General features: G+C 24.8%; 45 protein-coding genes and 1 pseudogene. 23 read left to right on the forward strand and 23 right to left on the reverse strand.

The window, feature by feature from the left end; all coding sequences use genetic code 11:
• The first annotated feature begins 111 nt into the window (after positions 1-111).
• The gene (gene ribA / locus D9V75_RS01315) at positions 112-702 is read left to right on the forward strand and encodes a GTP cyclohydrolase II (protein WP_158343503.1); all 591 of its coding nucleotides are present in this window, start codon (positions 112-114) and stop codon (positions 700-702) included.
• Between the two features lie 265 nt (positions 703-967).
• Here the strand turns inward: ribA and cls are convergent, their stop codons facing one another.
• From cls to trpD, 8 genes are all read right to left on the reverse strand, one after another.
• Positions 968-2,431 (reverse strand): cardiolipin synthase, encoded by a 1,464-nt coding sequence (cls, locus tag D9V75_RS01320; protein ID WP_158343505.1) that lies wholly within the window; start codon positions 2,429-2,431, stop codon positions 968-970.
• A gap of 146 nt (positions 2,432-2,577) precedes the next feature.
• The gene (yciA, locus tag D9V75_RS01325; RefSeq protein ID WP_158343507.1) at positions 2,578-2,985 is read right to left on the reverse strand and encodes an acyl-CoA thioester hydrolase YciA; all 408 of its coding nucleotides are present in this window, start codon (positions 2,983-2,985) and stop codon (positions 2,578-2,580) included.
• A 42-nt stretch (positions 2,986-3,027) separates the two neighbouring features.
• Complete coding sequence (locus tag D9V75_RS01330; protein ID WP_158343509.1) at positions 3,028-3,558, reverse strand: septation protein A; 531 nt, start codon at positions 3,556-3,558, stop codon at positions 3,028-3,030.
• A gap of 18 nt (positions 3,559-3,576) precedes the next feature.
• Entirely contained in the window at positions 3,577-4,326 is a 750-nt protein-coding gene (locus D9V75_RS01335) for a YciC family protein (RefSeq protein ID WP_158343511.1), read from the reverse strand.
• A 146-nt stretch (positions 4,327-4,472) separates the two neighbouring features.
• Positions 4,473-5,264: a tryptophan synthase subunit alpha gene (gene trpA / locus D9V75_RS01340; RefSeq protein ID WP_410051789.1), complete on the reverse strand. Its 792-nt coding sequence runs from the start codon at positions 5,262-5,264 to the stop codon at positions 4,473-4,475.
• Positions 5,265-5,268: 4 nt separating this feature from the next.
• Positions 5,269-6,471, reverse strand: coding sequence for a tryptophan synthase subunit beta (trpB, locus tag D9V75_RS01345; RefSeq protein WP_158343514.1), 1,203 nt, complete (start codon positions 6,469-6,471; stop codon positions 5,269-5,271).
• A gap of 29 nt (positions 6,472-6,500) precedes the next feature.
• On the reverse strand, positions 6,501-7,862 hold the full coding sequence (trpCF, locus tag D9V75_RS01350; RefSeq protein WP_158343516.1) for a bifunctional indole-3-glycerol-phosphate synthase TrpC/phosphoribosylanthranilate isomerase TrpF: 1,362 nt from the start codon (positions 7,860-7,862) through the stop codon (positions 6,501-6,503).
• Entirely contained in the window at positions 7,843-8,871 is a 1,029-nt protein-coding gene (gene trpD, locus D9V75_RS01355; protein ID WP_158343518.1) for an anthranilate phosphoribosyltransferase, read from the reverse strand. The genes trpCF and trpD overlap by 20 nt, the downstream gene beginning before the upstream one ends.
• A gap of 229 nt (positions 8,872-9,100) precedes the next feature.
• On the opposite strand from trpD, the gene D9V75_RS01360 reads away from it, so the two are divergent.
• Positions 9,101-10,006 carry a DMT family transporter gene (locus D9V75_RS01360; protein ID WP_158343519.1) on the forward strand — a complete coding sequence of 302 codons (906 nt, stop codon included), beginning with the start codon at positions 9,101-9,103 and terminating at the stop codon, positions 10,004-10,006.
• Positions 10,007-11,659: 1,653 nt separating this feature from the next.
• Here D9V75_RS01360 and D9V75_RS01370 read toward each other — a convergent pair.
• Complete coding sequence (locus tag D9V75_RS01370) at positions 11,660-12,454, reverse strand: inositol monophosphatase family protein (RefSeq protein ID WP_158343521.1); 795 nt, start codon at positions 12,452-12,454, stop codon at positions 11,660-11,662.
• A gap of 252 nt (positions 12,455-12,706) precedes the next feature.
• Between D9V75_RS01370 and rlmN the strand changes: the two genes are divergently transcribed.
• From rlmN to glyA, 4 genes and pseudogenes are all read left to right on the forward strand, one after another.
• A complete protein-coding gene (gene rlmN / locus D9V75_RS01375) occupies positions 12,707-13,798 on the forward strand; it encodes a 23S rRNA (adenine(2503)-C(2))-methyltransferase RlmN (RefSeq protein ID WP_158343523.1) in 1,092 nt (363 codons plus the stop codon).
• A 122-nt stretch (positions 13,799-13,920) separates the two neighbouring features.
• Entirely contained in the window at positions 13,921-15,030 is a 1,110-nt protein-coding gene (gene ispG / locus D9V75_RS01380) for a flavodoxin-dependent (E)-4-hydroxy-3-methylbut-2-enyl-diphosphate synthase (RefSeq protein ID WP_158343525.1), read from the forward strand.
• 54 nt (positions 15,031-15,084) lie between these two features.
• A pseudogene (gene hisS / locus D9V75_RS01385) lies at positions 15,085-16,382 on the forward strand (histidine--tRNA ligase).
• A 3-nt stretch (positions 16,383-16,385) separates the two neighbouring features.
• Positions 16,386-17,642, forward strand: coding sequence for a serine hydroxymethyltransferase (gene glyA / locus D9V75_RS01390; protein WP_315984339.1), 1,257 nt, complete (start codon positions 16,386-16,388; stop codon positions 17,640-17,642).
• Between the two features lie 22 nt (positions 17,643-17,664).
• Here the strand turns inward: glyA and bioD are convergent, their stop codons facing one another.
• Entirely contained in the window at positions 17,665-18,357 is a 693-nt protein-coding gene (gene bioD, locus D9V75_RS01395) for a dethiobiotin synthase (RefSeq protein WP_158343528.1), read from the reverse strand.
• Positions 18,358-18,606: 249 nt separating this feature from the next.
• Positions 18,607-19,635: a biotin synthase BioB gene (gene bioB, locus D9V75_RS01400; protein ID WP_158343530.1), complete on the reverse strand. Its 1,029-nt coding sequence runs from the start codon at positions 19,633-19,635 to the stop codon at positions 18,607-18,609.
• Positions 19,636-19,714: 79 nt separating this feature from the next.
• On the opposite strand from bioB, the gene bioA reads away from it, so the two are divergent.
• Entirely contained in the window at positions 19,715-21,001 is a 1,287-nt protein-coding gene (gene bioA, locus D9V75_RS01405) for an adenosylmethionine--8-amino-7-oxononanoate transaminase (protein ID WP_158343532.1), read from the forward strand.
• A gap of 5 nt (positions 21,002-21,006) precedes the next feature.
• On the opposite strand, the gene pgl is transcribed toward bioA, so the two are convergent.
• Positions 21,007-22,017, reverse strand: a complete 1,011-nt coding sequence (gene pgl / locus D9V75_RS01410; protein ID WP_158343533.1) for a 6-phosphogluconolactonase — start codon at positions 22,015-22,017, stop codon at positions 21,007-21,009.
• Positions 22,018-22,129: 112 nt separating this feature from the next.
• Complete coding sequence (gene mfd / locus D9V75_RS01415; RefSeq protein WP_158343535.1) at positions 22,130-24,247, reverse strand: transcription-repair coupling factor; 2,118 nt, start codon at positions 24,245-24,247, stop codon at positions 22,130-22,132.
• Positions 24,248-25,094: 847 nt separating this feature from the next.
• On the opposite strand from mfd, the gene D9V75_RS01420 reads away from it, so the two are divergent.
• The 4 genes from D9V75_RS01420 to gap all read left to right on the forward strand — a co-directional run bounded on the left by D9V75_RS01420 (position 25,095) and on the right by gap (position 29,341).
• A complete protein-coding gene (locus D9V75_RS01420; RefSeq protein WP_187306299.1) occupies positions 25,095-26,297 on the forward strand; it encodes an ABC transporter permease in 1,203 nt (400 codons plus the stop codon).
• On the forward strand, positions 26,287-26,970 hold the full coding sequence (lolD, locus tag D9V75_RS01425) for a lipoprotein-releasing ABC transporter ATP-binding protein LolD (RefSeq protein WP_158343539.1): 684 nt from the start codon (positions 26,287-26,289) through the stop codon (positions 26,968-26,970). The genes D9V75_RS01420 and lolD overlap by 11 nt, the downstream gene beginning before the upstream one ends.
• Positions 26,971-26,997: 27 nt before the next feature.
• Positions 26,998-28,236, forward strand: coding sequence for an FtsX-like permease family protein (locus tag D9V75_RS01430; RefSeq protein ID WP_158343541.1), 1,239 nt, complete (start codon positions 26,998-27,000; stop codon positions 28,234-28,236).
• A gap of 91 nt (positions 28,237-28,327) precedes the next feature.
• Positions 28,328-29,341 (forward strand): type I glyceraldehyde-3-phosphate dehydrogenase, encoded by a 1,014-nt coding sequence (gene gap, locus D9V75_RS01435; RefSeq protein WP_158343543.1) that lies wholly within the window; start codon positions 28,328-28,330, stop codon positions 29,339-29,341.
• Positions 29,342-30,002: 661 nt separating this feature from the next.
• On the opposite strand, the gene fldA is transcribed toward gap, so the two are convergent.
• The gene (gene fldA, locus D9V75_RS01440) at positions 30,003-30,512 is read right to left on the reverse strand and encodes a flavodoxin FldA (RefSeq protein WP_158343545.1); all 510 of its coding nucleotides are present in this window, start codon (positions 30,510-30,512) and stop codon (positions 30,003-30,005) included.
• A gap of 383 nt (positions 30,513-30,895) precedes the next feature.
• Between fldA and phrB the strand changes: the two genes are divergently transcribed.
• From phrB to D9V75_RS01475, 7 genes are all read left to right on the forward strand, one after another.
• On the forward strand, positions 30,896-32,335 hold the full coding sequence (gene phrB, locus D9V75_RS01445) for a deoxyribodipyrimidine photo-lyase (protein ID WP_158343547.1): 1,440 nt from the start codon (positions 30,896-30,898) through the stop codon (positions 32,333-32,335).
• A gap of 7 nt (positions 32,336-32,342) precedes the next feature.
• On the forward strand, positions 32,343-33,086 hold the full coding sequence (locus D9V75_RS01450; protein ID WP_158343549.1) for a Nif3-like dinuclear metal center hexameric protein: 744 nt from the start codon (positions 32,343-32,345) through the stop codon (positions 33,084-33,086).
• Positions 33,087-33,232: 146 nt separating this feature from the next.
• Positions 33,233-35,989 carry a 2-oxoglutarate dehydrogenase E1 component gene (locus tag D9V75_RS01455; RefSeq protein WP_158343551.1) on the forward strand — a complete coding sequence of 919 codons (2,757 nt, stop codon included), beginning with the start codon at positions 33,233-33,235 and terminating at the stop codon, positions 35,987-35,989.
• Positions 35,990-36,003: 14 nt separating this feature from the next.
• Entirely contained in the window at positions 36,004-37,254 is a 1,251-nt protein-coding gene (gene sucB, locus D9V75_RS01460; protein WP_158343553.1) for a dihydrolipoyllysine-residue succinyltransferase, read from the forward strand.
• Between the two features lie 332 nt (positions 37,255-37,586).
• Positions 37,587-38,282, forward strand: coding sequence for a 2,3-diphosphoglycerate-dependent phosphoglycerate mutase (gene gpmA, locus D9V75_RS01465; RefSeq protein ID WP_158343555.1), 696 nt, complete (start codon positions 37,587-37,589; stop codon positions 38,280-38,282).
• Between the two features lie 183 nt (positions 38,283-38,465).
• Positions 38,466-39,428, forward strand: coding sequence for a 6-phosphofructokinase (gene pfkA / locus D9V75_RS01470; RefSeq protein WP_158343557.1), 963 nt, complete (start codon positions 38,466-38,468; stop codon positions 39,426-39,428).
• Between the two features lie 135 nt (positions 39,429-39,563).
• Complete coding sequence (locus D9V75_RS01475; RefSeq protein ID WP_158343559.1) at positions 39,564-40,367, forward strand: MIP/aquaporin family protein; 804 nt, start codon at positions 39,564-39,566, stop codon at positions 40,365-40,367.
• Positions 40,368-40,369: 2 nt separating this feature from the next.
• Here the strand turns inward: D9V75_RS01475 and tpiA are convergent, their stop codons facing one another.
• From tpiA to serS, 6 genes are all read right to left on the reverse strand, one after another.
• On the reverse strand, positions 40,370-41,143 hold the full coding sequence (gene tpiA, locus D9V75_RS01480; protein WP_158343561.1) for a triose-phosphate isomerase: 774 nt from the start codon (positions 41,141-41,143) through the stop codon (positions 40,370-40,372).
• Between the two features lie 114 nt (positions 41,144-41,257).
• The gene (ihfB, locus tag D9V75_RS01485) at positions 41,258-41,542 is read right to left on the reverse strand and encodes an integration host factor subunit beta (protein WP_158343563.1); all 285 of its coding nucleotides are present in this window, start codon (positions 41,540-41,542) and stop codon (positions 41,258-41,260) included.
• A gap of 45 nt (positions 41,543-41,587) precedes the next feature.
• On the reverse strand, positions 41,588-43,264 hold the full coding sequence (gene rpsA, locus D9V75_RS01490; protein ID WP_158343565.1) for a 30S ribosomal protein S1: 1,677 nt from the start codon (positions 43,262-43,264) through the stop codon (positions 41,588-41,590).
• A gap of 715 nt (positions 43,265-43,979) precedes the next feature.
• Positions 43,980-45,266 carry a 3-phosphoshikimate 1-carboxyvinyltransferase gene (gene aroA / locus D9V75_RS01495; protein WP_158343567.1) on the reverse strand — a complete coding sequence of 429 codons (1,287 nt, stop codon included), beginning with the start codon at positions 45,264-45,266 and terminating at the stop codon, positions 43,980-43,982.
• Positions 45,267-45,320: 54 nt separating this feature from the next.
• On the reverse strand, positions 45,321-46,406 hold the full coding sequence (serC, locus tag D9V75_RS01500; RefSeq protein WP_158343569.1) for a 3-phosphoserine/phosphohydroxythreonine transaminase: 1,086 nt from the start codon (positions 46,404-46,406) through the stop codon (positions 45,321-45,323).
• A gap of 51 nt (positions 46,407-46,457) precedes the next feature.
• Entirely contained in the window at positions 46,458-47,741 is a 1,284-nt protein-coding gene (gene serS, locus D9V75_RS01505) for a serine--tRNA ligase (RefSeq protein ID WP_158343571.1), read from the reverse strand.
• A 295-nt stretch (positions 47,742-48,036) separates the two neighbouring features.
• Here serS and trxB point away from each other — a divergent pair, with 295 nt between their 5' ends.
• From trxB to aspS, 3 genes are all read left to right on the forward strand, one after another.
• Entirely contained in the window at positions 48,037-48,999 is a 963-nt protein-coding gene (gene trxB, locus D9V75_RS01510; RefSeq protein ID WP_158343573.1) for a thioredoxin-disulfide reductase, read from the forward strand.
• A gap of 110 nt (positions 49,000-49,109) precedes the next feature.
• Entirely contained in the window at positions 49,110-49,328 is a 219-nt protein-coding gene (gene infA, locus D9V75_RS01515) for a translation initiation factor IF-1 (protein WP_158343574.1), read from the forward strand.
• Between the two features lie 208 nt (positions 49,329-49,536).
• Positions 49,537-51,306, forward strand: coding sequence for an aspartate--tRNA ligase (gene aspS / locus D9V75_RS01520; protein ID WP_158343576.1), 1,770 nt, complete (start codon positions 49,537-49,539; stop codon positions 51,304-51,306).
• Here the strand turns inward: aspS and znuB are convergent.
• Both znuB and znuC read right to left on the reverse strand, forming a co-directional pair.
• Positions 51,299-52,090 (reverse strand): zinc ABC transporter permease subunit ZnuB, encoded by a 792-nt coding sequence (gene znuB, locus D9V75_RS01525; RefSeq protein WP_158343578.1) that lies wholly within the window; start codon positions 52,088-52,090, stop codon positions 51,299-51,301. The genes aspS and znuB overlap by 8 nt on opposite strands.
• 35 nt (positions 52,091-52,125) lie before the next feature.
• The gene (znuC, locus tag D9V75_RS01530) at positions 52,126-52,845 is read right to left on the reverse strand and encodes a zinc ABC transporter ATP-binding protein ZnuC (RefSeq protein ID WP_158343580.1); all 720 of its coding nucleotides are present in this window, start codon (positions 52,843-52,845) and stop codon (positions 52,126-52,128) included.
• A gap of 279 nt (positions 52,846-53,124) precedes the next feature.
• Between znuC and mepM the strand changes: the two genes are divergently transcribed.
• Complete coding sequence (gene mepM / locus D9V75_RS01535; RefSeq protein ID WP_158343582.1) at positions 53,125-54,339, forward strand: murein DD-endopeptidase MepM; 1,215 nt, start codon at positions 53,125-53,127, stop codon at positions 54,337-54,339.
• A gap of 35 nt (positions 54,340-54,374) precedes the next feature.
• Here mepM and pyk read toward each other — a convergent pair whose 3' ends face one another.
• The gene (gene pyk / locus D9V75_RS01540; protein WP_158343584.1) at positions 54,375-55,817 is read right to left on the reverse strand and encodes a pyruvate kinase; all 1,443 of its coding nucleotides are present in this window, start codon (positions 55,815-55,817) and stop codon (positions 54,375-54,377) included.
• A gap of 307 nt (positions 55,818-56,124) precedes the next feature.
• Between pyk and zwf the strand changes: the two genes are divergently transcribed.
• On the forward strand, positions 56,125-57,606 hold the full coding sequence (gene zwf / locus D9V75_RS01545; RefSeq protein WP_158343585.1) for a glucose-6-phosphate dehydrogenase: 1,482 nt from the start codon (positions 56,125-56,127) through the stop codon (positions 57,604-57,606).
• The last annotated feature ends 65 nt before the right edge of the window (positions 57,607-57,671 follow it).

The raw sequence follows: 57,671 nt of genomic DNA on the forward strand, positions 1-57,671 counted from the left end.
ATTAAAAAGATTTTATTACTTTTAATTTTATAACAAAAACTATTAAAAAACTGCAATATTTTAGGAATATTTTATGTTTAATATAAATAATTAACATTTTCTGGAGAATTCATGAAATTAATTAAAACAGAAAAAGCAGTGCTTCCTACTCCTTGGGGTGATTTTTTAATTCTTGGTTTTGAAGAAAAGAGAAATGGAAAAAATCATATTGCTCTTGTATATGGAAATATAGAAAAAAAATCTTCAATACTTTCTAGAGTTCATTCAGAATGCCTTACAGGAGATGCTTTATTTAGTTTAAGATGTGATTGTGGTATTCAATTAGAAATGGCATTAAGAAGAATTTCTAAAGAGGGAAGTGGTGTTCTGATATATCATCGTCAAGAAGGCAGAAATATTGGATTGCTAAATAAAATAAGAGCATATGCTTTACAAGATAAGGGCTTGGATACTGTTGAAGCAAATCAAAAACTTGGTTTTTCTGCAGATGAAAGAGATTTTTCATTATGCGCCGAAATATTTAGTATTTTAAACATTCAAAAAATTCGATTACTTACTAATAATCCATTTAAAGTTCAAATGCTTAGAAATAAAGGAATCAATGTTGTAGAAAGAATTCCTATTATTGCTAAGAAGCATTCAAAAAATGCTTCTTATCTTAAAACAAAAGAGAAAAAAATGGGACACTTATTATCCAAATAATATTTTTATGTTTTAAAAATTAATAAAAATGATTTATAATTTTTGTTAGATAATACGAATAAAATGTGGTAAATAAAAAATTATTTAAATATTAAAAAAAATTATCACACAAATATATTTTTATTAAAAATAAAAAATTTGTAAGTACAAACATATTAATTACTTAAAACACATACTGTTATAAAGTATTAAATTTTTTGACATAAAAAATATTTATTTTTTTTGTAAATTTAAATATATTATACAAAAAATATATACTTATTTTTTACAGCAAAGGACTTAAGAAATAAAAAATTTTTTCAATTACTTGAGTCCAATATGAACGCATATCCCATTTTTTTTTATCTAATAAAAAAGAATCACAAATGTATTGATTTTGTATAAATGCCAAATTATGACCAAAATTTATATCATCTATTACTAAAGTAATTTCAAAATTTAACCAAAGACTCCTCATGTCTAAATTAACCGTTCCAACTAAACTTAGTTGTCTGTCTACTAGTATACTTTTACTGTGCAATAATCCTTTTTTAAATTGATAAATTTTTACACCTGCTGCTAATAATTCACTAAAAAATACTCGACTAGCCCATTTCACTAAAATAGAATCATGATATAAAGGTATGATAATACTAACTTGTACACCTCTTTGAGCAGCAGTACAAATAGCATGCAGTAAATCATCGCTAGGAACGAAATAAGGAGTAGTGATAATTAACTCATTTCTGGCCGAGTAAATAGCAGTTAATAACGCTTGATGTATCATATTTTCTGGAAAACCTGGTCCAGATGCAATAACTTGAATGCTAGTGTCATTATTTCTAGAGTAATTATTTAAAACATTTCTACTTGGTAATTTAGGTAAGATCTTAAGTCCAGTTTCAATTTCCCAATCGCAAGAATATACAATTCCTATTGTTGTAGCTATAGGTCCTTCAATTCTTGTCATTAAATCAATCCATTTTCCTACTCCAGAAGACTGCTTGAATAAAATTGGATCTATAAGATTCATGCTACCTGAATAGGAGATATAATCATCAATTAGTATAATTTTTCTATGCTGTCTAACATCTAACCGTCTAAACAGAATTCGAATTAAATTAAGTTTTAAAGCTTCTACAACTTGAATCCCTGATTTTCTCATTAACTCAACCCAAGGACTTCTAAAAAATTCAATACTGCCTGCAGAATCTAGCATTAATCTACATCTTATTCCACGTTTTGCAGATTCAATTAGAGCAATTGCCACATCATCTGCAATGCCTCCAGGTTTCCAAATATAAAAAACCATTTCTATATTATGACGTGCTAAATAGATATCACGTATTAAAATTTCCATAGTTTTTTTTGTATTTGTTAGTAATTTTAGACGATTACTTTTAATTCCAGAAATGCCTTGTCTATGTTTGCATAGTTGAAAAAGAGATCTAGCTACTTCGCTATTTTTTATTTGAAATATATATTCACAAGATTTAAGATCTTTAATCCATTTGTTAGACATAGACCATATTCTGTTAGCAATTTTTTTTTCTCTATTTCCTAAATATAATTCACCAAAAAAAAACCATATAGAAATTCCAATCAAAGGAAAAATATAAATGGTTAAAATCCAAGACATAGATACAGGAACGCTTCGTCTCTTAATTAGCACTTGGAAATTAATATTAGCAATTAACAGAAAATATGTAAAAAATACCAGCCATTTAATTAATTTATAGAAAATATCCATCCATTGATTATCCTATTTATTTTTAAAAAATAAAATCATATTGATGTTTCATCAAGTATTTTTAAAAGCATTTTTATTAAAAAATAATTATGAAATCTTAAATAAAAAATATTTTTTAGAATTAGCATGTGAAACATAGTGTATATTTAAATAATGCTTATAGGTAATAATTCACGAGGCTTTCCAGAATCATCAACAGCTACATAAATAAAAATAGCTTCTGCAGCACAGTAGTATTGGCCTAATGGTTTAGAATAAATTTTTTTAAGCCACACTTCTATGTTAATGGTTATTGAACTTGTACCAAGTTTAATACATCTTGCATAAAAACTTGCAACATCACCAATAGAAACAGGTTTGAGAAAGTTCATTTTACTTACTTGTACTGTAACAACTTTTCCACCGGTTATTTCTTTTGCTAGTATTGCTCCTCCCATATCCATTTGAGACATAATCCAACCGCCAAATATGTTTCCATTAGAATTAATATCTGAATGCATGGTAAGTGTTTTTAATACTAAGCTTCCTTTTGGAAGTTTATATTTTTCTGGCATTATAAAAATTTTCGCTCTGTTGTATGAAAAATATTGTGATAGTTATTTTTTTTTTGTTTTAGTATGTATATAAACTCCAGTAATCAGTACTGCTAAAAATGTCAAAAACATTAATCCAAAAACTTTAAAATTAACCCAATTTTTTTCAGATAACCAAAAAGCAATATAAATATTTAAAAAACTACAGAATAAAAAAAATAAAGACCAAGAAAAATTAATTTTTTTCCAATAAATATCAGGTATATTTATATCTTTTTCTAACAATTTTTGCATGATTGTTTTTTTTGTCCAAAATTGGCTAACTAATAATGCAATAGATAAAAATATATAAATTATTGTTATTTTCCATTTTATAAATTGAGAATTGTGAAAAACTAAAGTTAGTGACCCAAAAAAAGAAATTACAAAAAAACTAATCAAAGAAATTTTATCTATTTTATGATAGTACATCCAATGTATTATGCATACTAAACCTGAAGCAAAAATTAACATTTTAGATGCAATAAAAATATCGTACAACTTATAAAATATAAAAAAAGTTGATATGGGTAGCAGATTTAAAATTTGTATCATATAAAAACCTAAAAAATTTTATTTTGGAGCATTAGTAAAGAGTACGTAAAAACGAAACAAATATATAGCTAAAATAGCATACAATATATTCATACTGATGCTAGATATTAAAAACGAAAAATTTTTATTTAAAAAATAAGTATGCGAGAATATTATTGTTAAAACAAATTTTCCAAACATCCAATATAATATACCTAATCCAATAATTTTTATGTTTTTAAAAGAAATAATAATACTTAAATACATAGATTTTGCAATAGAGTGTTTATTGAAATAAAAAATAATAGGTGATAATGACAACAATACTGATAAAAATATGCCTGGAATAATTAAAAATATAAAACTTATTTGAATAATTAATGCAGTAATGAAATTTAATATTAACAAATTTGGTAAACAAGAAAATAGAGAATACATATACGTAATAATTGGTCGTTTATAATTGTTAGATAAAGTTTTAATTAGTGTCATAATACCTCCTAACAATAATGTTTTACTTATTAAAAATTCAGTCATTTTTAATAAAGAATACTTAAATAATTCTTTTTTTTCTTCTATGCTCATAGAATTAATAAAATCTAACAATGAAATGCTATCTTTAAATTTTCTATGTTCTATTATAGATAAAATATACATATTTGGTCTGATTAAAATATCTATTAATATACTGGATAAAGTAGCTATTATTGATATGAATACAATTAGTTTAATTTGTTGACGAAAGAAATAATATGTATCATGCTTTAATTCATACATCTCAATATTCATGCATGTTCCTTTTAAACAATATGTTAGAAATACAAATATTATACATGTTATTTTAAACAAGCACATTTTTAGAAATACAAAATTATTATTTTTGTATAGATTGTCTTAAATAATATTTATATATCTAAATATTTTTTAAAAATATTTCAGATTATTTTAGTAGATTGTTTTAGTTTATAAGTTAAAATTCTTATTTGATTTATCATTTTTTCTTTTTCAGTTAAATATGTTTCAATAATGTGTATTATAGCGGATCCGCATATTACACCGGAAACACCTAATTGAAGTGATTTTTTAATCTGAAAAGAATTAGAAATACCAAATCCCTGTAACAAAGGAACAGAACTATATTTTTTTATCTTTTTTATAAAATTTTTTGATAAAGATTGAGTATTATTTTGAATACCAGTAACTCCGGGACGAGAAAGCAAATAGATATATCCTTTTGCTCGTTTAGAAATATTATATATTAGAGAACAATTAGCATCTGGAGGGCATACAAAAATTGAGTTAATTTTATGCTTATTAGCTGTATAATAAAATAAATCTGACTCTTCGATAGGAACATCAGCTATTAACACTGAACTTATACCAGCACTAAAACAATCTAAATAAAATTTTTTAATGCCTCGATTATACACAAGGTTAGCATATAATAAAATTCCTATTGGTAACATTGGGTATTTTTCTCTTATTTTTTTAAGTTCATTAAAATATTGAGATAAGGTATAATTTTTCGATAGAGCTCTTAAATTAGATTTTTGAATAACTGGTCCATCGGCTAAAGGATCTGAAAAAGGAATTCCAATTTCTAAAGCATCAGCACCATTAGAAACTAATGTTTCAATGATTTGAATAGACATTTCCAAAGAAGGATCTCCCATCACTACAAAAGGAACAAAACATCCTTCTTGCAGCAAAGATAATTTAAGAAACATTTTTTTATAAAGATTCACAATGTTTCTCCTGATCTTTTAAAATATTATTAACTGTTAAAATATCTTTATCTCCACGACCGGAAAGATTAACAATAAATACTTGTTTTTTATTAGGAAATAAATTCATTAACTTGAGTGCATATGCTAATGCATGAGACGATTCTAAAGCTGGAATAATTCCTTCTTTTTTGCACAAAATTTGAAATGCATTGACAGCTTCTTGATCAGTTACAGACACATATTGAGCACGATTAATACTTTTTAACCAAGCGTGCTCTGGACCTACTGATGGAAAATCTAATCCAGCTGAGATAGACCAAGATTCTTTTATTTGACCTTCTTGATTTTGCATTAAATATGACTTCATTCCAAAATAAATTCCAGTTCTACCATAACTCAATGGAGCCCCATGTCTACCGGTCTCTATTCCGCAACCTCCAGGCTCCACTCCAATTAAATCAACTTGTTTATCTTTAATAAATTCAGAAAATATACCAATAGCGTTAGAACCTCCACCAACACATGCAATTATTGCATTAGGTAAAACTCTTTCATATTCTAAAATTTGTTTTTTAGATTCTTCTCCAATAATTTTTTGAAATTCTCGAACTATTATGGGATAAGGATGAGGTCCAGCTGCTGTTCCAATCATGTAGTGAGATGTTTTGTAACTATCTGACCAATCACGTAAAGCTTCATTGCATGCGTCTTTTAATGTTCCTGAACCATTTTTTACTGATATAACTTGAGCTCCCATTAATTTCATCCTTAATACATTAACACTTTGTCTTTCAATGTCTTTAAAACCCATATAAATCCTACATTTTAAATTAAATAGCGCACAAGCAATGGCAGTGGCTACACCATGTTGTCCAGCTCCAGTTTCAGCAATAACTTCTTGTTTATGCATTTTAAGCGCTAACATTGCTTGACCTAATACTTGATTAGTTTTATGCGCACCTCCATGTAATAAATCTTCTCTTTTAAGATAGATACGGGTTTTTGTTCCTTTAGTTAAATTACAACATAAACTTAAAGGAGTTGGTCTTCCTGCATAGTTTTTTAATAAATTTTTAAATGTCTCTTTAAATATTTTATCTTTTTGAGAATCTACAAAATTTTGTTCTAATTCATTTAAAGCTGGCATTAATATTTGAGGAACGTACATGCCTCCAAATTGCCCAAAATAAGGATCTAGTAAAGTCATATGAAAATTCCTTATATTTTTAAAAAAATTTAATAATATCTTAATTTTTGAAAAACTAACTTAATTTTTTTATGATCTTTAATGCCTGGAGATATTTCTACTCCAGAGTTTAAATCTAAACCTTCACAATTAAATTCCGATGCTTTAATACAATTATTTTCATTAATTCCACCTGCTAAAATAATTTTATTTAAAACACAGTTTTTTAAAATTGACCAATCAAAACATGTATTGCTTCCTCCATGAACAGAGTCAAATATATATTGATTTACATTATTGAATTGAACATTTGGGACTTTAGATGAAATGGAAAGAGCTTTCCAAATTTGGATATTTTTTGGTAACATAATTCTTAATAAGTCTATATATTTTTGGTTTTCAGATCCATGTAACTGCACTCCAAATAAAGATAATTTCTTGGCCATTTTAACAACAATGTTAATATCTTCATCTTGAAATACACCTATGTACCTTAAATTAATCTCATGAATAATATGTTTTGCGATTTCTTCGGTAACATTTCGAGGTGAACGTTTTACAAAAATAAGCCCACCATATACTGATCCGTATTTTTCTGCAATACAAGCATCAATTTTTCTAGTTAAACCACAAACTTTATTTTTTCCTATGAGCATAGAACGTACTGACACGTCTAAATTTTCTTTATGCATTAAATTTGAACCAATTAAAAATCCATGAACAAATCTACTTAAATCTTTAACTTCATGATATTTTTTTATACCAGATTCGCTGATTATAATTACATTTTTTTTAATTAAAGGTGCTAAAAAACGAGTTCGATTTAAATCTATAGATAAGTCATGCAAGTTTCGATTGTTAATTCCAATTATTTTTGCTTTTAATTCAATAGCACGTTCTAATTCTTTTTTATTATTGATCTCAGTTATAATTCCCATATTTAATTGCATAGCTATTTTAGACATTTTTTTATATTGCTCATTGTTTAAAATAGATAGCATTAATAAGATAGCATCCGCATAATAGTACCGAGATAAATAAATTTGGTAGGGATCGACAAAAAAATCTTTGCATAAAATTGGTTGATCTACATGTTTTCTTATTGTGTTGATAAAACTAAAATTTCCATCAAAATATTTTTCATCTGTAAGTACAGAAATTGCAGAGGCATATTTTTTATAAACACTAGCAATATATAATAAATCAAAATTTTTTCTAATTACCCCTAAAGAAGGGGATTTTTTTTTACATTCTAATATAAAGAATGGATGTTTTTTTTTTAGAGAATGATAAAATTGTCTTGTATTTTTATTAATTTTATATTGAAAATCTTTTAAAGGTTGTATTTTTTTTCTATTTTGAATCCATTTAATTTTATTTTTTATTATATTATTAAGTATCGTGTCTTTCATATCCATCTTCTTTTAACATATTAGAAATGTTAATTATCTGTTTATAAACATCTCCACTTCTAATTTTTTTTAATGCTACCTGTGTATTTTCTTTTAAGTCTTCATAACCAAAAACTTTCATTAATACAGCCACGTTCACTGCTATTAATTCTTCATAAAATTTATCACCATTACCTTTCATTGTTTGGCAAATAATACGATAATTTTCTTCTTTAGAACTTTCTGTGATCATTTTTCTTGAATAATTTTTTAAACCAAAATCTTCAGCTTGTAATTTATATGAAATAATTTTACCATTCAATAACTCAGACACATATGTTTTTCCATTTAGTGTAACTTCATCTGTATTATTACCATGCAATACAATGCATCTTTTATATTCAAATTGTTTTAAAATGTGTATTGTAGAGCTAATAAGTTCTTTTTTATAAACACCAATGACTATTAAAGGAGGAGTTGCAGGATTAAGAAATGGACCCAATAAATTAAAAATAGTCTTAGTTTTTAAAATTTTACGAACATTTTTAGCTAATTTAAACCCTTTGTGATATTTTTGAGCGAATAAAAAACAAATATTTAATTTATCTAAAGTTTCAAGAGATTTTTTTGAAGATGCATTTAAATTTATATTAAGATTATTCAGTAAATCAGAAGATCCTGACTTACTTGAAACTCCTTGATTACAATGTTTAATAATTTTAAAACCACAAGCAGAAGCCACCAATGCACTTGCAGTTGAAACATTAATAGTGTTATGAGTATCTCCTCCTGTTCCAACTATATCTGAAAAAATATATCTAGGTTTAAGAAAAAATTTTTTTTTCTCTAAAAATGCATTTACTGCTCCTATGATTTCTTCTATTGATTCGCCGCGCACTCGCATTGCTGTTAATACAGAAGATAATTGTATTTCATTTATTTTTCCAGAAATTATTTCTTTAAATAATTTGTAGCTTTCTTTTTTATTTAAACACTTAGATTCATACAGTTTATTAAAAATTTTTCTCATAATTTACCTTTAACTGCTTTTATTAAATCTTTTTAAAAAATTTGAATTTTTTAAAATTTAATTAAATAAGATAACTGTATTATTTTTTGAAATGATTAATCAACATGAATCATTCAATTTAAAAATAATTTTTTAAAAAATTTATATATTTTTTAACATAAAATTATAATAGTAAAAAAAATAATTACAATTTTTATAAACATTTTTATTATTTTTCGGAACTTTTAATATGAAAAAAATAATAGTAATAATATTATTTTCTTTAGTCTCTTTAACCTGGGGAACTACTTGGATGGCAATGAAAATTGCAACTGAAACTATTCCTCCATTTTTTGCTACTGGTTTGCGTTTTTTATCAGCTACTCCATTATTGATTTTTCTCTCTTATGTAACTAAATCTCCTTTCTTGTTTCCGAAGGGATACAGATATTTTCAAATTGTAATTGCAATATTTTATTTTTCTATACCATTTACACTAATGTTATATGGAGGAATATATGTTAGCTCGTCTATGGCTTCTATTATATTTTCTAATATGCCAGTAGCTATTTTGACAGTATCATATTTATATTTAAAACAAAAATTGTTTTTTTTTCAAAAAGTTGGTGTGGCACTTTCTTTAATTTCATTATTAGTATTTTTATTAATCGAATTAAAATTAAATTTTTTTTACCAGTGGAAAGGAATTTTATCTTTAATGATAGCTCTTTTAAGTCATGCAATAATTTATGTTCAGTGTCAAAAAAAATCTTGTTATGTATCTATTTTAACATTCAATACATTACCTTCTTTAATGTCTGGAATATTACTGTCTTCTGTTGCTTTTTTCATTGAACATCCTAACATTAACCAAATTTCCAATAGATCTATTATGGCTATTTTGTATCTTGGAAACGTTTCTGGTATTTTTGGAATTTTATCTTATTTTTATTTGCAAAAAAAAGTAAGTGCATTTTATGCTTCTACTGTTTTTTTAATTTTTCCTATAATTACTGGATATTTAGAAAGTTATCTTCATGAATATATAATTAAATCGTATGAAATATGTCTGATTTTTTTACTATCTTTAGGTATATTGTTAACTTTAATTCCTCCGCAATATTTAAACAAAATTTTCTTAAAAATTAAAAAATAAAAAACTTATATTTTTTGGTATTAATATATATTTTAAAATATTTTTAAAAAAATCTTATAACTGAAAAAATTATCTAATCTAGGTTATAAATCAAGACGCATCATTAAATATAATATAAAATACGATAATATCGAAGTTAATAAAAAAAATTAGATAAAATTAGAAAACGAATTAATCAAAACAGTTTTGCGAAAATATAATTCAAAAAAACTTGTATCTTTAAAAAAAAAAAAAGAAAAAAATCATATTTTATAATAAAACTAAAAGAGAAATCTACACTAAAAATGATTATAAAAAACGTTTTACTGTATTTGATAGATTACCTGTTTTACATATGAATCGATGGATCAGTATTGGAATATTAGATATTAATATTAAAGGTTTATTACTGCTTATAAATAATGGAAATTTAGCTAATGCACTAATGCGTCTTTGATATAAAATAGAGAAAGAACACTATATTCGAGTATTTGAAAATATAAATAAAAGTATAAAAATATTCTGACAAATGGCGTAAAAATTAAAGATGATTATACTTCTTTTTCAAAAAAATAAAATCTATTCAAACTCAAATGTATAAAAAATAAATGGTTTAAAAGTGTTATATGAGAAGAAAGAAATTGTGAAATGCGATCTATCTTTAAAAAATTAAAATGTTAAGTTAGTAGATTGATTAAGATACGATACGGAAATATTTTTTACTCCCTAAAAATTTGAAGACAAGTTATTGGAGGAAATTAGATTCTGTAACTTTATAGAAGTTATATCAAACAATTTTTAAATATTTATCAAAATTAGAAAAATGAGTATTTTATTATTTCAAAAAACAATTTAAGAATTAAAAAATTTATTGAAAAAAAGACTAAAAACACTAAAGTATAAGCATACATAAAACTTATTTTTTTTGTATATTAGATGTGGGTTATATATTTTGATCTTTCATTATAAAAAATTTATATCTAAAAAATATTTAAAATTGATAAGGCGTTTATAAAAATACAAAGTTAGTACGAAAGTAATTTCTTATTTAAAAGCTGGTGTTTTTATAAAATAAAATTTTAAATTTTTCTGATTTTTTATTATAGAAATAATTTTTTATAAATCTTCTAAATTTATTCATGATTATTATTTTAAAACTAGAGTCAATCAACAATTTAAGTTTTTTATAAAAAATTACTTTATTTTAAAAGTTATATAAAGAAAGTTATATTGCTCATTCTTAAATGAATTCAACACATTTGAGATCTAAATTCTAAAAGATAAATAAAAAAAGATAAAAATCATAAACACTCATATTTTCTTTAAAAAATTAAATATATGAAATACATGTTAAATTTTTTTTGATAATTTTTGATAAAAAATTTAAAAAATTTTTAATAAAAAAAAGATAGAACTTACATTTTTTTATTAAAAAATCTATTAGTTATCTTTTTTATAAAAAAGTTTTGTTCTAATATCTGTTACTGTAAAAAATAAATTGTTCATCTAGCATGTAATAATTAAAAAATAAAGGAAATAAAACTATAATATGTATTTATAAAAAATAGTATCTCAGATTTAAAAGAAGAATTTTTTTAGTTTTTAGTTGTCAAAAAATAGTTTATTTTTAAAAAAATAAATAACATATTGAATTGAATTAAAACTTTTAAAAAATCATATATTACTATATGCACTTATTTTTTCAGTCATTAATCTAATAAATTTTGGATTACTTGCAAATTTGGCAGTGTTAAAATTATTATATTCCAAACTTTTTTGAAAATTGTTAACTAAACAACCAGACTCTATTAATTGAAGCTTTCCAGCTATAAAATTATTTGGTTCTAAATTAAAGTGAAACAAACAGTCAATTTTTCCCGATGAAACGTAAGCTAAATCTAATACGGAAGAACCTGTACATCTAAAAGAAAACCCACATAAAAATAATTTTTTATATACTTCAATATATGATAAAGATTCATTATTTTTATAATAGGGTAAATTGATCGCAATTGTAGAAGATTCCAAAGCATTAGCATTGGTGCATCTAGTTCTATAACCGTTAAGTTGCGATCCTTGACCTTTTACAGCTGTAAATAAATCATTTCTTACAGGATCATATATTACTGAAATTTCTGTAATACCTTTTACTATAACTGCAATAGAAATACAAAAATGAGGTAAACGATTTATAAAATTTAATATTCCATCTAATTCGTTAACAATCCAATAAGTATTATTTTTATTTTTAAATTCTAAGTTAGTATTTTTATTTAAAATAATGTGACTTGGGTAAGATTTATGAATAATTTCATTAATCATTCGATATGTTTTATTTGTAACATTTTGAATGAAATTCTTCTTTTTTTCTGAATTTTCTTTAGTAAAATTTTGATTATCATAATTTTGAATAATAATATTTCCTCCTTTTCGAACTGCTCGAATAGCAATGTTGAGTATTGGATGCATTAAATTCTCCTAAAATTTTTTTAATTAAAACAAATATTTTTTATTTATGATTACTTAAAAATCATATCATAATTTAAACATTTTGAATATTTTTTAATCATGATAATTTTTTGATCTTTAAATTTAATCAATGAAACACATTTCATTTTTTAAAAAGATTAATTTAAAAATAATTTTATATGTGATACTACTTTTTTATGCTATACAAGTTAAATACTTAAAATTTTTTATATTCACAAATAAGGTATGTGAATGAATCAGAATATTAATATATTAAATAATTTAAACCCTAAGATTAATTTGTTAGATTTAAACTATGCAGAAATGCAAGATTTTATTGTTTCATTAGGAGCTAAAAAATTTTCGGCCCAACAAATTATGAGATGGATTTATAAACATAATTGTAGTGATTTTGATCAGATGTTAAATTTAAAAAAAACGATTAGAAACGAACTAAAAAAAGAATCTTACATATTTTCACCAAAATTTACAGAAGAACAAATTTCTAATGACGGCACAATAAAATGGATAACTTCTCTTGGTGATCAAAAAATAGAAACAGTTTATATACCTGATAAAAAACGATCTACTATTTGCATCTCGTCTCAAGTAGGTTGTTCTTTAAAATGTAAATTTTGCGCTACTGGAGAAAAAGGATTCAACCGAAACTTGAAAGTATCTGAAATAATTTCTCAAGTGTGGGAGGCAAATAAAATATTAAAACAAAAAAAAATTGAAAAAAGTATTACTAATATAGTTTTTATGGGTATGGGTGAGCCACTATTAAATTTAAAAAATGTTGTGTCTGCATTAAAAATTATTTTAGACAAAAATGGTTTTAACTTATCTAAACATCGCGTTACTTTATCAACAGTTGGAATAGCACCTGCAATAGATAAATTAATTGATATGGTTGATATTGGATTAGCAATTTCTTTACATGCTCCAACTGACATTATTAGAAACTCAATTATCCCTATTAACAAAAAATATAACATTTCATTGTTCTTAAATTCAGTTTCTAGATATTTAAAAAAATCAAAAGCAAACAGAGGAGGCGTCACTATAGAATATGTAATGCTCAGTGGAGTTAACGATTCTAATAAAAATGCTTTTGAATTATCTAATATTTTAAAAAAAGTTCCTAGTAAAATAAATCTGATTCCATGGAATCCATTTTTGAATTCTTCTTTTACATGTAGCGATATTGAGAGAATTAATATTTTTGCTAATATTTTAAGAAAAAAAGGGTTTACTACAACTATCAGAAAAAATAGAGGACAGGATATTAACGCAGCTTGCGGTCAATTAACTGGAAATATTATAGCTCATATTAAAAATTAAATTATTTTAAAATATATTTTTAAAATAAATTATTTATTTTCTAAAAATTTATCAAATACTATTGATAGTGAGATTTTTTATCTATAGTATTGTTTTTACTTAAATTGTACGTAATTAAGAATATGAAAAAATATAAAGACATTTGCAAAAGAAATTCTAATCGTATTTACGTTGGGAAAGTCCCAATTGGAAATAATGCCCCTATTTCTGTTCAGTCAATGACTAACACTTCTACCGTAGATACAAAAAAAACTGTAAAACAAGTATTGGAATTAAATAAAGCAGGAGCAGATATTGTTCGAATTTCTATTCCTACATTTGAATCAGCAGAATCATTTAAAAAAATTAAAAAATTAGTAAATGTTCCATTAATAGCAGATGTACATTTTGATTATAGATTAGCTATTAAAGCAATAGAATATGGAGCAGATTGTTTAAGAATTAATCCTGGTAACATTGGTAATAAAAAAAGAATATTAGCAGTTATTAATTTTGCAAAAGATAAAAACGTACCAATTCGAATAGGGGTAAATTCAGGTTCGTTAGAAAAAGATATTTTAAAAAAATATACTAAACCTACTCCAAAAGCTTTAGTAGAATCAGCAATGAGGCATATTGAATATTTAGATTTTTTTAATTTTGATCAATTTAAAGTAAGTGTAAAATCATCAGATGTATTAATGTCCATTGAAGCGTATCGAATTCTTTCTAAAAAAATTCAACAACCACTGCACATTGGAATTACAGAGGCTGGTGGCTTGAGAAATGGAACAGTCAAATCAGCTATCGGTATTTCTACTTTGTTGTTAGAAGGTATTGGAGATACTTTAAGAGTATCGTTATCTGCTGATCCTGTGGAGGAAGTGAAAGTAGGATATGATATATTAAAAGCTTTGAATATTAGATTGAGAGGAATTAATTTTATTTCTTGTCCTACTTGCTCTAGACAAGAATTTGATGTAATTCGTACAGTTAATGTACTTGAAAAGAAAGTAGAAGATATTACAACTCCTATGAATGTTTCTATTATTGGATGTAATGTAAATGGAGTTGGAGAAGCCAAGAATACAGAATTAGGAATTACAGGATGTCATAAAAAAAGTGCATTTTATGAAAATGGAGTTAGACAGAAAGAAAAATTTAATAATGAAGATATTATAAAACAACTTGAACTAAAGATTCGAAACAAATCTAAAGAAATAGAGACGTTAAATCATTTCAAAAAAATATAATTATTAATAAGCAATCATTTATATTTTTATTTATTATAAAAATGAGAGAGCATAGTGGAAAAAAATATAAGTTTAATTAGAGGAATGCACGATTACCTTCCAGAAGAATTAAAACTTTGGCAACAAATAGAGGAAGTAATTAAAGAAACGCTCACTAATTATTGCTATTCAGAGATAAGACTGCCTTTGTTAGAAAAAACAAAAATATTTCAGAGAGCCATTGGTAGTGTAACAGATATAATAGAAAAGGAAATGTACTCTTTTAAAGATCGAAAAGGAAATAGTTTGACACTGCGTCCTGAAGGAACTGTAGGTTGTTTTCGTGCTATTATACAAAACAATTTAATACATGAACAAAAAAAAAATTTTGGTATTTGGGGCCAATGTTTAGATATGAAAGACCACAAAAAGGAAGATATCGTCAATTTTATCAATTAGGAGCTGAAGTATTTGGAATTGAAAATACAGGTATTGATTTGGAAATTATTATCTTGAATCATCGATTATGGAAACTACTTGGAATCAATTCACATTTAACTTTAGAAATTAATTCAATTGGGTCTCAAAAAAATCGTGTTAAATATAAACAGAAATTAATTTCTTTTTTAGAAAATTACCGAAATGTATTAGATGAAGAATCTAAAAAACGTTTGTATATTAATCCTTTTCGAATTTTAGATTCTAAAAATCAAAACATTCAAAAAATATTGAAAAATGCACCATTATTAAGTGAATTCATTGATGCTTCTTCAAGAAAAAATTTTGAAGATTTATGTAAAATGATTAGTTCATTAGGAATAAAATATCGATATAATCAAAATTTAGTTAGAGGATTAGATTATTACAACAATACTGTTTTTGAATGGAAAAGTGATGATGAAAGTTCTCAAAATACTATTTGCGCTGGAGGACGATATGACTTTTTATCAGAAGAAATAGGAGGAAAAAAAACTTATGCGATGGGATTTGCAATAGGAATGGAGCGATTAGTTTTAATGGTTAGATCTTTAAGTACTTTTTTCAAGAAAACGGAAGAAATTAACATTTATATTATTCCTATAGAAGATCATAACAAATTTTATGCGATCAAAATCTCTGAAGAAATAAGAAATTTGTATCCAAAACTGAAAATATTTATTAATTTTCTTAATATTAATATTAAAAAAAAGATTAAAAATGCAATTAATCTTTCAGCTCGAATTATTATTTTTATAGGAAACAATGAAATAAAAAAATCATATTTTTTAGTTAAAGATTTAAAAGAAAAGAAAGAATACCGTTTTTCAAAAAATGAGTTAATGATTTACATTAAAAAAATTTTTTTAAAAATAAAATTAAATAAAAATTTATGAGGAATGAAAATGATTAAGAATAAAAAATTTTCAGAATATGATCCAGAACTGTGGAAAGCTATAAAGAACGAAAATATAAGACAAGAAAATCACATTGAATTAATTGCCTCTGAAAATTACACCAGTAATTATGTTATGCATGTTCAAGGATCTCAATTAACGAACAAATACGCTGAAGGTTATCCAGGAAAGCGTTATTATGGTGGCTGTAAATATGTAGATATCATAGAAACATTAGCAATTGATCGTGCAAAAAAATTGTTTAATGCTGATTATGCCAATGTTCAACCACATTCCGGATCTCAAGCAAATTTCTCAGTTTACACAGCTCTATTAAAACCAGGTGATACAATATTAGGTCTCAAATTATCTCATGGCGGACACTTAACACATGGTTCTTCTGTAAATTTTTCTGGAAAAATGTACAATGTTATTTCATATGGAGTCAATAAAAAAGGTGAAATAGATTATGAAGAATTATCGTATTTATCTAAGAAACACAAGCCTAAATTAATTGTTGGCGGTTTTTCAGCGTATTCAGGAATATGTGATTGGAAACAAATGCGTGATATTGCAGATCAAATAAATGCTTATTTGCTAGTAGACATGGCACATGTTGCAGGATTAGTGGCGGCTGGTATTTATCCTAATCCAATTTATTATGCCCATGTTGTGACTAGCACCACTCATAAAACTCTTGCTGGACCTCGTGGAGGTCTTATTTTATCTAAAAACGAAAATGATGCATTTTATAAAAAATTGGATTTTTCAGTTTTTCCAGGATCTCAAGGAGGTCCTTTAATGCATGTTATTGCAGGAAAAGCAATTGCATTTAAAGAAGCTCTAGAACCTAGTTTTAAGATATATCAACAACAAATAGTAAAAAATTCTCAAACTATGGTTCAAGTTTTTTTAAAGAATGGTTACAAAATAGTCTCTGGAAAAACTTTAAACCATTTATTTTTAATTAATTTATCTGATAAAAGTTTAACTGGAAAAGATGCAGATTTAGCATTGAGCAAAGCAAATATCACAGTAAACAAAAATACTATTCCTGACGATTTAAATAGTTCATTTATCACTTCAGGAATAAGAATTGGCACTCCTGCTGTTACTAAAAGAGGATTTAAAGAATTAGAAGTCTCTCAGGTAGCAAATTGGATAATTAGCATTTTAAATGATGTCAAAAATAAAGATAATATTTTAAATATAAAAAATAAAGTGCTAAGTCTTTGTTTAAATTATCCTGTCTACAATTAATAAAAAATTTTAAATATTTTATTTATTCAGGTAACTTTATTTTTATCTTTTTTATATTGATATTATGTGTATATTTAAAATAAGGAATTATTCCTAATAGTGGAGATTTTATATAACTTAACAAAGTATGAATGTAATATGAAGTGTATTTGTATTGAAAAAACAAATTATTAGCAATCCAGCCACCACATATTAATTTATTAGATAAAATTGCTCTTTCGGTTAAAATTGCATGATTAATACATCCTAATTTAATTCCTACAATTAAAATTACTATTAATTTTTCTTCTTTGACCCAATCAGCAAAAGTATCTTTATAAGATAGTGGGGTATACCATCCGCCAGCTCCTTCTACTAAGATCCAATTAGCTTTGTGAGAGATTTTTTTTAAACCTAAAGAAAGATGTTTTTTTGTAATTTTTTTTCCTTTTAATTGACTTAATATATGAGGAGGTGCATTTTCAGAAAATAAAATAGGATTTACTGATTCATATTCCAATGATATTGAACTGTTATTTTTTAAGATAATAGCATCATTATTTAAAAATTTGCTTTTTTTGTTTATACTGCTTGAGGCTACTGGTTTATAGCCTACAGTTTGATATCCAGCTTCATTTGCTTTTTTTAATAAAATGCCGCTGACTATTGTTTTTCCAACATTAGTATCTGTGCCTGTAATAAAAAATTTTTTTGGAACAATAGTGTTATTTTTCATAATATTTTTTATTTTATTTTCTTAAATATATTTAATTTTATTTATATATTAAAAACAAAATTAGTTTAATGTTAATATGTTTTTTAAAAATAGAAATTATTTAACAAGAATCTCAAAATAAATATTAATTTAATTTTTAGACGAATTAAATGATTATATTTCTAAAAAACATATTAAGTATTTTTTATAAAACAATTATCTAATTTTACAAATTGAATTATATTTACTTTCAAAACATATATTAAAAAATTATTTTGATGCTTTGTAGTATTGATTTTGGTTTATTTTAATTTCATTAAAAAGATTATAATTTTTATTTTTTTGAGGATTTAAATTTTTTTTTATTTCAGCATTTAAATTTAATTTTTTAAATAATATCATATCTTTTTCTTTTTCTGGATTTTTTGAAGTTAGTAATTTGCACCCATAAAAAATTGAATTAGCTCCAGCCATAAAGCACATAGCTTGAGTTTGATCGTTCATACTATAACGACCGGCAGACAATCTGATATAAGACTTTGGCATCATAATACGAGCAACTGCAATAACTCTTATAAAATCAAAGGGATCTGTATCTATATTTTTTTCCATAGGAGTTCCTGAAACTTTGACTAACAGATTGATTGGTACACTTTCTGGAGGAAAATTTAAATTAGAAAGTTCCATTAATAATTCCATTCGGTCTTGAATTTTTTCCCCTAAACCAATGATACCTCCAGAACAAACCTTCATACCAGCATTACGTATGTTTTTTAAAGTGTTTAATCGTTCTTGATACGTACGAGTAGTGACAATATTATTATAAAAACTAGAAGATGTATCTAAATTATGATTATAAAAATCTAATCCCGCATCAGCTAGCGTTTTAGCTTGTGAATCACTCAACATCCCTAAAGTCATACACGTTTCCATTCCCATAGATTTAATTTTTTTAATAATCATTTTTAAATAAGGCATATCTTTTTCTTTAGGATTTTTCCAAGCAGCTCCCATACAAAATCGAGTAGAACCTGAAGATTTTGCTTGTTTCGCGGCATTAACAATTTGATCAATTTCCAGTAATTTTTCTTTTTTTATGTTTGTTTTATACCGAGAACTTTGAGGGCAATATTTGCAATCTTCTGGACATGCGCCAGTTTTAATAGATAATAGTGTGCTAATTTGTATTTGATTTGGATCAAAATGTTTTCTATGTTGTTCTTGCGCTTGAAACATAAGATCAAAAAAAGGCTTTTTAAAAAGAGCATGTGTTTTATTTAAAGTCCATTGATTTTTCATATTATCTCCAAATAATCATGATTTTATTTCATTTAAAGTTTATAATGATTTATTCGACATTTTTATATTATAAATAATAATGAGTCAATCTAATATATTTTTTGACCGAAAGCACATTTGGCACCCTTATTCATCAATGGTGAAACCCCTTCCTTGCTATATTATTAAATCCGCTAAAGGGGTTTATTTAAAATTAAAGCATGGAAGTAGTATAATAGATGGCATGTCTTCATGGTGGTCAACTATACATGGCTATAATCATCCAATTTTAAATAATGCTTTAAAGAATCAAATAAAAAAAATGTCTCATATCATGTTTGGTGGTATTACCCATCCTTCAGCCATTTCGCTTTGTCGTAAATTAATTTCTTTAACACCGAAAAAATTAGACTGTGTTTTTTTATCTGATTCAGGATCAGTAGCTATTGAAGTAGCAATAAAAATGTTAATACAATATTGGCGATCTTTAGGTCAAAAGAGAAAATTATTTTTAACCATACGTGATGGTTATCATGGTGATACCTTTGCTGCAATGTCAATTTCAGATCCTAAAAATTCTATTCATAGAATATATCATAATTTTTTACCAAAAAACTTATTTGCTAAATCACCTATTTCTGCTTTTAATAAAACGTGGAATTCTAATGATTTAATATCTTTTAAATATTTAATAGAAAAAAATTCATCCAAAATAGCAGGTGTTATATTAGAACCTATAGTTCAAGGTGTTGGAGGAATGAATTTTTATCATCCCAATTATTTAAAAAAAATAAAAATTTTATGTGATTATTATCATATTCCAATAGTTTTTGATGAAATTGCAACTGGTTTTGGTCGAACAGGAAAACTGTTTGCTTTTGAGCATGCAAATGTTATACCAGATATACTATGTTTAGGAAAAGCAATTACGGGAGGAACTATTACTTTAGCTGCTACTTTAACGTCAAGAAAAATAGCAAACATTATTAGTGAAAGTAAAATAGGGTGCTTTATGCATGGTCCAACTTATATGGCAAATCCATTGGCTTGTGCAGTAGCGAATGCTAATATAAAAATGATTCAAACAAATAAATGGAAGATTCAGGTATCTAACATCGAAAAACAATTATGTGACTCTTTACTTCCACTAATAAGTCATCCTCGAGTTATTGACGCTCGCGTTTTAGGAGCTATCGGAGTAATTGAATGCTCCAAGCTCATTAATATAGCTATGATACAAAAGTTTTTTGTAAAAAAAGGCGTATGGATTAGACCATTTAAAAAACTGATTTATATTGTTCCACCTTATATTATTAATTCAAATCAACTTAAGATGCTTACAGACGCTATATCTGTTGCTTTAAATAATAGCGCATTTTTTATATAAACATTTTAACATTTTTGTTCATTTATATAAACCCATAATGGCCCTTTACTTGTTGTGTATGTATTTAATTTTTCAAGTTCTCCGGTGTTAGAAGATATATGATATACAGTACATGTATTAGAAATTTGACTAGCTACTATTAAATACTTATCAGTAGGATTAATGCAAAAACTGCGAGGCTGCTTCTTTGTTTTGTAATATCTAAAAAAAGTTATCTGACAATTATTACTAGTATCAACATGAAACAATGAAATAATATTTAAAATACGATCAGACACATATAAAAAACGGCCACATGAAGTTAAGTGAATATCAGAAGACCAATACATTTTTGAGGAATAATTTGGTAAAATATTAATATTTTGTATGTTTTTTATTGTTACTTTATAACTTTTTTTATTTATGTACCATACATCGATAGTTCCATTCAATTCGTTGATTGTATAAAAAACATCTTGATTAGGATGAAAACAAATATGACGAGGTCCTGATTTTTTTAACGTTCTCATTAAAATTTGTTCTGTATTTCTTAGTATTCCAAATTCAGTCAGTTCATATAAATAAATGCAATCTTCTTTAAGGGCTGTGACAAATAACATGTTGTACTTGTAATTCATTTCAGATGCGTGACAACCTTGTATATCATATATGATTTGAATTGGTTTTTTAGGAATATTAAATTGATCTAACTGACTAACGCTGATACAATTTGAATTGTATGAACTACAAAATAAAAACTCTTTTTTTTCATCAAAAGCAATATAATTTGGGTTTCCAGGTAAAAAACTTTCATTATTTTTTTTTAAACAACCATTTTTATCTATATCATATATAATAATTCGATTTTTAGGTCGAATTCCAGCGTATAACAAATTTTTATTTTTAATAATAGATATGGGTTGAACTTCTCCATCAGTTTTTACTTTTTGTATAAAATTCATTTCTCCATTTTTATTTAAATTCCATACGTCTATTCCATGACTTTTTGGAGCGGAAATATAAACAGTATGTTTCATATGCAGTCTCTTTTAATAAATTATTTTTAATTTAAAAATATTTTGAAAACACTAAAAATTTTGGTATAATATTAAATATTAATTTTTTTTATTTTAATAAAATATTAAAAAATTATTTATTCAATATAAGATTTTTTTTGATATTTTTTAACAATTGAGTAATCCAATTAATTCGTAAATAATCATCTTTCAAAACCTGAATAAATCTCAACTTTGTTGGACCTTCCATTTTCCAATGATTTGGATTTTTTTGAAATATGTTCAAAAGATATTTAATGTTTATTAAATTATTAGCACGAAATTTTAAAATTCCTCCATTTTTATTTAATTTTATCGATTTAATACCAATTTCTTGCGACATTAATCGAAGATGAGCAATTAAAATCAAATTTTCAGCGATTTTTGGCAATTTTCCAAATGCATTCTCTAATTGATATTTAATCTTTTTTAATTCTTTTTCATTTTCAACAACTGCAATTTTTTTATAAAAACATAATCTTGTATTAATATCTAAAACATAACTATCAGGTAAAAAAGAAGGAACACACAATTCGATTTTAGGTTTTTCTTTAAATAGTTCGTCTAATGATAAGTATTTTCTTTTTTTTAACGAATGAATCGAACGTTTTAGTAGTTTCATATATAACGAGTAACCTATATTGTTTATATGTCCGCTTTGTTCTTTACCTAAAAGTTCACCTACTCCTCTAATTTCTAAGTCTCTATTAGATAAATGTAATCCTGATGAAAGATGATTATTTGATGAAATAGCTTCTAGTCTTTGTTTTGCTTCTGACGTAGCATATTTAATATCATTTACAAAAAACCAAGCATAAGCTTGATAATTTGATCTTCCAACTCTTCCTCGAAGTTGATGCAACTGAGATAAACCAAAATGATCTGCATTTTCAACAATAATTGTATTAACTCTTGGTATATCAATTCCACTTTCAATAATTGTAGTACAAACTAAAACATTAAATTGATTATAATAAAAGTCATTCATAATTTTTTTTAATTGTACTTTATTCATTTGTCCATGTGCTATTTCAATAGTAGCTTCAGGAATTAAAATTTTTAATTTTCTGGCAATTTGGTTGATTTTTCTAACTTTATTATATACATAATAAACTTGTCCGCCTCTTGATATTTCAAATAGAATAGATTTTCTAACTAAGATAGAACTATATTGTTGAACAAAAGTTTTAATTGTTAGTCTTTCAGAGGGCGGATGTGCTATAATTGACAATTTTTTTATACCTATCATAGCCATATTTAAAGTTCTTGGTATAGGTGTAGCTGTTAAAGTTAACGTATCAACATTTGAATGCAATTTTTTAATTATTTCTTTATGGTTGACACCAAATCTGTGTTCTTCATCGATAATTAATAAACCTAAATCGTACCAATTTATATTTTTCAATAACAGTTTATGAGTACCTATTAAAATGTTAATTTTTCCTTTTTCAACATTCCTTAATATTAAACTTTGTTCTTTTTGAGTTCTAAATCGAGATAGTATGTCAATAATATAAGGCCATCTAGAAAAGCGTTTTTTAAAATTGCTAAAATGCTGTTGAGCTAATAAAGTTGTAGGTACTAAGATAGCTACTTGTTTATGATTTAAAACAGATAAAAAAGATGCTCTCATAGCAACTTCTGTTTTTCCAAATCCTACATCACCACAAACTAAACGATCCATAGGGGTGCGTTTATACATATCTTCTAGGACTGATGTAATGACTTTTTTTTGATCTGGCGTTGTGTTAAATGGAAAATCTTTACAAAAAAGATTATATTTTTTTTCTTTTTTTTGAAATGAAAATCCTTTTTGAGACTTTCTTTTAGAGTAAATATCTAATAATTTTGCTGCATAATCACATAAGTGTTTACTAATTTTCTTTTTTTCTTTTTTCCACGATTCTCCACCTAATCTGTGAAGTGGAGCATTATTTTTTTGAGTTCCAGTATAAGGAGATACAAGGTGGAGATATGAAATAGGAAGATACAATTTATTTTCTTCTGCATATAATATAACTAAGTATTCAGATTGTACTCCATCTGTTTCTATAGTAATTAGTCCTTGGTATCTTCCAATACCATGATCAATGTGCACAACCGGATCGTTAAAATTTAATTGAGATAAATTTTCATTAAGTATATCATTATATTTGTTTTCAATATCTATAATACACCTGATATTGTTTTCTTTTTTACCATCTTCTAACATAGATAACAAATCTCTTTCGGAGATCAATAAAAAATTATTTTTTATCTAACATCTCTGTATAAAATTTTTAATATTTTTTATAAAATATTTACTTTAAAGAATTCAAAATTTTTTAATTTAATAATTTAAAATTTAGCAATCCTGATATTAAAATTAATAAAATATACACTTTCTATTAAAATAAAAAAATTTAATCTATCAGAATAAATCTAAATCTTTTAAAAGAGGGTTTTGAATTAGTTTAGCAGTATTTTTTTATTATTTTTTATTGATTTTTTAACATAAAATTTTATAATTCTTTTAAGAAGTAACATTTTTTAAAATGGTTAACAACGTTTGTATTTTACTTTTTTAAATCACTCAGTAGCACTTATTTTTATAATATATTAACTTTTTTATTCTAATGAGTTTTTATAAAAATATGCAAAATGCACTTTCAAAATAAAGATTTAAATAGAGACAATCATTTTTATAGTGAAGAAGATTGCATGAAAATAAAAAATATAAGATAGAATAATTTTTTATTTTTAAAAATATAATTAAATAAAAAGTATTTAGTTTATAAATATTAAAATTTGGTTATTTGTAAAATTGTTATTAACTTTTTTTAATTATTATTAATATTAAATTTATCACGGTAGTATTTAATCACATTAATTTCTTTTTTGAAACGAATATTTTAAATGTTTTTATAAATATAATGATTATATTATTTTTTTTTGAAGAATTTTTCTGTTTTTAAACAGTAATTTTATGTTGTTTAACATAAATTTTTTTTATCTGTTATAATATATAAAATTAAAATTCTTTTTTTTTAAAGATCATATAAATCATTAAGATAATGCCTATGTATCATCCTATTTTTCTTTTTGTTAGCTTACGATATTTATGGAATTTTCAAGCTCTTAAATTTAAAAAAATTGTGATTTTTTTATCAATTATAGGAATTTCTATTAGTACATGTCTAATGATTGTCATTAATTCTATAATGAATGGTTTTCAACACCATTTTGAAAAAAATATTTTATCTTTCATTCCTCATGTAATCATTACTAATCAAAAAAATAATATTAGTGAATCAAAATTTCCTAAAGAAATTTTAAAAATAAGAAACATTAAAAAAATTTCAAGTTTTATTAGAGAAGAAGCAATTGTAAAAAGCCTTAAAGAAATAACTATTGGAGAAGTTATTGGAATTGATACAAGTAATTACACTGATGTCAGTGATTATAATATAAAAAATATTTTATTTAAACTTCGATCAGAAAAAAACTATGCAATTATAGGTAAAGCATTATCTAAACAACTACATGTAAATATTGGTGACAAAATTAATTTAGTTGTACCTTATAACATGACATCAAATTTTTTAAGACAATTTTCTAGAAAGTTTCATTTTGAAATAAAAGATATTTTTGTAACTCATAACGATGTAGATTATTACCAAATATTCATAAACAAAAAAAAAGCTACAAAATTATTTCACTATAAAAAAAATTATATTACTGGTTGGAGATTATGGTTAAAAAATCCTTTATCTTTAAATGTTCAAGAAATTAAAAAACTAAGTAATCACTTAAGGGTAATAGATTGGAGAGAAAAAAAAGGAGAACTATTTTTAGTGATTCAAATTGAAAAATATATCATGCTTTTTTTATGTATTTTAATTTTTTTAGTATCTAGTTTAAATATTATTATTACAGTTACTACCTACTGCATAGAAAAACAAAAAACAATTTTAATCTTAAAATCTCAAGGTCTTTCCAGCTGGAAAACAATTTTAATATTTGTTACAATAGGATTTTTGATTTCTTTAATTGGAAATTTTTTAGGAACAATGACAAGTATCATATTAATTAAACAAAAATTTTTTTTAAAATATTGTATGAATATACTGTTTAGTGATATAAATGTTCCCATTATAATACAACCATTAGACGTTCTTTTTATTAATTCGATTTCTATACTGTTAACTATTTCCTCGATTCTATATGTAGTCTTAAAAACTGTTCAATCGACGCCAAATAATATTTTATTACATGAACAATAGTTTTAAATTACAGTGCATTAATTTAACTAAATCTTATAAAGATGGAGATTTAGTACGATATATATTAAACAATATATCTTTTAAATTAAATAAAGGAGATTTAGTCGCAATAACTGGTGTTTCTGGTTCTGGAAAAAGCACTTTTTTAAATTTACTTGGGGGGTTAGATAAACCTACTTCTGGAGATGTTTTGTTTGAAAATAAGTTATTTAGAGAAATGTCTTCTAATGAAATGGCAAAGTTTAGAAATCTATCAGTAGGATTTATTCATCAATTTCATCATTTACTTTTAGATTTCAACGTCATTGAAAATGTTGCTATGCCAATGCTAATAGGAAAAAAAAATATAAAATATGCCAAAGATAAATCGTACGAAATTTTAAAAAAAGTTAAATTAGAAAAAAAATATAAAAAATATCCATCACAGTTGTCAGGAGGAGAAAGGCAACGTGTTGCTATTGCTCGAGCGCTGATTAATAATCCATCTATAGTACTTGCAGATGAACCAACTGGATACTTAGACAAATATCATTCAGATATTATTTTAAATTTAATATGTCAATTAAATAACGATCTTAAAACTTCTTTTATAATTGTAACACATGATTTTTCTTTAATAAAAAAAATTCCTATTTTATTAGAAATAAAAAATAGTCAATTATTTTTAATGTAATTTTTAATTAAAATAAAAAAATATGCAATGAACTTTTTATCCTGCTTTATCGCTAAACGATTGCATGTTATTAAAAACAAACATTCTGAGATTTCATTTATTTATATCTTATCCAACATTGGAATGTCTATTAGTGTGTTTGCATTAATCATGAGTTTTAGCGCTTTAAATGGTTTTCAAGAATTAATTAACGAAAAAATTTTATCAAACTTACCACATGGCATTGTAAAATTAACTTCAAAACCTACTTTCCAGTGGTCAAAAAAAATCAAAAAATTAAAATCTTTAAACGGAATTAAGCATGTAGAACCGTATATTTTAATAAATGGATTGTTAGAAAATAAAAATAAAATAAAAATTGTACAAATAAAAAGTTTTAGCAGTATAAAATACTTAAAAAAATATTTTTTTAATAAAAAAAAAATAAACAATTTTTTAAAATCTAATATTTTCAATATAAATTCAATACTTCTTTCTTCTGATTTAGCGGAATATTTTTCCATTAAAGAAGGTGAGACAATTAATTTGTTTTTTTTAAATCATACCAAAAACTTTGATTTATTTAGTTTGGAAAATATTTGTTTTAAAGTCCAATCCATATTTGATTCTAGTGGAGTCATAAATTCAAATATAGGTTTTGTCTACATTAAAAATTTCCAAAAATTATTTCATAAACACGATATTACTGAAATTGAATTTCAAATATCGAATCCATTTGAAGCAAATAAAATAATTCTTAATGCAGTCAAACAAATAAATACTAGAGCTTTAATATATACTTGGATGAATAGTTATAAAAATATATATCATGATATAAATATGATTAAAAAAATAGTATATATTTCAGTTTTTTTAATAGTGATTATTTCATGTTTTAGTATCTCTTCTTTTTCTTTAATGTCTATATCTAAAAAAACAAGAGAAATTGCTATACTAAGAAGCATAGGTGCAAATAATCTTTTAATTCGACTAATTTTTTTGTATCATGGATTGCGTCTTATCATAATAGGAAATTTAATAGGAATATCTACCAGCACGGTTATAATTTTAAATTTCGTAAAAATAAAAGATTTTTTAGTAATTAACTTGAACTATAAAATATTTTTAGATAATTCATATTTTATAAATTTTTTCTTATTAAAAATAAATTATATAGATGTTATCCAAACTTTTGCACTGACTCTTATTATAGGAATTTTAACAAACTTATATCCATTATACTCTGCTTCAAATATTAATCCAATCGAGATATTGAAAGAATATTGATATTGAAAAATAATTTAAATAAAACATATAAATTTAAAAATCATTATGTATAATTTTGTAAATTCACTGTATTTTTTGAAATGGTAAAAATATGATTATTAAAGTAGGTATTAATGGATTTGGACGAATCGGACGTGTATTATTTCGACTTGCTCAAAAACGTCAAGATATTGAAATCGTAGCAATTAATGATTTATTAAGTACTGAGTATATAGCTTACATGCTAAAATATGATTCAACGCATGGAGTCTTTAAAAAAAATATAATAATTAAAAAAAATCATCTCATTATAGATAGTAAAAAAATTAGAATTACTTCTATTAAAGATCCTGAAAAATTAATGTGGAAAGATTTATCAATTGACGTTGTAATTGAATCAACTGGTCTATTTTTAACAAGAGAAACGGCTTATAAACATATTGTATCAGGGGCTAAAAAAGTAGTTATTACAGGTCCTTCAAAAGATGATATTCCAATGTTTGTTCGAGGAGTTAACTTTGATAAGTACAAAGGAGAAGATATCGTATCTAATGCATCTTGCACTACTAACTGTTTAGCTCCTTTATCAAAAGTAATAGATGCTAAATTTGAAATTATTGAAGGATTAATGACTACAGTTCATGCAAGCACAGCTACTCAAAAAATTGTTGATGGAGCATCTTACAAAGACTGGAGAGGCGGAAGAGGAGCTCTTCAAAATATCATTCCATCTTCTACTGGAGCTGCAATTGCTGTAGGTAAAGTTTTACCTAGATTAAACGGAAAATTAACAGGAATAGCATTTCGAGTTCCAACGTCAAATATATCTGTTGTTGATTTGACTATTCGTTATAAAAAATCAGCATCATACAATGAAATATGTCAAGTTATCAAAAAAGCTTCCGAAGAAGAAATGAAAGGAATTTTAGGATATACAGAAGATGAAGTTGTATCAACGGATTTTAATGGTGAAGAATTAACTTCTATATTCGATTCTAAAGCAGGTTTATCTTTAAATAAAAATTTTGCAAAACTTGTTTCTTGGTATGATAATGAAACAGGTTATTCAAGTAAAGTTCTTGACTTAGTTACTTTAATAGCACCAAAAAATATACATACTAAATAAAAACGTATTTATGACGTTAATAAATGATTGAATAAAGCAGTATTAATTACAAACTTAATACTGCTTTTATACATTTTATTTGATGTAAGATAATATCTTCAAATTAATTCAAAAAAAATAATACTATTTCTTTACTACATCTACTTAAAGAAAAATAATATATTTTTAACATTATTAAAAATTATTGAAATATATCCTTTATTGAATTTATTTTCATTTCGACAAGAAATTAAATATGTGAATAAAAAAGAATAATTTATGAGTTTTCTAGTATATTCAAATTAAATGAATCAAAAAATATAGTTATAGAAGTAATATAAATTAAATAAATTACTATACAAAAAAACTTTTAAATTAATAATATTTAGATTCGAAATGCTGATTTCTATTTTAATAATAAAAAATAAAAAACTATTCTAATTTAAAACAAAAAATTCATATAAAATCCAAATATTTTTTCCTATAAAAAATATGTGAAACATTTAATTTGGCAGATGTTTGAATGATTAATTCCAGATATATTCTTTAACAAATTAAAATTACTTGACTTAAATATTATGTTGTTAATTAATTTAATTCAGTATATAAATACAAAATTTAATATAAAACATTTTAATAAAAATGTTATGCATTTTAATTATTTTTTTGAAAAACCCGATTTTTAATTAAAATAAGGAAGTATTTCTTCAATCCATTTTTTTACTCTACTTTCAGTTTTTTCTGATTGTCTATCTTCATCTAACGCTAATCCTAAAAAATATGATTTATTAAATAATGCTTTAGAAGAATCAAAATGGTATCCCTTTGTTGGCCATTTTCCGATTATAGTTGCTTTATTTTTTTTAACAATATTATAAACTTCTCTCATAGCGTCACAGAAATATTCACTGTAATCTTCCTGATCACCACATCCAAAAAATGCTACTTTTTTGTTTAAAAAATCTATTTTTTTAAGAGTTGGAAGAAAGTCATCCCAGTCGCATTGAACTTCTCCGTAATACCAAGTAGGAATTCCAAATATCAAAAATTTAAAATTTTCAATATCTTTTTGAGAAGAAGAAGCGATATCATATAAACACGATTTTTTTTCTCCAATATATTTGTTTATTAATTTTGCTATTTTTTCCGTGTTTCCAGTATCGCTTCCAAAAAAAACTCCTATTTTATTCATGTAAATTACCCATATAAAATCCACTATATGTGACAGATATAAAATTTTTATTAAAATATAAAAAAATTAAATAAATTAATAAATGTTAAAAATCTTATTTGATGTTACATAAAAATATTTTTTTAAACCAATTATAAAATGATATATTAAAATAGGTTATATAAAACTTATAAAATAAATTGTATAAAATTTTTGTTGATTAAAATTTAAAATTAAACTTTCAAAAAATTAGTATTTTTTAAGAATTATTACTATTAAAAAATACGATTTGTTTTTTAAATAATTTAATTTCTTTTAAATATATAAAAATAAAAATTTTATTTTAAATATTTTTATACATTAAAATAATCTATTACACTTAAAGAACGAGAAATATAAAATTTATGAAAAAAAATTTAGTTTGGTTTCGTAATGATCTTCGAGTATATGATAATACAGCTTTATATCAATCATGTAAATTTTATGAAGATAAAGTAATAGCTTTATTTATTGACACGCCTGAACAATGGAAAAACCATTTTATTTCACAAAAAAAAATATCATTTATGCATCATAATTTAATATCTTTAGAAGAAAAACTATCAGAAATAAATATTACTTTATACTACTATCAATCTACTACTTTTTTACAATCAATTAAATATTTAATTCATTTTTGTCATCAAAAAAAAATAAATAATTTATTTTATAATTATCAATATGAAATAAATGAACGTAATCGCGATTATATCGTTAAAAAAAAATTGTCTGAACAGGGCATTTTAGTAAAAGGATTTCACGATAGTATTTTAGTTCCTATTAATGATATAAAAAATAAGAAAAAAAACTCATATAAAAAATTTTCTATTTTTAATGAAAAAATTAAAAAATATCTTAAAAAAAATATTATTAGATGTTTACCTATTCCTATAAAAAGAAAAGATAAAGATAATGATGCTACATCATTTTTTAAATTTAAAAAATCAATTATAAAGTTTAATAAAAAAATTTTCCCAATTGGTGAGCAAGCGGCAGTAGAAAGATTAAAAAATTTCTTTAAATACAAAATAAATGATTACTCTTTTAACCGAAATATTCCTTCTTTAGATGGAACTAGCATGCTTTCTCCGTACTTATCTATTGGAATTATTTCATCTAGAAGATGTTTTTTTATGTTTTTGAAAAATAAAAACAGTAATCCACCAGACACTATTTATAATTCTTCCTGGTTTAATGAAATTATATGGCGTGAATTTTATTATCATTTATTAGTTAGTCATCCTAATTTGAGTAAATCTAAATCTATGAGCGAATGGGAAAATTTTATGAATTGGGAAAATAATTCTAATTATTTTGACGCTTGGAAAAATGGATGCACAGGTTTTCCGATCGTTGATGCTGGCATGAGACAACTTAAAGAAATAGGTTGGATGCATCCAAGATTAAGAATGATTACGTCTAGTTTTTTAGTAAAAAATCTTTTAATTGATTGGAGAAAAGGAGAAAAATATTTTATGTCTCAATTAATTGATGGTGATTTTGCTATTAACAACGGAGGGTGGCAATGGTGTTCTTCTTTTGGAACTGATTATGTTCCATATATTCGATTTTTTAATCCATTTCTACAGTCAAAAAAAATTGATAAATCAGGTAATTTTATAAAAAATTTTATTCCAGAATTAAATAATGTACCAAACAATTTTATTCACAATCCACATGAATGGTCAAATAAAAAAAAATGTTTTGTAAATTATCCTGATCCAATTGTGGATTACAATGATACAAAAAAAAAGTTTATGTTAATTTTCAATAAAGCTCAATTAGAATTTAAAAAACAGGTTTAAACATTTTATGAACAATTTTATTTTAGAAAAAATAATTGATAAAAAATTACATGTTAATAAATTTAAAGATAATGTTCCTAATGGATTACAAATTGAAGGGGATTCTAAAGTAAAAAAAATTATAACCGGTGTTACAGCATGTCAAAATTTATTAGAAAAAGCACTATCACATAATGCAAATACTGTCATGGTACATCATGGTTATTTTTGGAAAAATGAGTCAAAATATATACATAATATGCAAAGAAATAGATTAAAAACAATACTTTCTAATAACATTAATCTATATAGTTGGCATTTACCTTTAGATATTCATCCTAAATTAGGAAACAATGCTCAAATAGCCAAAAAATTAAATATCTCTATCAAGGGATATATTTTACCTCATGTGCCTTGGGGAGTTATACAAAATTCAATTACTGGTTATGAATTTGCAAGAAAAATAGAAAAAAAATATAAAAAATATCCAATATATTTAAATGATAACGCCCCGTCTTTGATTAATAAAATAGCCTGGTGCAGTGGAAAAGGACAGGGTTTTATCAAGGAAGCGTATAGATTTGGAATTGATGCGTTTTTAACAGGTGAAATTTCAGAAGAAACACTTCATATTTCTAGAGAATTAGGAATTCATTTTTTTGCTCTAGGTCATCATGCAACTGAAAAAGATGGAATTAAATCTCTGGGTAATTGGTTATTTAAAAAATATAATTTAGATGTAAATTTTATTGATATTTACAATCCTGCATAAATTTAAATTTTTAATATGCAAACAAAAATTATTTTTAAAACTTTTTAATCGTTTTAAAATGTTTTACGTATACACATAATTTTTGTTTATTTAAAATTTTTAATTAAAATATAAATGTTAACAACTTCTTTAAAAACAAGATCATCATGAAAAATAATACAACATATAATTGGTTAAAATCTTCTTGGTTATCAAGAGCTAATAAAAATTACATAGAATCAATATATAAAAAATTTTTAATAGATCCTGATTCTATTGATTCAAAATGGCATGATGCATTTTTAGAATTATCCAAAAAAAAAGAGAATTTTAATCAAAATAAAAATTCATCAAATATTGATATTCACACTTATAATTATGATGATAAAATAAGTAAAAAAGCTAATAAACTAATTAATTCTTTCAGGAAAAATGGATATAAAATTGCTTTAACAAATCCATTAAAACTTAAAAATCTTCTGAAACATTTATCTCTTGAACTTTCATTTTATAATTTTCAAAAAAAAGATTTAAAAAAAAATATTACTGTAAATTTTAAAAATGATTTTAATTTTCAAACAAATATTACTAAATTGCATAAATTATTAAATAAAAAGTATTGTAATTCCATTGCATTTGAATATATGTATATGGAAAATAAATTAGAAAAAGATTGGATAACTAATTATATAGAATTAAATTTTAATGAAGATTTATTAAAATCAAAAAAACAAATTGATTGGTTATCGAAAATTATTTACGCGGAAACATTAGAAAAATATATTGATAAAAAATTTCCTGGGTCCAAAAGATTTTCTTTAGAAGGATCAGAAGCATTAATTCCAATGCTTCATGAGATAATATATTTTTCTCAAAAAAATAACATATCTGACGTAGTATTAGGAATGGCTCATCGAGGTAGAATAAACGTACTTATAAACGTATTGAACAAAAATCCTAAAAAATTGTTTGAAGAATTTTCAGGCATCAATATTTCTTTAAAAAATAGTGGTGATGTAAAATATCACATAGGAGGAATGTCTGAAATAAAAGATAAATTACATGTAATTCAGTTACATTTAGCAAATAATCCATCTCATTTAGAAATAATTAATCCAGTTATTTCAGGTTTTTCCAGAGCTATCATAGATCGATTAAAAAATAAAATTTTACCTATTAGCATTCATGGAGATGCTTCTGTCATCGGACAAGGAATTATTCAAGAAACATTAAATATGTCTCAAACTAAAGGTTATAGAGTTGGAGGAACTATTCATATAGTAATCAACAATCAAATTGGATTTACCACTTCTGATCCTAAAAATCTTCGATCTAGTAAGTATTGCACTGATGTTGCCAAGATGATTCAATCACCTATTCTTCATGTTAACGGAGATGATATTGAAGCATGTGTTTTTTCAATTCAAATGGCTCTTTATTTTAGAAGTCGTTTTAAAAAAGATATTTTTATAGATTTAGTATGTTATCGAAGAAGAGGTCATAATGAAATTGATGATCCATTTGTTACACAGCCTATTATGTATAATTATATTAAAAATCATCTAACAGCAAAAGAAATATACTCTAATTTTTTATGTTCAAAAAAAATTATTAAATTTAAAGAAATTCAAAAAATAGAAGATGAATATTCTGCTAAATTAAAATTAGGCAATTATGTTTTTGATAATGAAAAATATACATATTTTCAATTTAAAAATATAAAAATAAAAAAAGAAGAAAAAAATATATTTTCAAAAAAAGATACAAGACTTTTTGACGTTCAAAGCTTATGTGTTGCGATTAATACGATCCCTGATTCAATAAAAGTACATAATCGAGTAAAAAAAATTTATAAAGAACGACGTGATATGGCAAAAGGATTAGAATTATTTGATTGGGGATCGGCAGAAATTCTAGCCTATGCTACTATATTAAATCAAGGTATACCTTGCCGCCTCTCTGGAGAAGATGTAAGTAGAGGAACTTTTTTTCATCGACATTTGTTTATTCATGATCAATTAGATGGATCTATTTATATTCCTTTACAAAATATACATAAAAATCAAGGAATTTTTCAAGCCTGGGATTCTGTACTATCAGAAGAAGCAGTTTTGGCATTTGAATATGGATATTCTTTATTTTCACGCACAAATGGACTAAACATTTGGGAAGCGCAATTTGGTGATTTTTCTAATGGAGCTCAAATTGTAATTGATCAATTTATTAGCTCTAGCGAACAAAAGTGGAACCAATTGTCTAACTTAATTCTTTTTTTACCTCATGGGTATGAAGGGCAAGGTCCAGAGCATTCATCAGCTCGAATTGAAAGATTTCTTCAACTTTGCGCTGAAGACAACATTCAAATCTCTATTCCAACTACTGCTTCTCAAATATATCATTTATTAAGACGTCAAATTTTTAAAAAAATTCAAAAACCCCTAGTTATTTTTACTCCTAAATCTCTTTTAAGAAATTCTATGGCATGTTCTTCTTTAGAAGCTATTGTAAATGGAAAGTTTCAAGAAATAATAAATGAAATCGATAATTTTAAAACAAAACCAAAACGTTTTATTTTTTGTTCAGGAAAGGTATATTATGATTTATTAGAGTATCGTCGAACAAATAATATTAATGATATTTTTTTAATAAGAATAGAAGAGTTATATCCTTTTCCTGAAAAAAAACTACTAAAAATATTAAAAAATTATTTTTTTATAAAAGATTTTGTTTGGTGCCAAGAAGAACCTTATAACCAAGGAGCATGGTTATATGTAAAAAATTTTTTAACTGATATGTTACCGTTTAATTCTTCACTTAAGTATGTTGGAAGACCAGCTTCAGCTTCTCCTGCTGTAGGTTTTTTTTCTATTCATAAAAAACAACAAGAAAAATTAGTACACGATGCTTTTCAAGCATTAATTTAAAAAAAGGATGGAGAATGAATAGTATAGATGTACTTGTTCCAGATTTACCAGAATCAATCACTGATGCAACAGTAGCAAAGTGGCATAAAAAAACAGGGGATCGCGTTAATCACAACGATAAGTTAGTGGATATTGAAACAGATAAAGTTATGTTAGAAGTGTCTTCTCCATGCGATGGGATTTTAGATAAGATTGCAGAAAAAACAGGAAAGATAGTAAAATCACAACAAATTCTTAGTACGATTATTTGCTTAAACACTGGTGTAAAAAATAATTCTAAAGATTCTCAAAGAGATAAATCTTTTTTAAATTATAATCAACCTTCTGGAATGCAAACTCAAAACCATTCGTATTCTTTAAAAGAAAAAATTAGTTTCTTTACTCCCTCGATAAGGCGATTAATTAGAACTCATTCTATCGATATTTCTAAAATTAATTTAAATGAAATAAAAAATAAAACTTTTCCAAAAGAGTTTTTTAATCATATTGATCCTTTGACAGATAAAAATAAGTCAAAACATTCTTTCGAAAATGTTCCAGATAATCTTAAAGAAGAAACGATTTTAAAATCTAAAAATCGAGTAAAAATGACTCGATTGCGCCAAAAAATTTCAGAAAGATTATTAGAAGCTAAGAATAATATGGCAATGTTAACAACTTTCAACGAAGTTAATATGGAACCTATTATTCTATTAAGAAAAAAATATAGAAAAGATTTTGAACAAAAACACGGCATTCGAATTGGATTTATGTCTTTCTATGTAAAAGCAGTAGTAGAAGCTTTAAAGGAATTTCCTGAAATTAATGCATTTATTGATAATGAAGATATAGTTTATCATAATAATTTTGATATTAGTATTGCTATTTCTACACCAAGAGGATTAATAACACCAGTTTTAAGAAACGCTGATAAAATGAGTATGCATGAAATAGAAAAAAAAATAAAAGAATTTTCTATTAAAGGATCAGAAAATAAAATTACAATTGAAGAATTAAGAGGAGGCAATTTTACCATTACTAATGGTGGTATATTTGGATCTCTAATGTCTACTCCAATTATTAATCCTCCGCAAGCCGCTATACTAGGTATGCATTTAATTCAAGACCGTCCTATGGCTGTTAATGGAAAAATTAAAATTTTACCCATGATGTATTTAGCTTTATCTTACGATCATTGTTTAATAGATGGAAAAGAGTCTGTGAGTTTTTTAAAAAAAATTAAAAATATATTAGAAGACTTTACTCGTTTATTAATAAATATTTAAGTTAATTTATTAATTAAAAAATCAAAAAATATTAAAATAATTTTTAATTTTATTAAAAGTACAGTATTAATAATATATATAAAACTGTACTTTTTATTAAATATTAATCTTTAATAACTAGCATCTTTTAAAAAATTTGTCATTTTTGCAAAATGAACAGCAATATATATTTATATTAATTTTTTTAATATCAAGTGTAAAAAATTATGAACTAAAAAATATATTTTTAAAATTTTTTGTTATAATTAATAATGTATATTTTAATAAAATTTTTAGATTTTAAAAACCTACTTTTTAAAAAAGTTAAATTATCTAAAATCATAGAGAAAAAAATGACTAATAAAAAATTAGTAATGATTAGACATGGCGAAAGTCAGTGGAATAAATTAAATAAATTCACCGGTTGGTATGATTCAGAATTAAGCGAATTAGGGAAAAAAGAAGCTAAAATTGCTGCATTATTGTTAAAAAAAGAAAAATTTATTTTTGATTTAGCTTATTCTTCAGTATTGCAGCGAGCAATACACACTTTATGGTATATTTTAAAAGAGCTCAATCAAACTTGGTTGTCCGTAGAAAAATCTTGGCGTTTAAATGAAAGACATTATGGAGCGTTACAAGGATTAAATAAAACAGAAACAGCTTTAAAATTTGGAAACAAAAAAGTTATGTTATGGAGAAGAAGCGTTGAAGTACTACCCCCTCAAATTAATATAACTGATGATCGATTTCCAGGCAATGATATTCGCTATTCCCATCTAAAAATAGATGAAATTCCTTTAGGAGAAAGTTTGTATCTTACTTCAAAGAGAGTCATCCCTTACTGGGAAAATACTATTTTGCCGCAACTAAAAAATAATAAAAGAATACTTATAGTTGCGCATGGCAATTCATTAAGAGCATTAATGCAATATTTAAATAATTTAGATGATGAAAATATTATGAAATTAAATATTCCTACAGCAGTTCCTATTGTTCTAGAATTTGATAAAAAATGGATTCCTTTAACATGGCATTATTTAAAATAACTTTTTTTTAAAAAAAATATTTGAATATTATTTTGAATAGATAAATTAAATTTATTCTTTCAAATTTTAAGACACACTGATTAATAGTGGTTTTACATAAATAGTTAAATATACATGTATTTCATAAACATGTATTTTTTTGCATTCTAAAAAATATTTTTATAGTTTTTAAAAGAGGTTGGAATGATTAAAAAAATTGGAGTGTTAACTAGTGGGGGAGATGCTCCAGGAATGAATGCTGCAATTCGAGGGGTAGTGAGAACAGCTTTAAGCGAAAAATTAGAAATTTTTGGAATTTACGATGGATATTTAGGTTTATATGAAAATCGTATGACTAAACTTGATAGATATAGCGTATCTGATGTTATTAATAGAGGAGGAACATTTCTTGGATCGGCTAGATTCTTAAGTTTTCATGAAAATCAAGTCCGTTTAGTCGCTATTGAAAATTTAAAAAAAAGAAACATAGACGCTCTTGTTGTAATCGGAGGTGACGGTTCTTATGCGGGAGCTAAAAAATTGACAAATATGGGTATGCCATGCATTAGCATCCCTGGTACTATAGATAATGATGTTCCAGGTACAGATTATACAATAGGTTATTTTACTGCTTTAGAAACAGTAGTTGAAGCTATTGATCGATTGCGTGATACTTCTTCTTCCCATCAAAGAATTTCTATCGTTGAAGTAATGGGAAGATACTGCGGAGATTTAACTTTAGCGGCAGCTATTGCAGGTGGATGTGAATTCATTGTACTCCCAGAAATTAATTATGTAAAAGAAGATTTAGTAATTGAAATTCAAGCGGGCATTAAAAAAGGAAAAAAACATGCAATAGTTGCAATCACAGAATATATTTGTGATGTAAATCAATTAGCAAAATATATAGAGATGAAAACTCATCGAGAAACAAGAGCAACTATTCTTGGACACATTCAAAGAGGAGGGGCCCCTGTAGTATATGATCGCATTTTAGCATCCAGAATGGGTGCATATGCAGTTGAATTACTATTAAAAGGTTATAAAGGTCAATGCGTTGGTATCCAGAATGACGAGATGGTGTTTAACGATATAACATACGCACTAAAAAATATGAAGCGAGTTTTTAAAAAAGATTGGTTAATCACAGCTAAAAAGCTATACTAACATAAAATTAGTACCAGTTTTCTGGAGCTTTTAAAAAATTTTATGTAATTAAATAAAATTAAATATCAAAAAAATAAAGTTATAATATGAAATACAATAGATATTGAATTTTTCGATGAAGCGAGCATTTTTATAATGAATATTTATAAAAAAGAAGATATAATTACTCAATGTATTTCTGAATTTCTTGGTACTGGTTTTATTGTTTTTTTTGGGATTAGTTGTTTAGCGTCTATGAAATTAACTAATTCTAATTTTAACGCATATGAAATAAGTATGATTTGGGGTTTAGGAGTATCTATATCAATTTATTTTAGTTCTTTTTTATCTCAAGCTCATTTAAATCCAGCAATTACTATTTTTTTTTGGTTATCTTCCAGATTTCATAAAAAAAAAGTACTTCCTTATATTATTTCTCAAATATTTGGTACTTTTATTTTTACTATTCTTATATATTTTATTTATTATAAATCATTTATTTTATTTGAAATACAAAATAATATTGTAAGAGGAGCTCAAAACAGTTTTGATATAGCTTCTATTTTTTGTATATATCCAAAAAAAAATAATAGTTTTATCCACGATTTCATACTAGAAATATTCATAACAAGTATTTTTATGATAATACTAATGGGGTTAAACGATAAAAATAATCATTTATTATCTTCTAGTTCAATAATACCATTACTAACAGGAATATTAGTAGCAATTATTAATGTTTCTATAGGTCCTTTCAACAATATTACTTTGAATCCAGCACGAGATTTAGGTCCAAGAATATTTTTAAGTGTAATAGGATGGAAAGTTTCTGCATTCACCGGAAGTAGTAATTTTCCATATTTCTTAATACCTGTAATGGGCTCTTTTTTAGGAATAAATTTAGGTGGTTTGATATATTATGTATTTATAGAAAATCATTTTAGTAAATTAAAAAATTAAATTTACTTATTTTTCAAAAAACTATTAGAAATTTCTATAATTTTAAAAAATTCTTTTAAATTTAAAGATGCACTGCCAATTAAAAGACCATCTATATCTGGTTGTTCAAGAAACATTTTTGCATTTAACTGATTTACAGAGCCTCCATATTGAATTATGATACTTTCTTTAGAAATTGAATCATATTGAAAAATATAATTTTTTATGAATTTGTGTATCATTTGTACATTTTTTGGAATTGCTGATTGCCCTGTTCCGATTGCCCAAACTGGTTCATATGCAATTACTGTATTTCTAAAAGACTGGTTTCCACATATCTTTAATATAGAATTTAACTGGTCTTTTAAAATTTCTTCTGTTTTACCGCATTTTTTTTGTTCTTGAGTTTCTCCAACACATAAAATTGGAATTAAATTATATTTTTTAATTAAAAAAAATTTTTTTGCGATGACATCGTTTGTTTCTTGATGTACAAAACGTCTTTCTGAATGTCCAATAATAACGTATTTCACGCCAATATCTTTTAGCATTAAAATTGAAATTTCACCAGTAAAAGCGCCTTTTACATTAATGTCTATATTTTGAGAAGCAACAAAAACATTTTTATTATGATGTATTTTTTGACACATTCGATCTAAATATATAAAAGAAGGGGAAATAACAATAGTGTTATTGTTATTCTTTAGAAAACATGATGTAAAATTATTCATTAAATGAGCAATGGTTTTTTTATCACCATTTAACTTCCAATTGGCTACAATTAATTTTTTTTTCATTTTATTCTCTTGGAATAGTGTATTTTAAACTAACTTTAGTTTATATATTAGAAACTAAGTTGTTATAATTTGATCTTTTATAAAACTTAGTTTCTATAAAAATGTTAAAATATTCTATTTATATATGTTTGCACGATTACGTAATTGTTTGCCCGGTTTAAAATAAGTCACGTATCTTTCATTTAGAAAAACCCGATTTCCATTTTTAGGATTTCTACCAATGCGAGAAGAGCGATAATGTAAAGAAAAACTTCCAAAACCTCGAATTTCAATTCTTTTTCTTTTAGCAAGGGAGTACGCTATATGATCTAGCATTTCTTTAACAGCATATTCTATTTTTTTTATTGAAATATGAATTTTTTGTTCAGCAATTCTTTCAAGCAATTCTGATCTCGTCATAAATCCTCTATACATTTACAATAAAATAAAATTTTCTACAAAAAGTTATTCAGTATTTTGAGCAGCTTTAAATGCTTCCGCCATTGCACTGGAAAAAGTTTCATCATTTATTTTTTTATTGGGTGTATTGATTACATCTTTTTTTTCGCTTTTATTAATAAAATGAACCGTAACGTAAATTGTTCTATTTTTTCGATCAAAATTGAATAATTTAACTGATATGTTATTTCCAATTTTTAATTGATTTTTTAATTCTTCATAAGTCAAATGAGGAAGATCAGAAAATTTTATACATCCATCTATAGTTTCTGATAGTTTTACTATTGCATTCTTATCATCAAAAGATTTAACTGTAGCATCAATTAATGCACCTTTTTTATGATTTAAAATATAAGAATTAAAAGGATCTTCTTCAATTTGTTTAATTCCTAAAGAAATTCTTTCTCTTTCAGCATCTACTTGAAGTACTATAGCTGATATCTCATCTCCTTTTTTATAATTTTTAACAGCATCTTCTCCAGGAATACTCCAAGAAATATCAGATAAATGAACTAATCCATCAATTCCTCCATTTAAACCAATAAAAATACCAAAATCTGTAATAGATTTAATTTTTCCAGTGACTTTGATTCCTTTTTTATGTGTTTCAGAAAATTCTTTCCAAGGATTTACTTTACACTGTTTTAAACCAAGCGAAATCCGACGTCGATCTTCATCAATATCTAAAACCATAACTTCTACTGTATCATTAACTGTAACTACTTTAGATGGATGAATATTTTTGTTTGTCCAATCCATTTCAGAAACATGTACAAGACCTTCAACTCCTTCTTCAATTTCTACAAAACATCCATAATCTGTTAAATTAGTTACACGTCCAGTTAATTTAGCTTCTTCTGGATAGCGTTTTGAAATTTCTACCCAAGGATCTTCTCCTAATTGTTTAAGTCCCAATGAAACACGTGTTCTTTCTCGATCAAATTTTAAAATTTTAACTTGAATTTCATCTCCTACGCTTACTACTTCACTAGGATGCTTTACTCTTTTCCAAGCCATATCAGTAATATGTAACAATCCATCTACTCCACCTAAATCCACAAAAGCTCCATAATCTGTTAAATTTTTTACTATTCCTTTAATTTGAACACCTTCTTGCAAATTCTCTAACAATTGATCTCTTTCGGCGCTGTTTTCAGATTCAATGACAGCTCGACGAGAAACAACTACATTATTTCTTTTTTGATCTAATTTAATTACTTTAAACTCTAATTCTTTTCCTTCAAGATGAATTGTTTCTCTTACAGGGCGAATGTCTACTAAAGATCCAGGTAAAAAAGCGCGTATATCGTTTAATTCAACAGTAAAACCTCCTTTAACTTTCCCATTAATTATTCCGGTGATTGTTTCTGATTTTTCGTGAGCTTTTTCTAAAACTAACCATGCCTCATGTCTTTTTGCTTTTTCTCTAGAAAGTAACGTTTCTCCAAATCCATCTTCAATAGCATCTAGAACCACATCAATATCATCACCTACTTTAACTTCTAATAAACCTTGTGTATTTTTAAACTGATCTAATGGGATAGCTGATTCGGATTTAAGACCTGCATCTACTAAGACTGTGTCTTTCTCTATAGCAACTATAGTTCCTCGAATAATTGAACCTGGACGAGTTTTAATCTCTTTTAGTGATTCTTCAAATAATTGAGCAAAAGATTCATTCATGTTAATAGTTTCTATAAATTTTGTATTTAACGTTTATTTTAACTTCATGCTAAAACACGCTTGTTTTATAATATCTTATAATATTCCTTATTAAAAGAATGTAATATATAAAAAATATTTAACTTATATTTTTTATTTTTTTAAATATATCTTGTAAAAATTTTAATTTATTCTAAAAGAATTTTGTATAAATTAAATCTAATATTATATCACCTTTTAATGGGAGAAAAAAAGAAATTAAATAGTCTCTATTATATGTTTTCCATTATCGTATTGATTTATTATAAAAATCTTTATTGTATTTGTTTTTTAATTTTAATATTTGTTACTATAAAAATTATAAAATAAAAACATATAAAAAATATTAACTATTAAATCTTTAAGAATTATTTTACTTTATAAGTGTTATTTTATTAAAAAAAATTTTAATAAAACAATTATTTTTATTTAAAAAAGATTTGTTTCTAATTAAATTAATTTAATTACTTAAACAATATACTAAAAACTTCTAGCATAATTAAATATCATGTTTTTTAAATTAATAAGTACATATAAATTAAAAAGTTTAAATTTAAAAGATAAAAACTATATTTTTTAAATAATTTTTATATTGTTTACTTTTAAAAAGATTTATTAAAAAAATAGTGAATTAATTATATTAATCACATATTTAAATTTATAAAAATTATCTTGATAATTAATTTTTAAATAAATTTTAGTAAAATTTACTAATAGATAAAAAATCTTTAAAATAAGAAGGAAAAGTTTTTGAAGTGCACTTTGGATTAAGTATATTAACACCTACAAGAGATAAAGAAACTAAGGAAAAACACATTGCTATACGATGATCGTTATAAGTATTTATGCTTGCATATTTAAATGAATTTGGAGGAGTTATAGATAAAAAATCCTTTCCTTCTTCTACTTTTGCACCAATTTTCTTTAATTCTATAGCCATTGCTGACAAACGATCTGTTTCTTTTAATCGCCAATTGTATATATTTCTAATAATTGTAGTTCCTTTCGCGAAAAGAGCCACCATTGCAATTGTCATAGCAGCATCAGGAATATGATTCATATCTAAATCTACTCCATATAATCCACTTCTAGTGCAAGAAATAAAAGAGTTATCCCAATGAATGATTGCTCCCATTTGTTCTAAAACATTTGCAAAATGTATGTCTCCTTGAATACTATTTTTCCCAACTCCAAAGACTTTAATTGAACCACCTTTAATAGCGGCTGCCGCTAAAAAATAAGAAGCAGATGAAGCATCCCCTTCTATTAAATAATGACCAGGTGTTTGATATTGCTGGTTCCCTTTTATATAAAAATGAGAATAAGAATTATTTTTAATATGAATTCCAAAAGATTTAATTAAATTAAGGGTAATATCAATATAAAGTTTAGAGACCAAATTTCCTTTAATATTTATAGTAGTATCTTTTGGAGCAAGTGGAGCTATCATTAGTAATGATGTTAAAAATTGACTGGAAATAGTTCCATTTAAATCAATACAACCACCAATAAATCCTCCTTTAGAATGAATTGGAGGATAGCCATCGTTTTTTTTATATTCTATAATCGCCCCTCCTTGTCTAAGTGCATTAACAAGATCTTTAATAGGTCTTTCATGCATTCTATTTTCCCCGCTCAATATAACATCATTATTATTTAAAGATAGCGCAGCAAGTAAAGGTCTTATTGCAGTACCTGCATTTCCTAAAAATAATGAAATAGGTTTGGATAACTGAAAAGATTGACCGATTCCTTGAATATGGCAACTTTTTTTATCTTGAGATAAATCATAATTAATACCTATTTTTTTTAATGCATTTAACATATATTGAGTATCATTGCTATCTAATAAATTAGTTAAATACGTAACTCCACTGGCCATCGAAGATAGCAGTAAAGCTCTATTTGAAATACTTTTTGAACCTGGTAAGTAAATGGATCCATTTACATAAGAAACAGGTTTTAAATGCAGCGATTCTTTCATAATAAATTATTCTCTCCTTTAATTAAAAATTATTTGTTAATGTTGTGTTTAAATTTATCCATACTTTTTTTCAAATTTTATCATGAAATCCACTAAAGATTTTACTCCTGATATAGGCATAGCATTATAAATTGATGCTCGCATCCCTCCTACTATATAGTGTCCTTTCAAGTAATTTAATCCCAACTGACTGGCTTGTTTTAAAAATATTTTATTTAATTTAGGATTTATTAAATGGAATATAACATTCATTTCAGATCTATTTTTTTTATTTATTCTATTAATATAGAAATCACTATCATCTATTTTTTTATACAGTAATTCAGCTTTTTTTTTATTTATTTTTTCTATTTTTTTTAAACCTCCTCTCTTTTTTAACCATTTAAATACTAAACCTGATAAATACCAAGCAAATGTAGGAGGGGTATTAAACATAGAACTATATTTTGAAATTGTATGATAATCTAAAATAGAAGGAGAAATTTTAGATGAATATTTTAATAATTTTTCTTTAATGATAACTATTGTAATTCCTGAAGGGCCAATGTTTTTTTGAGCACTTGCATAAATAAGATCATAATTGTTAACATTAATAAATCTAGATAAAATGCATGATGAAAAATCTCCCACAACTATTTTTCCATAAAAAATTGGTTCCTCATAAATAGATAAACCATCAATAGTTTCATTAGGGCAATAATGTATATAAGCTGTTTTATTGCTAATATTCCACGTTGAAGGAGGTGCAAGAGATATTTGATTATTTTTTATTTTTTTTATAAATATTTTTTTAGGAATACAATATTTTTCAGCTTCAATTGAAGCGCATTCAGACCAGTATCCACTATTAATATAATCTGCGTGCTTAAAATTTCTTAATAAATTTAAAGGAACAGCAGAAAACTGACCTCTAGCTCCTCCATGACAAAATAAAACTTTATACTCATCAGATATTTTTAGCAAATCTCTTAAATCTTTTTCAGCTTCCAACGCAACTTGAACAAACTGATCACTGCGATGACTAATTTCCATGATAGAAGAGCCAGATTGATTCCAATTTTGAAGTTCGTTTTTAGCTTGATATAACACTTCTGTTGGAATCATAGCCGGACCGGCACTAAAATTATAAATTAAATTCATAATTTCACCAATTATGTAATATTTTCGAATTTTTATATAAAAAATCTAAGATTAATTAATAAAATCCAAACCATTCATGTAATTTTTTTGTAATATTTTTGGAACTTCTACACGACCATCAGCATGTTGATAATTTTCTAATATAGCGGCTAAAGTTCTACCGATCGCTAAACCCGAACCATTTAATGTATGTGGAAAATATGTTTTTTTTTCAAATTTTTTTCTATACCTTGATTTCATTCGTCTAGCTTGAAAATCGCTCATATTAGAACAAGAAGATATTTCTCTGTATTTTTTTTGAGAAGGAAACCAAACTTCTAGATCATAAGTCTTTGCCGCAGAAAAACCCATTTCTCCTCCACATAAAAGTATCTTCCTATAAGGAAGTTCTAATAATCGCAATACTGTTTCTGCATGAAAGGTTAATTTTTCCAATGTTTTCTTGGATTCTTCTGGCAAAACAATTTGCACAAGTTCTACTTTATCAAATTGATGTAATCTAATTAATCCCTTTACATCTTTTCCATAAGAAGAAGCTTCAGATCTAAAACATGGAGTATGAGCTGTTAACATAATAGGTAGTTTTTCTTCGTCTAAGATTTGATTTCTAAATAAATTGGTCAGTGGAACTTCTGCTGTAGGTATCAAGATGTATTTTTTTTCGTTAATTAAATTAATATGAAATAAATCATCGCTAAATTTAGGTAATTGACCTGTACCATAAAGTGATTCAGAATTAACTAAATAAGGCACATAAGTTTCTACATAATGGTGTTTAATAGTATGTAAATCCAACATGAACTGACTTAATGCACGATGTAAAAGAGCAATTCCTCCTTTCATCACTATAAAGCGAGATCCTGATATTTTTGATGCAGATTCCCAATCTAGTTGATTTATTTTTTTTCCTATTTGAATGTGATCTTGAACTTCAAAGGTATATTTTTTTTTAATTCCCCAATATTTTATTTTTTTGTTATGTATTGATTTAATTCCTTCAGGAACATCATCATCGGGAATATTAGGTATTAAAGAAGAAAAGTCATCAATTTTTTTTTTAAGTATTTTTAATTTTTTTATATATTTATTTAAATTTTGACTTGATTCTATGACTTTTTGTTTCAAAAAACTGTTTTCTTTTTTAATTAGATTGGATTGTTTAAACTCATTAGATAAATTATGATGCGTATGTTGCAAATTTTCAGTTTTAATTTGAAGAATTTTACGTTTTTCTTCCATAGAAGAGATTAATGCAATATCTAATATAAAACCTTTTTTTAATAATCTTTTAGATACTGAAGGTAATTCATTACGTAATAAATAAGGATCTAACATGATATCGTAGTCTTTAAGTTAAAATTAAACATTGTTTTAAAATATATATGAATATATTCTACATTAGAACAACATTTAATAAATTTATTAAAAATTAATAAATTTTAGTTAAACAATAAAAAAATTATATTTATTTATAAATGCATTCTATTGAAATTCTATTACACTAATAAATTTATAAACTTTCAATACATTAAATATAAAAATAAATTAAAAAATAATTAATTTTTTTAAAAGTACTCAAAAAATTCTTATTAACTTCGTAAAAATCTTTTCAACTTATAAAATATATAACATGAAAAATAAAAAATATAGCAAATTAATCATTTTAGGCTCTGGACCAGCAGGATACACTGCGGCTATTTATGCTGCAAGGTCTAATTTAAATCCTTTCTTAATTACCGGAATAAATAAAGGAGGTCAATTAATGAATACAAATGAAATTGAAAATTGGCCTGGAGATTTTAATAAAATCACTGGACCAGAGCTCATGAATCGAATGTATCTACATGCCTTGAATTTTAATATAAAAATTATAACTGATAACATTATTAAAGTAGATTTTAAAAATAAACCATTTGTTTTAAACGGAGAAAAATATACATATATTGCTGATGCAATCATTATTGCTACGGGGGCAAGTCCCCGTTATCTAGGATTAGAATCAGAAGAATTATTTAAAGGAAAAGGCGTATCAACATGCGCAGTATGCGATGGATTTTTTTATAAAGGTAAAGAAATTGCCGTAGTAGGAGGTGGAAACACTGCTATAGAAGAAACTTTATACTTGTCAAACTTTGTTAAAAAAGTTCATTTAATACATCGAAAAAGTAATTTTAGTGCTGAAAAAATTTTAGTTAGTAGATTAATGAATAAAATACAAGAAAAAAAAGTTATACTTCATTTAAATTATACTGTGAAAAAAATCTTTGGAAATGTACTTGGTGTTAATTCAATATTAATTGAAAAAATAAAATTAAAAGAAAAAAAAGAAAAAACACTAGCAGTATCTGGATTGTTTGTTGCAATTGGTCACGTACCTAATACAAATATTTTTATTGATCAATTAAAAATAAAAAATGGTTATATTCAAGTTTCTAGAGAAACTCATGGAAATTACACACAAACAAGTATCCCTGGTATTTTTGCAGCTGGAGATGTGATTGATCATGTGTATAGACAAGCAATTACATCATCTTCAAGTGGATGCATGGCTGCATTAGATAGCGAGCGTTATCTTAATTCTATAAAATTATAAAAAATGCGTTTAATACGGTTCATACAAAAAATTACAGACTGGTAAAACAAGACGGTATTAGATATAATGCATAAATCAAAAAAATAAAATTTTAAATTATAGAGTATTACATGACTAAAGAAGATAATATTGAAATGCATGGAACAGTAATCGACACTTTACCTAATACTATGTTTCGTGTTGAATTAGACAATAAACATATTATAACAGCACATATTTCAGGTAAAATGAGAAAAAATTACATTAGAATATTAACTGGAGATAAAGTAACTGTTGAACTAACTCCTTATGATTTAAATAAAGGTCGAATTATTTTTAGAAGCAGATAATTTTGATACTTTAAAAAAATAAATATTATTATCATATAATTAAATTTAATCAATATTAAATATGTAATTGTATGATTTAAAAAAGTATTTATTTTTATTTTTTAAAACAATTTAATTTTTCAAAGTGTATATTATTATTTCTAACTTTCAGACAGTTGATATATTCATTAAAGGTAAAATAATTATTTTCTATAAAAAAAGAGAATATATGCGTACTAAATATTGCGGACAAATTCAAACAATTGACTTAAATAAGAAAATCGCAGTATGCGGATGGATCTATAAGATTCGTAATTTTGGTCAATTTATTTTTGTGGATATAAGCGATTGGACGGGGATAGTTCAAGTCGTTTTTCAATCAAATAATGATGTAATTTTTAAACAAGCGAAAAAGTTAAAAAATAATTTTTGTGTTCAAATTTTAGGTATTGTGATAAAAAGAAAACAAAAAAATTGCAAACTTTACACTGGAGAAATTGAAATTTTAGCAGATGAATTAAATATTTTAAATTCGTCCAAACCGATTCCGCTTGATTTTACTAGCAATCGTGATGATACCAAACTAAAATATCGCTATTTAGATTTACGTTATAATAAAATTATTGAAAATCTAAAAATAAGAAGCAATGTAGTAGATTTAATAAGGACATTTATGAAGAAAAAAAATTTCATAGATGTCGAAACACCAATTTTAACTAAATCTACTCCAGAAGGAGCCAGAGATTATTTAGTTCCTAGTAGAAATTATCATGGAAAGTTTTTTGCTTTGCCGCAATCCCCTCAATTATTTAAGCAATTGTTAATGATTTCTGGAGTAGACAGATATTATCAAATAGCAAAATGCTTTCGAGATGAAGATTTACGATCAGATCGTCAACCAGAATTTACTCAAATTGATATTGAAGCTTCTTTTGTAACTTCTACTCAAATTCGAAGTATTGTTGAAAAATTAATAAAAACTGTTTGGTCTAAAACAATTAGTTCAAAATTATCAAAATTTCCCACAATTTCTTTTCATAAATCAATGGAAATTTATGGATCAGATAAACCAGATTTACGAAATCCAATAAAAATTATTGATGTTTCTAATATATTTAAAAAATCTAATCATAAATTGTTTTTTAACTTGAATTTAAATAAAAAAAATCGAATAGCATTATTACGCATTCCTAATGCATCTAATTTAAGTCGTAAAAAAATTGATGATTACTCTGAATATTCAAAAAAAAATGGTGCTAAAAAATTATTTTATATAAAATTAGAAAAGATAGAAGATAAGTATTATAATTTTCAAAGTTCAATGAAAAAACTATTAAATAATCATGTAATCAATAAAATATTAAAAAAAACTAATGCTAAATCTAAAGACATTCTTTTTTTAATCGCTGATGAAACACATATTGTTAATAAAGTTCTTGGAATGTTAAGGATTAAGATAGGAATTGATTTAAAAATTACTAAAAAATCTTCTTGGAAACCAGTTTGGATTGTAGATTTTCCTATGTTTATTAAAGACTCAAACAATTGTTTTTCTTCTATGCATCATCCATTCACTTCTCCGAAAAAAGAAGATGAAAAAAAACTACACAAAACACCTGAACTTGCTATAGCTGATAGTTATGATCTTGTAATGAACGGTTATGAAATTGGAGGAGGATCAGTTCGAATTAATAATTATAATATTCAAAAAAAAATTTTTGATATACTAAAAATAGAAAATAAAATTCAAAATAAAAAATTTGGATTTTTTATTGAAGCTTTAAAATACGGAGCTCCTCCACATGCAGGTATAGCTTTAGGATTAGACAGAATTGTTATGCTTTTAACTAATAGTAAAAATATTAGAGATGTGATTGCTTTTCCTAAAACAACATCTGCTACTTGTTTAATGACAAATTCTCCTAGTGAATTAAATGATTATAAATTGAAAGAAATAGGAATTAAGATTATAAAAAATACTTTTAATGAAGTTACTTAAAAAAAACACTTTTTATGTTACTCAATAAGTATAACAAAAAAGAAAATAAGACAATTGATGAACTAACCGGTGTGTGATAAAAAACAGATAAAACTATACCCCCTGTAACAGAAAAAATACTTAAAATTACTGAAACAATAGCCATTTTTTCTGGAGAACCTGAAAAATTTTGAGCTGTAGATGGAGGAATAATTAGTAAAGAAGTAACTAGTAAAGCTCCAACAAACTTAATAGCTATAGAAATAGCTAAAGCAGTGGTAAGCATTACAGTTAAACGCGCATAAAAAACATTAACTCCATTAATTTGAGCTAATTCTTCATTAATCGTGGCTGATAAAATAGATTTCCATTTTATAATTAAAATACTTAAAATTAATAAACTTCCGAAAGCAATGTAAATTAGATCAGAATATGTTACAGATAATAAATCACCAAATAAATAACTATTAATATCTTTCTGTTTATCTTTGGAAATTAAACTCATAAATACGATTCCAAGAGATAGAGAACTATGAGACATAATTCCTAAAATGGTATCTAGAGATAAAGGAAGAATCTTTTCTAAAAATGATAACACAATAGCAAGCAAACTTACAACCGTAAAAACCATGAAAAAAGAATTAATATCAAATACTATAGATATAGAAAAACCTAATAAAGAAGAATGAGATAGAGCATCTCCAAAAGATGACATTCGACGCCAAACTATAAAAGAACCTAAAATCCCTGTTGCTACAGCTAGTAAAATGCCAGCTACCCATGCTATAAAAATCATTTCACACATAATAAAAAATCGCTCTATTAATATATGTTACAATTTTAACAATTATGAATATGCTTGTGATTATGATGATAAATCGCTAATTCTTTTATTCGATTTAATCCAAATATAGAAATGAATTCTAAATTTTTAAACACTTTCTCTGGAGTACCAGAGCAGCAAACATAATTGTTCAAGCAAATGATATCATCTGTTTTTGACATTATAAAATTTAAATCATGAGAAACCATTAAAATAGCACATTTTAAATCATTTCGAATTTCATTGATTAATTCATATAAATCAAGTTGACCAGACATATCAACACCTTGTGTTAACTCATCTAAAACCAGCAAATGAGGATTATTTAATAAAGCTCTCGCCAAGAGAACACGCTGCATTTCTCCTCCAGACAACTTTTGTAATTGACAATTCTTTAAAGATTCTGCTTTTACTTTTTTCAGTATTTCTAATATTTTGTTGTTTTCTTTGATTTTTTGAGATAACTGCATAAAACGTTCTACTGTAACAGGTAATAAATGATTAAGATAGAGTTTTTGAGGAACATAACCAATAGATAATTTTGATAAGTAAGTAATCTTTCCCAAACTAGGCTTTATCAATCCTAATACAACACGAACCAAAGTGGATTTACCCGCTCCATTTGGTCCAATTAAAGTTAGAATACGATTAGATTTTAAAGAAAATGATATATTTGAAAGAATAGATCGATTTGATAGATTTACGTAAATATTATTTAGTTTGATTAGTTTTAACATAGTTAATCGAATTACATACTTTATATTTTTATAATTTTATTATAGGTTAGATTTTTTTAAAAAAATATAAATTATATGAAAAATAAAAAATTTTTTATAAAAAATTTATTTTGTGCTCTTATATAATTAAACTGTAATAAGTAAACCATGAACAACATAATGAAACTTATAATAACGTATGTAATTATTCATATACTTTTTGTTTTGTTGAAGAAATATAGTTATATAAAATTTTTATTTAATCAATATGTTTTTTGAAATTAAAAGGAACAAAATAAAGTGCAAAAAATTTGTCAATCATTATTTTATTTAAAAACACATGTTAAAAAAACAATAGAATTAATAATTAATTTAAAATTATTTGTTTTTTTATTTTTTATTACATTTTTTTCTGTATCAAAAGCAAATATTTTATTAAAAAAAAACTGTTATAAAAAAAAAGACAATAATTGTATAAAATATCAATATACTATTTTTAAAGGAGATCAAATTGGGACAATTTTAAATCAGTCAGGAGTCAATATAAATGACATTTTAAAATTAATCAAAAAAGACTCATGTTTAAATGTAATAAACATAGGAGATACTTTTTCTTGGACAATTAATAAATCTGGAGAATTGTTAGAGTTAAAATGGTATTTTTCCAAAATACAAAAAAAAATATATAAAAGAGTCAGTAACAATTTTATTGTTATTAATCATTTTCCAAAAATTTTATTAAAAAATAAAATTATCCTTATCAAAAAAAATTCAAATTTTTTTAAAAGTGCACAAAAATCGGGTTTAAATAAAAATGAAATATATGAGATTATTAAAGCTATAAAATGGCAAATAAATTTCAATAAATTAAATATTGGAAGTAACTTTAATTTAATTTTTTTATATAAATCAGATAGTTTAGAAAAAACAAAAAAAAATAGATATTTATTAGGGATTAAATTAAATAATTTTGGAAAAACATACTATTCTATTCGAGCATTTAATGAATCGTTTTATAATATTAATGGTTTAAACGAAAAAAATGATTTTATGGATTTCTCATTTTTAAAAAAATATCGAATTTCTTCTAAATTTAATCTAAATCGTCTACATCCAATAACGCATCGCGTCAGTCGTCATTTAGGAATTGACTTAGCTATGCCTGAAGGTACCCCTGTTTTAGCTACGAGCAATGGTCAAGTAAAAAAAGCTGAATTTAATTCTATAGCAGGTTTTTTTATTGAAATAGAACATTTAAATCAATTTAAAACAAGATATATGCATCTAAAAAAAATTCTTATACATCCTGGAGATGAAATAAAGAAAGGCGAAAAAATTGCTTTATCTGGAAATACAGGAAGAACTACTGGACCACATTTACATTATGAAATTTGGAATAATAATTGCGCAATTAATCCTATGAATGTACAATATTTGTTTTTTAAAATTCTCACAAATGAAGAAAAAAAAATTTTTTTAAAAGAATCAAAAAAAATTTTAAAAATGTTAAAATAATACAACTTCTAAGGTATATTTTCCTCTAAAAAAAATTATATAACCTTTAAAATTCGAATAGTATTTGTTTTACCTTTTTTTCCAATAATATCACCTTGAGTAACAATTACTAAATCACCAATTGATAAAAAATTTTTTTTATATAATAAATTAATAGCATTGTTTGCTGCTTGAGATCCGTGTTTTTTGCTATCAAAATAAATAGGAATTACGCCTCTATAAAGAGCCGATAAATTTAAAGTTCTTATATTTTTAGATAAAGCAAAAATTGGTAAACCAGATGTAATTCTAGAAGTCATTAGAGCAGTTTTTCCTGATTCCGTCATAGTAATAATTGCTGAAATCCCAATTAAATGATTAGCCGCATACATAGATGACATAGCAATCGCTTCTTCAACATCATTAAATTTTATGTTAAGACGGTGTCTAGATACATTAATACTAGGTACTTTTTCTGCACCTCTACAAACTTTTGCCATATTAATGACAGTTTCTGATGGATATTTTCCAGATGCAGTTTCTGCTGAAAGCATAACTGCATCACTTCCGTCTAAAACTGCATTCGCGACATCCATTACTTCAGCCCGAGTAGGTAATGGATTAATTATCATTGATTCCATCATTTGCGTTGCAGTAATTACAACTTTGTTTAATTGTCTAGCAGTTCGAATTAATCTTTTTTGAATACCTACTAATTCGGAATCGCCAATTTCAACGCCTAAATCTCCTCTGGCTATCATTATAGCATCTGAAGCTAATATGATATCTTCAATAATCTGTTGATTTTTTACAGATTCGGCTCTTTCTATTTTAGCAACAATATTTGCACAACTTCCTGATTTTTTAGCTAGCTCTCTGGCTTCATTTATGTCATGACTGCATCTCGGAAATGATATTGCTAAATAATCTACATCAATCTCTGAAGCAAGTATGATATCTTTTTTATCTTTTTCAGTTAAAACATCAGCAGATAACCCCCCCCCTAATTTATTAATTCCTTTATTATTAGAAAGAATTCCTCCAATTTGAACTATAGTAAATATTTCAGAATCATTTACATCAAGTACTTTCAATTGTATTTTTCCGTCATCTAACAAAAGAATATCATTTTTTTTTAAATCATATGGTAAATTTTTATAGTCAATTCCTACTCTTTCTTCTGTTCCGAAATTTTCTTCTAAATTTGAATCTAAAATAAAAAAATGACCTATTTTTAAAAGAATTTTATTTTTTTTAAATCTGGAAATTCTGATTTTAGGACCTTGCAAATCTCCAAGTAGTGCAATGTGACAATTTAATTCAATCATGATTTCTCTAGCTTTTTTTGCTCTTATTTTATGTTCATTTGCTGAACCATGAGAAAAATTTAATCGTAGCACATTGGCTCCAGATTGAATGATTTTCTTTAAATTATTATTATCATCTGTAGATGGTCCTAAAGTAACAACAATTTTAGTTCTTCTTAATCGATTTAACATAATAATACCTCGAAATTGTAAACGTAATTCCAAATAAGATTGAATTTTATTTGTAAAAATAGAAAAACTTAAAAAATTTATAAATGTTTTAATAAAATTAATAATGTATACAGAAAAAAATATTTATATTCTTTGAATTATTAAGTAATATTAAATTTTTTAACTCTATTGTATAAAAAATAATACACATAAACAAATAATCTTATATAATAAATATTTTTTAATTTAATGAAACATTACATCTTCAATAAATCATATTTTGAAATATTAGTTTCAAGCATTATATAAATTTGATAAAGAGAAAAAGATGATTAAAAATATTGATACAGGTTGCGATTTAGTAATTTTTGGAGCAAAAGGGGATTTGTCAAAAAGAAAATTACTTCCTGCTTTATACAAGTTAGAAAAATCTCACAATATTCATAAAAATACACGTATCATTGGTGCAGGTCGTGCAAATTGGAACGCTCAAGAGTATAAAAAAGAAGTAAAAAATTCAATAAAACAATTTTTAAATGAAGAAATTGATGATGTTTATTGGAAAAAGCTAAGTAATCGCTTATATTTTTGCAATATTGATGTTTATAAAACGTCAGATTTTTTAAAATTAAAAGAGATACTGAAAATAAGACGCAATGTAACAATTTATTATTGCGCTGTACCTCCCAGTACATTTGATTCAATTTTTACTCAATTAGGAAAATTAAATTTAAATTCCAATTTAACACGTATAATTATAGAAAAACCATTAGGAATTTCTTTAGAAACATCTCAAGAAATTAACAATAAAATTTCAAAATATTTTTTAGAATCTCAAATTTTTAGAATTGATCATTATCTCGGTAAAGAAACAGTTTTAAATCTTTTACCTTTACGTTTTGCTAATTCGTTATTTTATCATAATTGGAACAACAAGATAATTGATCATGTACAAATCACTGTTTCTGAAGAAGTAGGAATTGAAAATAGATGGAATTATTTTGATCAAATGGGACAGATGAAAGATATGGTTCAAAATCATTTATTGCAAATGCTAACTATTGTTGCAATGTCGATGCCAAAAAATTTTGAATCTAAATATATTCAAGAAGAAAAAATAAAAATATTACGATCTTTAAGAAAGATTGACAAAGATAACATAAATCAAAAAACTGCTAGAGGGCAATATTCTTCCGGCATTATAAAAGGAAAAAATGTACCTTCTTATCTAAAAGAAAACGGTTCAAATCAAAATAGTGACACTGAAACGTTTGTTTCTCTTAAAGTAGAAATCGAAAATGATCAGTGGTTAGGTGTTCCATTTTACTTAAGAACTGGAAAACGTCTAGCACATAAATACTCTGAAATAGTTATTTATTTTAAAAAAACTTCTAATAATTTATTCCAATATTCTTGTAAAGAATTTCCTCAGAATAAATTAATTATACGTTTAGAGCCAAATGCAAGTATTTACATGAATATATTAAATAAAATCCCAGGCATAGAAGAACAGTACAAATTAAAAAGCTATTTGATGAAATTTAATTACTTTAAAGAAATAAGTAGTTACAATTTAATTGATGCATATGAAAGATTATTGTTAGAGAGTATGAAAGGAATTCAATCTTTATTTGTATGTCGAGAAGAAGTCGAAGAAGCGTGGAAATGGATAGATCCAATCGTTAATGCTTGGAAAAAAGAAAAAAAAAGTACATTACAATTATATAAAGCAGGTTCATGGGGACCAATAAATTCAAATCTTATGATAAATAAAGATAATCGAAAATGGAACAGATTTGACAAAATTTAAACTTGAACAAGTTATCTATCTTGACTTCGTAAAGAATATTATGTTAGCTTAAAATTAATATTTTA

Origin of the sequence: Buchnera aphidicola (Muscaphis stroyani) (genome assembly GCF_005080865.1) — a bacterium.
GTDB lineage: Bacteria > Pseudomonadota > Gammaproteobacteria > Enterobacterales > Enterobacteriaceae > Buchnera > Buchnera aphidicola_AG.

What these genes read in the sequence shown, in the direction of transcription:
- ribA (WP_158343503.1), top strand. Translation starts at nt 112, where the DNA reads ATGAAATTAATTAAAACAGAAAAAGCAGTGCTTCCTACTCCTTGGGGT.
- cls (WP_158343505.1), bottom strand. Translation starts at nt 2,431, where the DNA reads ATGGATATTTTCTATAAATTAATTAAATGGCTGGTATTTTTTACATAT.
- yciA (WP_158343507.1), bottom strand. Translation starts at nt 2,985, where the DNA reads ATGCCAGAAAAATATAAACTTCCAAAAGGAAGCTTAGTATTAAAAACA.
- D9V75_RS01330 (WP_158343509.1), bottom strand. Translation starts at nt 3,558, where the DNA reads ATGATACAAATTTTAAATCTGCTACCCATATCAACTTTTTTTATATTT.
- D9V75_RS01335 (WP_158343511.1), bottom strand. Translation starts at nt 4,326, where the DNA reads ATGAATATTGAGATGTATGAATTAAAGCATGATACATATTATTTCTTT.
- trpA (WP_410051789.1), bottom strand. Translation starts at nt 5,264, where the DNA reads ATGTTTCTTAAATTATCTTTGCTGCAAGAAGGATGTTTTGTTCCTTTT.
- trpB (WP_158343514.1), bottom strand. Translation starts at nt 6,471, where the DNA reads ATGACTTTACTAGATCCTTATTTTGGGCAATTTGGAGGCATGTACGTT.
- trpCF (WP_158343516.1), bottom strand. Translation starts at nt 7,862, where the DNA reads ATGAAAGACACGATACTTAATAATATAATAAAAAATAAAATTAAATGG.
- trpD (WP_158343518.1), bottom strand. Translation starts at nt 8,871, where the DNA reads ATGAGAAAAATTTTTAATAAACTGTATGAATCTAAGTGTTTAAATAAA.
- D9V75_RS01360 (WP_158343519.1), top strand. Translation starts at nt 9,101, where the DNA reads ATGAAAAAAATAATAGTAATAATATTATTTTCTTTAGTCTCTTTAACC.
- D9V75_RS01370 (WP_158343521.1), bottom strand. Translation starts at nt 12,454, where the DNA reads ATGCATCCAATACTCAACATTGCTATTCGAGCAGTTCGAAAAGGAGGA.
- rlmN (WP_158343523.1), top strand. Translation starts at nt 12,707, where the DNA reads ATGAATCAGAATATTAATATATTAAATAATTTAAACCCTAAGATTAAT.
- ispG (WP_158343525.1), top strand. Translation starts at nt 13,921, where the DNA reads ATGAAAAAATATAAAGACATTTGCAAAAGAAATTCTAATCGTATTTAC.
- glyA (WP_315984339.1), top strand. Translation starts at nt 16,386, where the DNA reads ATGAAAATGATTAAGAATAAAAAATTTTCAGAATATGATCCAGAACTG.
- bioD (WP_158343528.1), bottom strand. Translation starts at nt 18,357, where the DNA reads ATGAAAAATAACACTATTGTTCCAAAAAAATTTTTTATTACAGGCACA.
- bioB (WP_158343530.1), bottom strand. Translation starts at nt 19,635, where the DNA reads ATGAAAAATCAATGGACTTTAAATAAAACACATGCTCTTTTTAAAAAG.
- bioA (WP_158343532.1), top strand. Translation starts at nt 19,715, where the DNA reads ATGAGTCAATCTAATATATTTTTTGACCGAAAGCACATTTGGCACCCT.
- pgl (WP_158343533.1), bottom strand. Translation starts at nt 22,017, where the DNA reads ATGAAACATACTGTTTATATTTCCGCTCCAAAAAGTCATGGAATAGAC.
- mfd (WP_158343535.1), bottom strand. Translation starts at nt 24,247, where the DNA reads ATGTTAGAAGATGGTAAAAAAGAAAACAATATCAGGTGTATTATAGAT.
- D9V75_RS01420 (WP_187306299.1), top strand. Translation starts at nt 25,095, where the DNA reads ATGTATCATCCTATTTTTCTTTTTGTTAGCTTACGATATTTATGGAAT.
- lolD (WP_158343539.1), top strand. Translation starts at nt 26,287, where the DNA reads ATGAACAATAGTTTTAAATTACAGTGCATTAATTTAACTAAATCTTAT.
- D9V75_RS01430 (WP_158343541.1), top strand. Translation starts at nt 26,998, where the DNA reads ATGAACTTTTTATCCTGCTTTATCGCTAAACGATTGCATGTTATTAAA.
- gap (WP_158343543.1), top strand. Translation starts at nt 28,328, where the DNA reads ATGATTATTAAAGTAGGTATTAATGGATTTGGACGAATCGGACGTGTA.
- fldA (WP_158343545.1), bottom strand. Translation starts at nt 30,512, where the DNA reads ATGAATAAAATAGGAGTTTTTTTTGGAAGCGATACTGGAAACACGGAA.
- phrB (WP_158343547.1), top strand. Translation starts at nt 30,896, where the DNA reads ATGAAAAAAAATTTAGTTTGGTTTCGTAATGATCTTCGAGTATATGAT.
- D9V75_RS01450 (WP_158343549.1), top strand. Translation starts at nt 32,343, where the DNA reads ATGAACAATTTTATTTTAGAAAAAATAATTGATAAAAAATTACATGTT.
- D9V75_RS01455 (WP_158343551.1), top strand. Translation starts at nt 33,233, where the DNA reads ATGAAAAATAATACAACATATAATTGGTTAAAATCTTCTTGGTTATCA.
- sucB (WP_158343553.1), top strand. Translation starts at nt 36,004, where the DNA reads ATGAATAGTATAGATGTACTTGTTCCAGATTTACCAGAATCAATCACT.
- gpmA (WP_158343555.1), top strand. Translation starts at nt 37,587, where the DNA reads ATGACTAATAAAAAATTAGTAATGATTAGACATGGCGAAAGTCAGTGG.
- pfkA (WP_158343557.1), top strand. Translation starts at nt 38,466, where the DNA reads ATGATTAAAAAAATTGGAGTGTTAACTAGTGGGGGAGATGCTCCAGGA.
- D9V75_RS01475 (WP_158343559.1), top strand. Translation starts at nt 39,564, where the DNA reads ATGAATATTTATAAAAAAGAAGATATAATTACTCAATGTATTTCTGAA.
- tpiA (WP_158343561.1), bottom strand. Translation starts at nt 41,143, where the DNA reads ATGAAAAAAAAATTAATTGTAGCCAATTGGAAGTTAAATGGTGATAAA.
- ihfB (WP_158343563.1), bottom strand. Translation starts at nt 41,542, where the DNA reads ATGACGAGATCAGAATTGCTTGAAAGAATTGCTGAACAAAAAATTCAT.
- rpsA (WP_158343565.1), bottom strand. Translation starts at nt 43,264, where the DNA reads ATGAATGAATCTTTTGCTCAATTATTTGAAGAATCACTAAAAGAGATT.
- aroA (WP_158343567.1), bottom strand. Translation starts at nt 45,266, where the DNA reads ATGAAAGAATCGCTGCATTTAAAACCTGTTTCTTATGTAAATGGATCC.
- serC (WP_158343569.1), bottom strand. Translation starts at nt 46,406, where the DNA reads ATGAATTTAATTTATAATTTTAGTGCCGGTCCGGCTATGATTCCAACA.
- serS (WP_158343571.1), bottom strand. Translation starts at nt 47,741, where the DNA reads ATGTTAGATCCTTATTTATTACGTAATGAATTACCTTCAGTATCTAAA.
- trxB (WP_158343573.1), top strand. Translation starts at nt 48,037, where the DNA reads ATGAAAAATAAAAAATATAGCAAATTAATCATTTTAGGCTCTGGACCA.
- infA (WP_158343574.1), top strand. Translation starts at nt 49,110, where the DNA reads ATGACTAAAGAAGATAATATTGAAATGCATGGAACAGTAATCGACACT.
- aspS (WP_158343576.1), top strand. Translation starts at nt 49,537, where the DNA reads ATGCGTACTAAATATTGCGGACAAATTCAAACAATTGACTTAAATAAG.
- znuB (WP_158343578.1), bottom strand. Translation starts at nt 52,090, where the DNA reads ATGTGTGAAATGATTTTTATAGCATGGGTAGCTGGCATTTTACTAGCT.
- znuC (WP_158343580.1), bottom strand. Translation starts at nt 52,845, where the DNA reads ATGTTAAAACTAATCAAACTAAATAATATTTACGTAAATCTATCAAAT.
- pyk (WP_158343584.1), bottom strand. Translation starts at nt 55,817, where the DNA reads ATGTTAAATCGATTAAGAAGAACTAAAATTGTTGTTACTTTAGGACCA.
- zwf (WP_158343585.1), top strand. Translation starts at nt 56,125, where the DNA reads ATGATTAAAAATATTGATACAGGTTGCGATTTAGTAATTTTTGGAGCA.